At 39.6% G+C, this 57,671-nt stretch carries 55 protein-coding genes and 2 tRNA genes (2 of these 57 cut by a window edge); 21 read left to right on the forward strand and 36 right to left on the reverse strand.

The annotated features are described in order from the left end of the window. The 8 genes from trpD to gspS2 all read left to right on the forward strand — a co-directional run. Positions 1 to 899, forward strand: the 3' portion of a protein-coding gene (gene trpD / locus CZ809_RS07250) for an anthranilate phosphoribosyltransferase (RefSeq protein ID WP_080156761.1). 112 nt of this gene lie to the left of the window's left edge; 899 of the gene's 1,011 nt are visible here — the last part of the coding sequence; its start codon lies beyond the left edge, outside the window; the stop codon is at positions 897 to 899. A gap of 2 nt (positions 900 to 901) precedes the next feature. Further along, positions 902 to 2,302: a bifunctional indole-3-glycerol-phosphate synthase TrpC/phosphoribosylanthranilate isomerase TrpF gene (trpCF, locus tag CZ809_RS07255; RefSeq protein WP_080156762.1), complete on the forward strand. Its 1,401-nt coding sequence runs from the start codon at positions 902 to 904 to the stop codon at positions 2,300 to 2,302. 2 nt (positions 2,303 to 2,304) lie between these two features. Next, a complete protein-coding gene (gene trpB / locus CZ809_RS07260) occupies positions 2,305 to 3,495 on the forward strand; it encodes a tryptophan synthase subunit beta (protein WP_080156763.1) in 1,191 nt (396 codons plus the stop codon). Then, positions 3,495 to 4,301 carry a tryptophan synthase subunit alpha gene (gene trpA / locus CZ809_RS07265; RefSeq protein ID WP_080156764.1) on the forward strand — a complete coding sequence of 269 codons (807 nt, stop codon included), beginning with the start codon at positions 3,495 to 3,497 and terminating at the stop codon, positions 4,299 to 4,301. Before trpB ends, trpA begins: the two co-directional genes overlap by 1 nt. 138 nt (positions 4,302 to 4,439) lie before the next feature. Next, positions 4,440 to 4,979: a septation protein A gene (locus CZ809_RS07270; protein WP_080156765.1), complete on the forward strand. Its 540-nt coding sequence runs from the start codon at positions 4,440 to 4,442 to the stop codon at positions 4,977 to 4,979. A gap of 13 nt (positions 4,980 to 4,992) precedes the next feature. Continuing rightward, a complete protein-coding gene (gene yciA / locus CZ809_RS07275; protein WP_080156766.1) occupies positions 4,993 to 5,394 on the forward strand; it encodes an acyl-CoA thioester hydrolase YciA in 402 nt (133 codons plus the stop codon). Between the two features lie 176 nt (positions 5,395 to 5,570). Continuing rightward, positions 5,571 to 5,870, forward strand: coding sequence for a YciI family protein (locus CZ809_RS07280; protein ID WP_080156767.1), 300 nt, complete (start codon positions 5,571 to 5,573; stop codon positions 5,868 to 5,870). 19 nt (positions 5,871 to 5,889) lie between these two features. Beyond that, complete coding sequence (gene gspS2, locus CZ809_RS07285; RefSeq protein WP_080156768.1) at positions 5,890 to 6,291, forward strand: type II secretion system pilot lipoprotein GspS-beta; 402 nt, start codon at positions 5,890 to 5,892, stop codon at positions 6,289 to 6,291. A 96-nt stretch (positions 6,292 to 6,387) separates the two neighbouring features. Here gspS2 and sbmA read toward each other — a convergent pair whose 3' ends face one another. The 4 genes from sbmA to CZ809_RS07305 all read right to left on the reverse strand — a co-directional run bounded on the left by sbmA (position 6,388) and on the right by CZ809_RS07305 (position 9,716). Beyond that, a complete protein-coding gene (gene sbmA / locus CZ809_RS07290; protein WP_080156769.1) occupies positions 6,388 to 7,389 on the reverse strand; it encodes a peptide antibiotic transporter SbmA in 1,002 nt (333 codons plus the stop codon). 267 nt (positions 7,390 to 7,656) lie between these two features. Then, positions 7,657 to 8,598 (reverse strand): class I SAM-dependent methyltransferase, encoded by a 942-nt coding sequence (locus CZ809_RS07295; RefSeq protein ID WP_080156770.1) that lies wholly within the window; start codon positions 8,596 to 8,598, stop codon positions 7,657 to 7,659. 84 nt (positions 8,599 to 8,682) lie between these two features. Next, positions 8,683 to 8,892 (reverse strand): hypothetical protein, encoded by a 210-nt coding sequence (locus CZ809_RS07300; RefSeq protein ID WP_080156771.1) that lies wholly within the window; start codon positions 8,890 to 8,892, stop codon positions 8,683 to 8,685. Between the two features lie 137 nt (positions 8,893 to 9,029). Beyond that, entirely contained in the window at positions 9,030 to 9,716 is a 687-nt protein-coding gene (locus CZ809_RS07305) for a TIGR01621 family pseudouridine synthase (protein WP_080156772.1), read from the reverse strand. A gap of 301 nt (positions 9,717 to 10,017) precedes the next feature. On the opposite strand from CZ809_RS07305, the gene cls reads away from it, so the two are divergent. Further along, the gene (cls, locus tag CZ809_RS07310) at positions 10,018 to 11,478 is read left to right on the forward strand and encodes a cardiolipin synthase (protein WP_080156773.1); all 1,461 of its coding nucleotides are present in this window, start codon (positions 10,018 to 10,020) and stop codon (positions 11,476 to 11,478) included. Between the two features lie 109 nt (positions 11,479 to 11,587). Here cls and yiaY read toward each other — a convergent pair whose 3' ends face one another. Next, a complete protein-coding gene (gene yiaY, locus CZ809_RS07315; protein WP_080156774.1) occupies positions 11,588 to 12,736 on the reverse strand; it encodes an L-threonine dehydrogenase in 1,149 nt (382 codons plus the stop codon). A 455-nt stretch (positions 12,737 to 13,191) separates the two neighbouring features. On the opposite strand from yiaY, the gene CZ809_RS07320 reads away from it, so the two are divergent. Then, positions 13,192 to 15,582, forward strand: a complete 2,391-nt coding sequence (locus CZ809_RS07320) for a GH92 family glycosyl hydrolase (RefSeq protein ID WP_080156775.1) — start codon at positions 13,192 to 13,194, stop codon at positions 15,580 to 15,582. Positions 15,583 to 15,700: 118 nt separating this feature from the next. Here the strand turns inward: CZ809_RS07320 and CZ809_RS07325 are convergent, their stop codons facing one another. From CZ809_RS07325 to CZ809_RS07355, 7 genes are all read right to left on the reverse strand, one after another. After that, positions 15,701 to 16,975 carry a DEAD/DEAH box helicase gene (locus CZ809_RS07325; RefSeq protein ID WP_080156776.1) on the reverse strand — a complete coding sequence of 425 codons (1,275 nt, stop codon included), beginning with the start codon at positions 16,973 to 16,975 and terminating at the stop codon, positions 15,701 to 15,703. Positions 16,976 to 17,572: 597 nt separating this feature from the next. After that, positions 17,573 to 17,663, reverse strand: a tRNA-Ser gene (locus CZ809_RS07330). 27 nt (positions 17,664 to 17,690) lie between these two features. Continuing rightward, a tRNA-Ser gene (locus tag CZ809_RS07335) sits at positions 17,691 to 17,778 on the reverse strand. 214 nt (positions 17,779 to 17,992) lie between these two features. Continuing rightward, positions 17,993 to 18,448 (reverse strand): L-alanine exporter AlaE, encoded by a 456-nt coding sequence (locus tag CZ809_RS07340; RefSeq protein WP_080156777.1) that lies wholly within the window; start codon positions 18,446 to 18,448, stop codon positions 17,993 to 17,995. Positions 18,449 to 18,763: 315 nt separating this feature from the next. Then, entirely contained in the window at positions 18,764 to 19,963 is a 1,200-nt protein-coding gene (locus tag CZ809_RS07345) for an L-lactate MFS transporter (protein ID WP_080156778.1), read from the reverse strand. A 189-nt stretch (positions 19,964 to 20,152) separates the two neighbouring features. Continuing rightward, positions 20,153 to 20,884 (reverse strand): LytR/AlgR family response regulator transcription factor, encoded by a 732-nt coding sequence (locus tag CZ809_RS07350; RefSeq protein ID WP_080156779.1) that lies wholly within the window; start codon positions 20,882 to 20,884, stop codon positions 20,153 to 20,155. A gap of 4 nt (positions 20,885 to 20,888) precedes the next feature. Continuing rightward, a complete protein-coding gene (locus tag CZ809_RS07355) occupies positions 20,889 to 22,541 on the reverse strand; it encodes a LytS/YhcK type 5TM receptor domain-containing protein (RefSeq protein ID WP_235865854.1) in 1,653 nt (550 codons plus the stop codon). A 301-nt stretch (positions 22,542 to 22,842) separates the two neighbouring features. On the opposite strand from CZ809_RS07355, the gene CZ809_RS07360 reads away from it, so the two are divergent. Then, on the forward strand, positions 22,843 to 23,418 hold the full coding sequence (locus CZ809_RS07360; protein WP_080156780.1) for a UPF0149 family protein: 576 nt from the start codon (positions 22,843 to 22,845) through the stop codon (positions 23,416 to 23,418). 99 nt (positions 23,419 to 23,517) lie between these two features. On the opposite strand, the gene nadA is transcribed toward CZ809_RS07360, so the two are convergent. From nadA to aspS, 19 genes are all read right to left on the reverse strand, one after another. Continuing rightward, the gene (nadA, locus tag CZ809_RS07365) at positions 23,518 to 24,579 is read right to left on the reverse strand and encodes a quinolinate synthase NadA (RefSeq protein ID WP_080156781.1); all 1,062 of its coding nucleotides are present in this window, start codon (positions 24,577 to 24,579) and stop codon (positions 23,518 to 23,520) included. Positions 24,580 to 24,955: 376 nt separating this feature from the next. Next, complete coding sequence (locus CZ809_RS07375) at positions 24,956 to 25,333, reverse strand: hypothetical protein (protein ID WP_080156783.1); 378 nt, start codon at positions 25,331 to 25,333, stop codon at positions 24,956 to 24,958. A gap of 9 nt (positions 25,334 to 25,342) precedes the next feature. Further along, the gene (locus CZ809_RS07380; protein WP_080156784.1) at positions 25,343 to 25,663 is read right to left on the reverse strand and encodes a hypothetical protein; all 321 of its coding nucleotides are present in this window, start codon (positions 25,661 to 25,663) and stop codon (positions 25,343 to 25,345) included. Positions 25,664 to 25,680: 17 nt separating this feature from the next. Beyond that, a complete protein-coding gene (locus CZ809_RS07385; protein ID WP_144396171.1) occupies positions 25,681 to 26,007 on the reverse strand; it encodes a hypothetical protein in 327 nt (108 codons plus the stop codon). Positions 26,008 to 26,247: 240 nt separating this feature from the next. Beyond that, positions 26,248 to 26,976, reverse strand: coding sequence for a tol-pal system protein YbgF (gene ybgF / locus CZ809_RS07390; protein ID WP_080156786.1), 729 nt, complete (start codon positions 26,974 to 26,976; stop codon positions 26,248 to 26,250). Positions 26,977 to 26,997: 21 nt separating this feature from the next. Continuing rightward, complete coding sequence (pal, locus tag CZ809_RS07395) at positions 26,998 to 27,567, reverse strand: peptidoglycan-associated lipoprotein Pal (RefSeq protein WP_080156787.1); 570 nt, start codon at positions 27,565 to 27,567, stop codon at positions 26,998 to 27,000. 65 nt (positions 27,568 to 27,632) lie between these two features. Further along, complete coding sequence (gene tolB, locus CZ809_RS07400) at positions 27,633 to 28,958, reverse strand: Tol-Pal system beta propeller repeat protein TolB (RefSeq protein WP_498176762.1); 1,326 nt, start codon at positions 28,956 to 28,958, stop codon at positions 27,633 to 27,635. A gap of 68 nt (positions 28,959 to 29,026) precedes the next feature. After that, positions 29,027 to 30,190, reverse strand: a complete 1,164-nt coding sequence (gene tolA / locus CZ809_RS07405; protein ID WP_080156789.1) for a cell envelope integrity protein TolA — start codon at positions 30,188 to 30,190, stop codon at positions 29,027 to 29,029. 3 nt (positions 30,191 to 30,193) lie between these two features. Then, positions 30,194 to 30,646: a protein TolR gene (gene tolR, locus CZ809_RS07410; protein ID WP_080156790.1), complete on the reverse strand. Its 453-nt coding sequence runs from the start codon at positions 30,644 to 30,646 to the stop codon at positions 30,194 to 30,196. A 6-nt stretch (positions 30,647 to 30,652) separates the two neighbouring features. Next, the gene (tolQ, locus tag CZ809_RS07415) at positions 30,653 to 31,339 is read right to left on the reverse strand and encodes a protein TolQ (RefSeq protein WP_080156791.1); all 687 of its coding nucleotides are present in this window, start codon (positions 31,337 to 31,339) and stop codon (positions 30,653 to 30,655) included. Next, positions 31,340 to 31,744 carry a tol-pal system-associated acyl-CoA thioesterase gene (ybgC, locus tag CZ809_RS07420; protein ID WP_080156792.1) on the reverse strand — a complete coding sequence of 135 codons (405 nt, stop codon included), beginning with the start codon at positions 31,742 to 31,744 and terminating at the stop codon, positions 31,340 to 31,342. Positions 31,745 to 32,016: 272 nt separating this feature from the next. Next, on the reverse strand, positions 32,017 to 32,319 hold the full coding sequence (locus CZ809_RS07425; RefSeq protein WP_235865856.1) for a cyd operon YbgE family protein: 303 nt from the start codon (positions 32,317 to 32,319) through the stop codon (positions 32,017 to 32,019). Beyond that, complete coding sequence (gene cydX / locus CZ809_RS07430) at positions 32,312 to 32,419, reverse strand: cytochrome bd-I oxidase subunit CydX (protein ID WP_080156793.1); 108 nt, start codon at positions 32,417 to 32,419, stop codon at positions 32,312 to 32,314. The genes CZ809_RS07425 and cydX overlap by 8 nt, the downstream gene beginning before the upstream one ends. Before the next feature lie 14 nt (positions 32,420 to 32,433). Then, positions 32,434 to 33,570, reverse strand: coding sequence for a cytochrome d ubiquinol oxidase subunit II (cydB, locus tag CZ809_RS07435; RefSeq protein ID WP_080156794.1), 1,137 nt, complete (start codon positions 33,568 to 33,570; stop codon positions 32,434 to 32,436). Between the two features lie 18 nt (positions 33,571 to 33,588). Next, entirely contained in the window at positions 33,589 to 35,175 is a 1,587-nt protein-coding gene (gene cydA, locus CZ809_RS07440) for a cytochrome ubiquinol oxidase subunit I (RefSeq protein ID WP_080156795.1), read from the reverse strand. A gap of 949 nt (positions 35,176 to 36,124) precedes the next feature. Then, positions 36,125 to 37,141, reverse strand: a complete 1,017-nt coding sequence (ruvB, locus tag CZ809_RS07445; RefSeq protein ID WP_080156796.1) for a Holliday junction branch migration DNA helicase RuvB — start codon at positions 37,139 to 37,141, stop codon at positions 36,125 to 36,127. 27 nt (positions 37,142 to 37,168) lie between these two features. Continuing rightward, positions 37,169 to 37,792 carry a Holliday junction branch migration protein RuvA gene (ruvA, locus tag CZ809_RS07450; RefSeq protein ID WP_080156797.1) on the reverse strand — a complete coding sequence of 208 codons (624 nt, stop codon included), beginning with the start codon at positions 37,790 to 37,792 and terminating at the stop codon, positions 37,169 to 37,171. 200 nt (positions 37,793 to 37,992) lie between these two features. After that, entirely contained in the window at positions 37,993 to 38,514 is a 522-nt protein-coding gene (gene ruvC, locus CZ809_RS07455) for a crossover junction endodeoxyribonuclease RuvC (RefSeq protein WP_080156798.1), read from the reverse strand. Positions 38,515 to 38,742: 228 nt separating this feature from the next. After that, the gene (aspS, locus tag CZ809_RS07460; RefSeq protein WP_080156799.1) at positions 38,743 to 40,524 is read right to left on the reverse strand and encodes an aspartate--tRNA ligase; all 1,782 of its coding nucleotides are present in this window, start codon (positions 40,522 to 40,524) and stop codon (positions 38,743 to 38,745) included. A gap of 325 nt (positions 40,525 to 40,849) precedes the next feature. Between aspS and CZ809_RS07465 the strand changes: the two genes are divergently transcribed. Next, positions 40,850 to 41,743 (forward strand): DUF72 domain-containing protein, encoded by an 894-nt coding sequence (locus CZ809_RS07465; protein ID WP_080156800.1) that lies wholly within the window; start codon positions 40,850 to 40,852, stop codon positions 41,741 to 41,743. A 20-nt stretch (positions 41,744 to 41,763) separates the two neighbouring features. Here CZ809_RS07465 and bla read toward each other — a convergent pair whose 3' ends face one another. Further along, the gene (gene bla / locus CZ809_RS07470; RefSeq protein ID WP_080156801.1) at positions 41,764 to 42,627 is read right to left on the reverse strand and encodes a class A beta-lactamase; all 864 of its coding nucleotides are present in this window, start codon (positions 42,625 to 42,627) and stop codon (positions 41,764 to 41,766) included. 353 nt (positions 42,628 to 42,980) lie between these two features. On the opposite strand from bla, the gene cmoA reads away from it, so the two are divergent. The 7 genes from cmoA to CZ809_RS07505 all read left to right on the forward strand — a co-directional run bounded on the left by cmoA (position 42,981) and on the right by CZ809_RS07505 (position 49,659). Continuing rightward, positions 42,981 to 43,709, forward strand: a complete 729-nt coding sequence (gene cmoA, locus CZ809_RS07475; RefSeq protein ID WP_080156802.1) for a carboxy-S-adenosyl-L-methionine synthase CmoA — start codon at positions 42,981 to 42,983, stop codon at positions 43,707 to 43,709. A gap of 16 nt (positions 43,710 to 43,725) precedes the next feature. Further along, the gene (gene cmoB / locus CZ809_RS07480; protein ID WP_080156803.1) at positions 43,726 to 44,700 is read left to right on the forward strand and encodes a tRNA 5-methoxyuridine(34)/uridine 5-oxyacetic acid(34) synthase CmoB; all 975 of its coding nucleotides are present in this window, start codon (positions 43,726 to 43,728) and stop codon (positions 44,698 to 44,700) included. Positions 44,701 to 44,788: 88 nt separating this feature from the next. Then, complete coding sequence (locus CZ809_RS07485; protein WP_080156804.1) at positions 44,789 to 45,595, forward strand: ATP-dependent zinc protease family protein; 807 nt, start codon at positions 44,789 to 44,791, stop codon at positions 45,593 to 45,595. A 14-nt stretch (positions 45,596 to 45,609) separates the two neighbouring features. Beyond that, complete coding sequence (locus tag CZ809_RS07490) at positions 45,610 to 47,124, forward strand: inactive transglutaminase family protein (RefSeq protein ID WP_080156805.1); 1,515 nt, start codon at positions 45,610 to 45,612, stop codon at positions 47,122 to 47,124. 3 nt (positions 47,125 to 47,127) lie between these two features. After that, entirely contained in the window at positions 47,128 to 48,102 is a 975-nt protein-coding gene (locus CZ809_RS07495; RefSeq protein ID WP_080156806.1) for an alpha-L-glutamate ligase-like protein, read from the forward strand. Between the two features lie 135 nt (positions 48,103 to 48,237). Then, the gene (locus CZ809_RS07500) at positions 48,238 to 48,747 is read left to right on the forward strand and encodes a VC2046/SO_2500 family protein (protein WP_080157178.1); all 510 of its coding nucleotides are present in this window, start codon (positions 48,238 to 48,240) and stop codon (positions 48,745 to 48,747) included. A gap of 222 nt (positions 48,748 to 48,969) precedes the next feature. Further along, positions 48,970 to 49,659, forward strand: a complete 690-nt coding sequence (locus CZ809_RS07505; RefSeq protein ID WP_080156807.1) for an SDR family oxidoreductase — start codon at positions 48,970 to 48,972, stop codon at positions 49,657 to 49,659. A 238-nt stretch (positions 49,660 to 49,897) separates the two neighbouring features. Here the strand turns inward: CZ809_RS07505 and adhE are convergent, their stop codons facing one another. Further along, positions 49,898 to 52,576, reverse strand: coding sequence for a bifunctional acetaldehyde-CoA/alcohol dehydrogenase (gene adhE / locus CZ809_RS07510; protein ID WP_080156808.1), 2,679 nt, complete (start codon positions 52,574 to 52,576; stop codon positions 49,898 to 49,900). A gap of 735 nt (positions 52,577 to 53,311) precedes the next feature. On the opposite strand from adhE, the gene CZ809_RS07515 reads away from it, so the two are divergent. Together CZ809_RS07515 and CZ809_RS07520 are read left to right on the forward strand one after the other, a co-directional pair. After that, positions 53,312 to 53,950, forward strand: a complete 639-nt coding sequence (locus CZ809_RS07515) for a YchE family NAAT transporter (RefSeq protein ID WP_080156809.1) — start codon at positions 53,312 to 53,314, stop codon at positions 53,948 to 53,950. A gap of 182 nt (positions 53,951 to 54,132) precedes the next feature. Beyond that, positions 54,133 to 54,957 carry an ion transporter gene (locus CZ809_RS07520; RefSeq protein WP_080156810.1) on the forward strand — a complete coding sequence of 275 codons (825 nt, stop codon included), beginning with the start codon at positions 54,133 to 54,135 and terminating at the stop codon, positions 54,955 to 54,957. Between the two features lie 78 nt (positions 54,958 to 55,035). Here CZ809_RS07520 and glpQ read toward each other — a convergent pair whose 3' ends face one another. The 3 genes from glpQ to cysS all read right to left on the reverse strand — a co-directional run. Beyond that, positions 55,036 to 56,118: a glycerophosphodiester phosphodiesterase gene (gene glpQ / locus CZ809_RS07525; RefSeq protein ID WP_080156811.1), complete on the reverse strand. Its 1,083-nt coding sequence runs from the start codon at positions 56,116 to 56,118 to the stop codon at positions 55,036 to 55,038. Between the two features lie 247 nt (positions 56,119 to 56,365). After that, a complete protein-coding gene (locus CZ809_RS21170; protein WP_159447940.1) occupies positions 56,366 to 56,509 on the reverse strand; it encodes a hypothetical protein in 144 nt (47 codons plus the stop codon). A gap of 90 nt (positions 56,510 to 56,599) precedes the next feature. Continuing rightward, positions 56,600 to 57,671, reverse strand: partial view of a cysteine--tRNA ligase gene (gene cysS, locus CZ809_RS07535; RefSeq protein WP_080156812.1) — the 3' portion only. Its footprint extends 311 nt past the window's final position; the window shows 1,072 of its 1,383 coding nt (coding positions 312-1,383); the start codon falls outside the window, past its right edge — the gene reads right to left on this strand; its stop codon occupies positions 56,600 to 56,602.

Here is a 57,671-nt window from a genome sequence, read left to right on the forward strand (position 1 = left end):
TTGTATTATCAGCCGTATTAACAGCATTAAAAATTAAAGGTGAAACGCCAGCAGAAATTGCAGGTGCAGCCAAAGCATTAGTTAAAAATGCCAACCCATTTCCACGCCCGAATTATGACTTTGCCGACATTGTCGGTACTGGAGGCGATGGTGCGAATACCATCAACATTTCGACTACTGCAGCCTTTGTTGCTGCCGCCTGTGGTGTGAAAGTGGCTAAACATGGTAATCGTGGTGTATCAAGCAAATCAGGTTCATCCGATTTATTAGATCAATTTGGGATTAATTTAGCCATGTCCGCCCAAACGGCACGCCAAGCGTTAGATGATCTTGGTGTCTGTTTTTTATTTGCACCGGAATATCACGGAGGCGTACGTCATGCGATGCCAGTACGACAAACATTACAAACGCGCACTATTTTTAATGTCTTAGGCCCATTAATTAACCCAGCCAAACCTAATATTCAATTAATGGGGGTTTACGATATCGCCTTAGTGCGCCCGATTGCTGAAACCTTAGCAGCAATGGGATTAAAACGAGCAGCAGTAGTACATGGTAGCGGGCTGGATGAAGTTGCCATTCATGGTGAAACCCATGTAGCTGAAATTATTGATGGGGTCATTAGTGAATATACGCTTACTCCGGCTGATTTTGGACTTCAAAGCTACCCTTTAGAAGCTATTCGTGGCGGTGAGCCAGATGAGAATTGCCACATTATAAAACAGATTCTGATCGGTAAAGGAACACCCGCTCAAGAAGGTGCCGTTGCTGTTAATGTTGCACTTTTATTGCGCCTTTTTGGCCATCACGATCTTAAAGCCAATACTCAACGCGCAATCACCACCATGCGTTCAGGTAACGCATATCAACTTGTAGAACAACTGGCAGCACGAGGTTAATCATGGAAACAGTCCTTGCTAAAATTATCGCAGATAAAAAAATCTGGGTCGATGCTCGTAAAGAAGCGCAACCTCTCGCCAGTTTTCGCCACCAGCTTACGCCTAGCGATCGTGATTTCTACCACGCACTGACCAATACAGACCAACATGGGTGCTATCGCCCTGCTTTCATTCTCGAATGTAAAAAGGCATCACCGTCAAAAGGCTTAATTAGAGAAGATTTCAATTTAGATGATATTGCGATGGTTTATAGCCAATACGCCAGTGCTATTTCAGTATTAACTGACGAGAAATATTTTCAAGGCAATGTTGAGTTCTTACCGAAGGTACGCAGTCAAGTTACCCAACCAGTATTATGCAAAGACTTTATGATTGATAGCTACCAAGTCTATTTGGCGCGTCATTATCAGGCAGATGCGATTTTATTGATGCTATCGGTACTGGATGACGAACAATACCAAACACTTGCCGCAGTGGCTGAATCACTTCAACTTGGCGTTTTAACCGAAGTGAGTAATGAAGCCGAACTCACGCGCGCCATCAAACTCAAAGCAAAAGTTGTCGGGATTAACAACCGTAATTTACGTGATTTGAGTATTGATTTAAATCGTACCAAACAACTCGCGCCCGATTTACCTAAAGGCACAATTGTTATTTCTGAATCAGGGATTTATACCCACCAGCAAGTACGTGAACTCTCGCCTTATGCCAATGGTTTTTTAATTGGTAGTTCATTAATGGCAGCTGATAACCTTGATTTAGCGGTTCGAAAAGTCTTATTTGGTGAACATAAAGTTTGCGGGTTAACCTCAAATGTAGATGCTCATCAGGCTTATCAACAAGGGGCAACCTATGGGGGTTTGATTTTCGTGCCATCATCACCGCGAGCGATTAATCTCGACCACGCTTTAGCGGTTACCGCCTCCGTTCCTCTTAATTTTGTCGGTGTATTTCAAAACAGCCCATTGACAGACATTGTGACTACCGCAACAACTTTAGCCTTGGCTGCGGTGCAATTACACGGTAATGAATCACCACAATATATCGCGCAATTACGTGAACAATTACCGACTAACTGCCAAATATGGAAAGCCCATGCCATTACTGATAGCGTACCAGATCTTACTCAATGGTCAGTCGACAAGCACCTGTTTGACAGTAAAGTCGAAGGCAAAAGTGGAGGCACAGGTATCACCTTTGATTGGTCTTTAATTACACCAGAAAACAGATCAAACAGCTTACTTGCTGGTGGGCTCAACCCAGATAATGTACACCATGCCGCCTCGCTTGGTTTTAGCGGCTTAGATTTAAATTCCGGTGTAGAAAGCGCACCGGGTAAAAAAGATCCCCATAAATTAGCGGCAGCCTTTACGGCAATCAAATATATTAAGGACGATAAATAATCATGAGTAAATTGAATGCCTACTTTGGTGAATTTGGTGGTCAATATGTCCCTCAAATTCTAGTACCAGCCTTGGACCAACTTGAAGATGCTTTTATCGAAGCTCAACAAGATTCACAATTTCAACATCAATTTATAACGTTATTAAAAGAATATGCGGGGCGACCAACGGCGTTAACCTTGTGTCAAAATTTAACTCAAGGTACAAAGACCAAGCTTTATCTCAAACGAGAAGATCTACTTCACGGTGGCGCACACAAAACTAACCAAGTTTTAGGTCAAGCTTTACTGGCACAACGCATGGGTAAAACTGAAATCATTGCAGAAACAGGAGCTGGTCAACACGGGGTTGCTACGGCATTAGCCTGTGCTTTACTCGGATTAAAGTGCCGCATCTATATGGGCGCGAAAGATATTGAACGTCAAAGTCCTAATGTTTTTAGAATGAAATTAATGGGCGCGACGGTTATTCCCGTAACATCAGGTTCAGCAACCTTAAAAGATGCATGTAATGAAGCGATGCGCGATTGGTCTGCTAGCTATGACAAAGCCCATTATCTATTAGGTACCGCCGCGGGTCCTCACCCATTCCCAACCATAGTGCGTGAGTTTCAAAAAATTATTGGTGAAGAAACCAAGACCCAAATTATCGCTAAAGAAGGTCGATTACCAGATGCCGTTATTGCTTGTGTTGGCGGTGGCTCTAATGCAATTGGTATGTTCGCTGACTTTATCGAAGAAAGTAGTGTCCGTTTAATTGGCGTTGAGCCTGCAGGAAAAGGCTTAGATACCGACATGCATGGCGCGCCATTGAAACACGGCAAGCTCGGTATTTTCTTTGGTATGAAAGCGCCGCTAATGCAAGATGAACATGGTCAAGTTGAAGAATCTTACTCTGTTTCCGCAGGGTTAGATTTCCCTTCTGTCGGGCCTCAACATGCTCACCTTAACGCTATTGGTCGCGCAGAATATGGTGCAGTAACCGATGATGAAGCATTAGATGCATTTCAACTATTAGCCCGTAAAGAAGGCATTATTCCCGCACTTGAATCTGCACATGCATTGGCTTATGCACTAAAAATAATTGCAGATGACCCCGAAAAAGAGCAATTACTGGTGGTTAACCTTTCCGGTCGAGGCGATAAAGACATTTTCACTGTGCACGATATTTTAACGGCAAAAGGAGTTCTATAATGGATCGCTACCACAATTTATTTACTCAATTGAATGCCCGTAATGAAGGTGCCTTTGTCCCTTTTGTTACCTTGGGTGATCCAACACCACAACGCTCAATGGATATTATTGATACTTTAGTTGCCGCTGGCGCTGATGCCTTAGAGCTAGGGATCCCTTTTTCAGATCCATTGGCTGATGGTCCAACGATTCAAGGAGCCAATATTCGTGCTCTTGCCGCAGACACCACCCCGACCATTTGTTTTGAAATGCTAACTCAAATTCGAGCGAAATATCCTCAATTGCCGATTGGACTACTGATGTACGCTAATTTGGTTTTTGCTACAGGTATCGATCATTTTTATCGTCGCTGTGCGAATGCTGGCATTGATTCAGTATTAATTGCAGATGTACCCGTCAATGCATCTCTTGAGTTTAGAGTTGCAGCAGAAGCACAGGGTATTCACCCTATTTTTATCGCACCACCTAACGCTGATGCCGCAACCTTAAAAACAGTCTCAGAGCTTAGCGGTGGTTATACTTACCTACTTTCACGCGCAGGCGTCACAGGTGCAGAAACGAAAGCAGAAATGCCAATTGAGCCATTATTAGCCGCATTAAAAGCCCATAATGCACCACCAGCATTACTCGGGTTTGGTATTTCAACCCCAGAGCAAGTGAGTGAAGCCATAAAAGCAGGCGCTGCTGGAGCAATTTCAGGTTCAGCCATCGTTAAAATTATTGAAACCCATGTTGATGACCATCCAGCACTGCTCAGAGCACTGAGTACATTTATAACCAACATGAAAGCAGCAACACGTCGCTAGCCTATAATCCGCTACCCATCGCTGTCATCAATCAAATATTGGTGACAGCGGTATCATCATCCCCATCAAAATCGATTTTTTCATTAAGCTCATGGAACAGGTATACTCCTGTTAATTATCTTTAATGAGTTGGTACCAATGAAACAAATTATAGAATTTATTCCATTACTGATCTTTTTTGTATTATTTAAAACTAATGGTATTTTTGTCGCGACAGGTGCATTAATTATTACAACGGCAATCCAATTGATCGTTACGTGGTTTATCTATAAAAAAATAGAAAAAATGCAGTTAATCACCTTTGTGATGGTCGCTATCTTTGGTGGATTAACACTGTTTTTGCATGATGAAAACTTCATTAAATGGAAAGTTACCATTATCTATGGTCTATTTGCTCTCGCACTGCTTGTCAGTCAGATCATGCATAAACCATTAATTAAATCGATGCTAGGTAAAGAGATCACCCTTCCTGATAACGTTTGGTTACGTATCAATTTTGCATGGACAATATTTTTTGTTGTTTGTGCTATTGTAAACATTTATATTGCATTCAATTTTCCGCTTGATGTCTGGGTGGATTTCAAAGTATTTGGTTTATTAGCGTTAACGCTGCTATTTACTTTTGTGACGGGTGGCTATATTTATCGCCACTTACCTAAAAGCCCTGATGATAAATAAAGTTGTATAGCCGATGACTACTGAAAACAATATCCCTCGTGGACAGCTTCTACTTCGTACATTAGCGATGCCTGCCGATACCAATGCAAATGGTGATATTTTTGGTGGTTGGATCATGTCGCAACTGGATCTTGCAGGCGCTATTTTAGCCAAAGAGATTTCTCGCGGTCGTGTGGTTACCGTTTCAGTTGATAAAATAGAATTTAAAGCCCCCGTTGGTGTTGGTGATGTGGTTTGTTGTCACGGTGAATGTAAGCGCATCGGTAATACATCTATGAGTGTCGGCCTTGAGGTATGGGTAAAACCTGTTGCTGTTGATGGCATCGGTGAACGTTACCGCGTCTGTGAAGCGACATTTAATTATGTCGCTATTAACAGTGAAGGCCGCCCGCGTAAGATTGAAATTACGCAATAATCCTTCCCAATAAAAAAGCACTTAATTAACACTAAGCACTGACTACGGTTGGTGCTTTTTATTATTTGCTTAAATCTACTTGTCCATGTTCAATATTTAGTTAGTATGGGGAATACTAAAAACAACACGATGAATAATTCGTTGTTTAAACCATAACTAAATAGGGAATGCCGACGATGTGGTATGTGATTTTTTCTCAAGACGTTGAAAATAGTTTAGAGCGTCGCATGAGCGTACGTGAACAACATCTAGCTCGCTTAAAAGAACTTCAACAACAAGATCGTTTATTAGTCGCAGGACCAATGCCTGCCATTGATGATGAAAATCCAGGTGAGGCAGGCTTTACTGGTTCAACGGTCATTGCTAAATTTGAATCGCTAGAACAAGCACAACAATGGGCCAATGCTGATCCGTATATTGATGCCGGTGTCTACGCCAATGTTATTGTTAAACCATTCAAAAAAGTTTTACCTTAAATCTATTCAGGATTAACCAGTGAACCTAACTACAACAAAAAAATGGCTTATCGCCGCTGTTGGCCTTTTCATCCTTGGTGGCTGTGCTTCACACGATCAACAAATGGTCGCTGAATCATTAGCACAATCACGAGCAGCTGCGATTGATAGTAAAGCACCCTATCCTAAAATAGATGCTTACCAAATCACTCAAGCTTATGCGAGTAAAAACACGGTAAAAATCAACATCATCTATGGTGGTAATGGGCGTGTAAAACCGACAACAGCGATAAAAACGGCCAGTGCTAATTACTGTAACAACGCTGAATTAATGCCACTATTTAAACATGGCGTTGATTATCTTATTACTATTCGTGATGTCAGCGGCCGACAGTTAGTCTCACAAACTATTTCAGAACAATCTTGTGAAGCACTAAAATAATCTACGCCGTATATTATAAAAATCCCTAACCAATGAATTGCTCCAATATAATTGAGCATTGCTGGTTAGGGCTTTTTATTTTTTATCCCGTCATAACTATTCTACCGGAATACTTTCTACATCAATAGCATCATTAATCTGCACTTCAAATGCACGCAACCGCTTATAAATCGACATTAATTCAACAATCGTACTCCATGAGTGCACCAAAAATTGAAAAGACTCTTCTACTTTTCCAAACGCCCTGAGTATCTGTTGTAATACACCCAAAGTTAATGCGCCTGAAATAATAGCAGGGCCCAATGCGATATAAGGCACTATCACGGTATATTGAATATATGACCATTTTGCGATATCAAAATATAAATAATGACGATAAAGATTAAAGTAATTTTTACGAACATTAAAAAAGAGGTCTTTTACAGTTTCAGGTTTGGCGCGATGGGCGTTATCTTCACCAAACACGAGTTCTTTACGATAAGCGGCTTCTACTTTTTGATTCTTAAATTCTAACCCTGGTAATCGAATACCAACAATCGCCAATAATACTGTGCCAAATAATGCTGAGATAATGGCTAAATATACCAATGATCGATCAACACTGCCTATCCATGGTAATTCAGTAACATTCTCACTTAACGTCCATAGAATAGGTAAAAACGCAACTAGCGTCATTAAGGATCGCATAAAGCTCACCCCTAGACTTTCGACTATACGTGCAAAACGCATCGTATCTTCTTGAACTCGCTGAGATGCCCCTTCAATATGACTAATTTTGTCCCAATGCTTCATGTAATAATCATTCATTGCGGTACGCCAACGAAAAACATAATGGCGAACGAAGAAATCAAGAATAACGGCAATAATGATATACACTGACACAATATTGAAAAACTCAATACACCCCGCTAAAAACTCATCAAATGTCACTGCATTGGGCTTAGCTAATGCCTTTTGAATAAGATCATAAAAACTACCAAACCATTCATTCACTTCTACGTCTATCTGCACTTTATACCAAGTAACATATAAAATAATGGCACTACCGACAATCGACCATAAAAACCACCGACGATCGAGAAAGAACGATTTAAACATAACTACACATCCTTAATGTATTTTGATTAAGTGCACCCCTTGCACTGCAAATAGAATCAATTGATCTTATTGTTAATCACTTATTTTAGTATTTGTCACCAAACTCCAAAACGCAACAAGTACACCACAATAAAGGTCATATAATTCATTATAATAAACAAATCACTGCTAATTTTAGATAAAAAAATCCCTTATTTACTCTTAACTAAAACTAGTGGAGTCGATAAGGGATTTCTTATTTTAACGATTTATATCATCGCTATAAACTTAGCTCTGGCGCTCAAAAACTAAGGCTTTAAGCCCTGCTTCTGGTTCTATATCTTTAAATTCAGCCGGGTTTTCTAAACGATGAGAGAACACCATATCTGGCGCTTCAGCAGCCATGCCATCAATCAAAAATTGACTGGTTAACGTCGGATCATTAACGCAGGCTAAAACAACACCATCAGCAGTTAATAATTCAGGCAAGCGACGTAAAATCTTTTGGTAATCTTTAGTCAGAGCAAAGCTGCCTTTTTGAAATGATGGCGGATCAATAATGATTAAATCATAAGGCCCCATCTTGCGTACTTTACCCCATGACTTAAATAACTCATGGCCTAAGAAACTCACTTTCTTTAAATCATGGTTATTGAGGTGATGGTTATCACGACCACGACTTAATGCCGCTTTGGCCATATCAAGATTCACCACATAATCTGCGCCACCAGCAATGGCTGCCACAGAAAAGCCACAAGTATAAGCAAATAAATTCAGTACTCGTTTACCCGCAGCATGCTCACGCACCCAGTCACGGCCATAACGCATATCAAGAAATAGACCGTTATTTTGATTACGACCTAAATCTAATTTATAGGTTAACCCACTTTCAATGACATCTTGATAATCAGAACTTTGTCCCCACAACACTTCCATTGGCGAACCTTGACGATCACGGTGTTGGAGTAATAAAGAACGGGCACCGCTAGCTTGCCAAGCTTCTGTTTGCGTCAATTTAACCAACAAATCCGTCAATGCTTGCATAAAATCAGCATCAGGTTCTTTGAATAAGGAAACCAGTACTTGCCCTTGAAGCCAATCAACCGTAATTTGTTCCAGCCCTAGCCAACAGCGACCGCGGCCATGAAACAATCGGCGAACTTCTGACGGTGGTGTTGCTAAAGCCGTTAATAAATGGGCTTCTAAAGTAGGTAACGCGCTAATTTCCATAATATCATTCAAAGTAGTCAATTAAGGCGGGCTATTCTATACGTTGCGCTCCAGAATACCAACTGCAGGAGAAAATAGAATCATTTACTCAGGTTTAGCACGTAAGACATATTCAGCTGAATAATCAAGTAAACTCGTGGAATGTAGTGTCAATGTTGCTGATGATGAAAGGAAATGACGCGGAGTAGTTTCAGGTAATATCAAATATTGTTGAGCACGATTTCGACGATGATGGGATTGACGTTTTTGTTGAGAAACTCGCATTTTCAGCGTACGTGAATGAGCACTGCGCATTGTAAACCTCTAACTAATACATTCTGTATATAGTATAAATTATCAATACCAAAAAGAAATGCGCATCCACGTTTTACCAATCGATTGCTGACAATACCATCAATTACAGGTCAACTGTTGATATTTTACTCACTCTACTATTTTTTACAGGCTAATACTGGCCATGATAACGTCCAAGGTTGCTGCCATTCAGTAAATGCTTGCTGCGCCTCTGCTGTTGACCATAATTCTCCGATACTAGGCGGACATAAAAATTGTTGCAGCTCACCTTGGTAAGGAAAACGTAAACCATAAGCATGTAAATAGCCACGATCTGCCGCTTCATTACCATAAATATCATCACCCGTAATACCAGAGCCAACACTGCGCAATGCCACGCGAATTTGATGGGTTTTGCCTGTATGGGGTTTGCATAAAAAGATACGCCGTCCTTCACCACCAGCAGCAGAAAAAAACTGAGTAATAGCAGGGTTTACTTTGGTCGTTTCTAATTTCCAACTACTACGACGTGAACGGGTCATATCACCAATAACAACACCTTGTTTTTTCTTTGGTTTTTTCGTCGCAATTGCTACATAAAACTTTTCAACCCGACGCTCAGCAAAATTAGCACATAATGCAGCAGCAGCCGTTTTATTACGCCCAAGTAATAGCAACCCTGACGTCATTTTATCAAGTCGATGAATGAGATACAGTTTTTCATCACCTGTTTGCTCAGCAACAGCGGCCAGTAATGGCTGATCATTATCATCTTTATGAACACTGATCCCAGGGTGTTTATTAATAACTAAGAAATCAGAGTGCTGGTAAACAAGATCAAACATAATGCAAATAACGCCTTTACGGTACAAAGATGGCGCGAGTATAACCAGCCACTCAAAAAAGAAAAGTCTTGCGACCCATATTCGATTTATTATAGAACGCTAATCAGATTCAAAGACAACAACCGATAATAATATCGGTCCATTATTAAGCAGCTATTTTTTATATCAAAATGGTAATGATTCCTCAAAAATAACCTTGATCATTCAACATAAGCATTAATGAGCACTGAATATTAGGTTTTTTTCTCATTTCAATGCACTATACATACAAATTGTATTTATATATTGATGAAGTCATTCGATGGAACAGTTTTATCAAATCTTAACGTGGATCGGCATTTTCGCCTATTGGCTGTTAATTGCCGCTGTCACTGTACGCGTAGTCTTCAAACGTCGAGCTGTTGGTGTCTCCCTCGCATGGATGATGATTATTTATATCGTCCCTATTGGTGGTGTTATTGCCTACCTGCTATTTGGCGAACTTAATTTAGGAAAAAAACGGGCTGAACGCGCGCGTGAAATGTTTTTCCCGTTTGAAAGCTGGTTTCAATGCCTGACTGATTGCCCAGGGCACATGCCTCAAAAAATGAGTGATGTTGCAAAGCCAATCAACGATCTGTGTGAAAATCGTTTTGGATTACCCGGTTTAGTCGGCAATCATCTATCATTAAAATCATCAACCGATGAGATTTTACGGGCGCTTATCGATGATATAAATAACGCTCAAGATTCGATTCATTTAGAATTTTATATCTGGAATCCAGGCGGCCTTGCTGATGAAGTGGGTGTGGCCCTGATCAAAGCGGCAAAGCGTGGTATTAGAGTTCGCGTATTGCTTGATTCTGCTGGTAGCATGCGTTTTTTCCGTTCTCATTGGCCGAAACTCATTCGCGGTGCGGGTATTGAACTTATCGAAGCACTGGCAGTTTCACCGTTCCGCATGTTCTTACGCCGCCTAGATTTACGTCAACACCGCAAAATAGTGGTTATTGATGACAACATTGCTTATACAGGTTCAATGAACTTAGTTGATCCTGCTTTCTTTAAAGTTGATGCAGGAGTCGGTCAATGGGTCGATGTCATGGTAAGAATCAGTGGCCCTACGGTTTCGGTGCTTAATTGTATTCAAGCATGGGATTGGGAAGTTGAGACGGGACAACGTTTTTTACCACCATTACCAACGTGTCAAATACCAACTGAAGACGAACCACAGTATGACACTGTACAAGTGATCCCTTCAGGTCCGGGTATGCCCGATGACATTATCCATCAGGTGTTGCTATTAAGTATTTACCAAGCAAAGAAAAGTATTGTTATCACCACACCTTACTTTGTGCCAAGTGAACACTTATTGCACGCAATGAAAGGTGCCGCTGAACGTAATATTGATGTTCATATTGTACTACCCGATAAAAACGATTCGACTATGGTTGAATGGGCAAGTCGTTCTTTCTTTAGTGATTTATTGAAATCAGGGGTACATATTCATCGTTTTCATGGCGGCCTATTACACACTAAATCAGTAGTGATTGATGATACTCACTGCTTAATCGGTACGGTTAACCTTGATATGCGCAGTTTATGGCTTAATTTTGAAGTCACAATGGCGGTGGATAATCTTGAATTCACTCATAAACTAAGCCAATTGCAGCAAAGTTACATTGCCGACTCAGAGCCTGTAGATAAAGAGCAATGGGAAAAACGTTCAGTACGTAATAAATTTGGTGAACGCTTCTTCTATATGTTTAGTCCATTATTATAATATAGTTAATGTACTGATAATAAATCGATAATAGCTTAAACATAAAAACAAAAACGCCTCAACTAGTGAGGCGTTTTTTATGCATTATGTGTAGTAATATTAGTAATTACTACATTGCAGCCATAAAGATTTGTGAAATTTCTTCATGTGTTGCTTGCTTAGGATTAGTAAAACCACACGCATCTTTTAATGCATTATCCGCTAACAATGAAACATCTTCAGCTTTCACATTAAGCTCTTTTAAGCCCGCAGGAATACCTACATCTTGAGATAGTGCCATGATTGCATCAATTGCAGCATCTGCGCCTTGTTGTGGTGTCATTTCATTCACATTCACACCCATAGCAGCAGCAACATCACGTAAACGCTCAGGACAAACTTGTGCGTTATAACGTTGAACATGTGGCAACAATACAGCGTTACATACGCCGTGTGGCAGATTATAAAAACCGCCTAACTGGTGCGCCATTGCGTGAACATAACCTAGTGATGCATTGTTAAATGCCATACCTGCCATAAATTGTGCATAAGCCATTTGCTCACGCGCATTTAAGTTTTGACCATCTTTAACAGCGGTACGTAAGTTGGCTTCAATCAGTTCTATTGCTTTAATAGCAACAGCATCCGTGATTGGTGTAGCTGCAATAGAAACATAAGCTTCAATAGCGTGAGTTAATGCGTCCATACCCGTTGCTGCGGTTAATGATGCGGGTTTTGCTAGCATTAATTTCGGATCATTAACTGACATTAGCGGCGTGGTGTTCTTATCAACAATGGCCATTTTAATATGACGCGCTTCATCTGTAATAATACAGAAACGGGTCATTTCAGAAGCAGTACCCGCGGTGGTATTAATAGCGACAACAGGTAGTTGTGGTTTTGCAGAACGGTCAACACCTTCATAATCACCAATTTGACCACCATTCGCGGCTAATAGCGCAATACCTTTTGCACAATCGTGAGGAGAGCCGCCACCTAATGAAATAACAAAGTCACAGCCGTTATCTTTTAACAGTGTTAAACCTTGATCAACATTAGTAATAGTTGGGTTTGGTTGAGTACCAGCGTAAACAACTGAATCAATTCCACGCTCAGTTAATAGCACCGCAACTTGCGAAACCACACCAATTTCGTTTAATACTTTATCCGTTACGATTAATGCTTTTTTAAAGCCATGTGCCTTAATTGCATCTGCCGCTTCTGTTAAACAACCAGCACCCATAAAATTAACACTTGGGATATAAAATGCACTGCTCATAATAACTTACCTTATTTTTCAAATACTCATTATCAAATTGGTCTTTCTTATAAAACATATTTAATTAATGGCACTACCAACTAATTCCTCTTTGGTATTTTTACGCCTTTGTTTTAAAAATCTATTTGATCTAAAACAAGCATTGAAAAAACATTGCAACTTATCCACAAGAATATGAACTAGATCGCAAAACGATCATTATATTGTTTATCCACACGAACAATATAATTCATCAAGGAAACATTATTTCTGCTTAAACGCCCCATGAAGCAGTATCACGTTTCAATTTAATCGGTACAAAAGTCCAGTAAATGATTGTTTTATCATCTTACTACCACAGTGATTCCCCCCTACTATGCGATTAACACAGCATCTTATTACTCTTACCTCTTGAGAATGTTCACTCTTGGTCGATGTGAAAATTCCTGCACTACATATTTGTTAGGTGGAACATTATGACGTTTAAATTGACTCCAATTGCTATTTCACTGGTCTTGTCATTAGGCTTATTTGGGTGTAATAACGACAACAATAATCAAACCCAAGCTGAAGTCACCCTACCGGCAACACCCATTATTGATATGGGCGTTTTAAACTATATTGATCCTATGATTGGTACTGCAGCGTCAGGACACACATTCCCCGGTGCCGTAGTGCCTCGCGGTATGGTGCAATTAAGTCCAGATACCTTTAAAGGGACGAATACCGATACTGAAACAGGTCAAAACCCATGGCATTCAGCATCAGGTTATTGGGATGCAAGTGATTACGTTGCAGGGGATGTGTTAGCAACAGATTTAAATATTTATGGTTTTTCTCACACCCACCTTTCAGGCACAGGGGCAACAGATCTTGGTGATATTCTGGTGTTACCGTATTCTGATGACGCTAACCGTGAAAATAATGCCTTTGATAAAGCAACTGAAACCGCATCACCAGGTTACTACTCCGTGGTATTAAATAATGGCAACATTAAAGCAGAATTAACCACCACAACCCGTGTCGGTGTCCATCGTTATACCTATCAGCAAGGCGCTGATCGTAAAATCAAACTTGACCTTGCCCACACGCTAGCCGCCAATAATGGTGAATCTCTACAAAACCGGGTTGAATTGGTTGATGAATACACCATTCGGGGTCGTCGTGTTTCTACAGGTTGGTTCCAAGGTCAAGATATCTTCTTCTATGCCCAATTTAATCAACCAATTGCTCATGCATTGATTGCTCGTGATGGTGGCGAAGCAATGGACATGCAAATGGGCGCAGTTTACGGCTCAATCAATAGTCCAAATAAAGAACAAATCACTTACCTTGATTTTGGTAAAGGTGATCAACCGATTGAAATGCGTGTCGCTCTCTCTCCTGTCGATTGGGATGGCGCACAAAAGAACTTAGCAGCCGAAACGCCAACCTATAATTTTGCTAACGTTAAAGCCAATGCTGAACTTGCTTGGGCAAAAGAACTGGCTACGGTTCAAGTAAAAGGCGGTTCTGACGCTGAGAAAACCAATTTCTACACTGCGATGTATCACGCAATGATTGCCCCGGTTGAATATCAAGATGTTGATGGTCGTTACCGCGACTTACTGGGCAGTGTTCGTCAAGCAGACGGTTATAAAAACTATTCTGTTTATTCAACATGGGATACTTTCCGTGCTGTTCACCCCTTGCTAACCATTACTAATCCGCAACATGCAACTGACTTAGCTAATGACTTGATCCGTAAATCACAAGAAACAGGACTACTGCCAAAGTGGGAAGGTTATGGTGAAGAAACGGGTACTATGATTGGCTATCCTGCCACCGCGATTATTGGTGATGCGGTCGTCAAAGGTCTTGATGTTAATGCTAAAGATGCCTTAGAAGCGGCAAAGAAATCAGCTTATTACCGTCCATATGACTTCCCTCAAATTCCTGATCATACTTTGCAAGCCGTGATGGCAGGTCAGTTAAGTTATTACGAACGTGATAAGTGCGTTGGTTTACCTAACTGGAACTCAGTCTCTTATGCTTTAGAGTTTTCATACTATGACTGGACAATTGCTCAAATGGCAAAAGTAGCCGGTGATGACGCCGCTTATAAAGAGTTTAACGATCGCGCCTATTGGTCTTTAAATCATTGGGATAAAGACGCAGGTTTCTTTGTACCGGTGAAATTAAACAGTTGTGAAAAAGAATTCGCTTCTGATGTCTTTAATCCATATAGCTCTGATGCTTATTGGTACACTGAAGGTAATGCGTGGCAATGGCAGTGGACGTTCATGCAAGATATTGACAAGCTAACCGAGGTCATGGGCGGCACTGAAGGATTTAATACTAAGTTGAATGATTTATTCACAGCCGATGCCAATGGCGGTGAAAACCATCAAGATATGACCGGCTTTATTGGGCAATATATTCACGGTAACGAGCCATCACACCACGTGATTTACTTATATAACCGTACCAATGAGTCTTGGAAAACCCAAGAATACCTCGATAGAGTTTACAAGGAATTCTATAAGCCAACCCCTGACGGTATCATTGGTAATGAAGACGTCGGTCAAATGTCAGCATGGTACATTATGTCGGCAATGGGCTTCTATCAGGTAACACCAACGGATCCAACTTACACCATTGGTCGCCCTATTTTTGATGAGGTAAAAATCAAACTACCAACGGGTGATTTCACCATCACGGCTGATAATAATAGCAGTGACAATAAGTATGTGAAATCTGTACTGATTAACGGTAAACCTCTGAATGTATTTAATAGCTTTGAGCACAGTGAAATAAAAGCAGGTGGAACACTTCACTTTGTAATGACTGCTGATAAATCACAAGCAATGGCAGCCCGACTTAACTAAGTAAACCGTTGCAACTCACACCATTATTAGTACCATAAAAAAATCCCTCGTTATGGCTAGCGAGGGATTTTTTAGTTAATGTATTAATAACAACAAGCGATCAGTCTAATGATTCGTCTTATGACCAGAAGTCGTCAATAGGTGCTGGTTTGTTTTTACGTTTCTTTTTACCCGTACCTTCAGGTTTTGCCATTGGCTTTTCTACTGCTAATAAAGCTTCTGATTCATCAACTTCAAAACCTTCAACTTGTTCACGCTCAAGTCGAACTTTATTCTTCTTCTCAATAACCTTAAAGTGATGGCTGTCTTCATAATCGATCAATGACAGTGCTAGACCAACTTCACCAGCACGACCACTACGACCAATGCGGTGCATATAATCTGCTGGGCTACGTGGTAAATCAAAGTTAATCACCACTGGCAGTTTTTCAATATCAAGACCACGAGCAGCAATGTCTGTGGCAATTAATACGTCAATTTCACCTGACTTAAACGCTTCTAATACTCGAGTACGCGCACCTTGGCCGCGATCACCGTGGAATACTTCAGCGATAATGCCACGCTTAGACAGTTTATCCGCTAAGTGCTCACAGCTATTTTTAGCATTAACAAAAATAAGCGCCTGACGCCATTGATGTTGTTTAATTAAATGAGCTAATACTGCGGTTTTCTCGCCCTTATTAACCGTGAAAACACGTTGTACTAATGTGCTTGCATCGACACTTTGTAGTTGCAGTTCAACAGGATCGTTAAGTAATGCTTGAGTTAATAGCTTAACTTGTTCAGGAAACGTCGCTGAAAATAATAATGTTTGCTTGTTATTAGGTAATAACGCTAGTAACGCAGACAACTCTTCAGTAAAGCCAAGACTTAACATACGATCGGCTTCATCAAGTACTAAGGTTTTAACCCGATCAAGTTTTATGGCATTACTTGAAATCAAATCTAATAAGCGACCTGGAGTTGCTACTAAAATATCAGTGCCGCCACGTAGAGCTAGCATTTGGGTGTTAGCTGATACGCCACCAAACACAGCAACCGTTTTAATAGCACCGTTGAAATGTGTCGCATAAGATTTAATGCTATCTGCAACTTGTTTTGCCAGCTCACGGGTGGGAACTAAAACAAGACCAGTAACATAATTACCTTTCGCATTTTTATTCTCAGAGGCTTTAGTTTGATGTAACTGTTGTAACAACGGCAAAGCAAAGGTTGCCGTTTTGCCTGAACCTGTATTTGCCCCCGCAATTAAGTCACGTCCCGCTAATACACTCGGAATAGCTTGTGCTTGAATAGGCGTTGGCTGTTGATATTCCAGCTCCGTTAATCGTGCTAACAAAGGCGAAATAAGGCCAAGTTCTGCAAAGTTGGCTGGTGTTGTAATAGTGGTCATTAATATACAGGGCTCAAAACTAAAATAATTGCTGTCATTTTAGCTTATTTAGCCTGTACTCAGTTAGTGATATTCCTTTATGGGGATGACGGATGTATTTGTGGAGGGTTTATGGGCTATTTGACGGGTTATTGTCTGTCATCTCGAAAGCGAAGCATGAGCTATCCGTGATCTATTCATCACGCCATTGAGCATTAAAGATGCCAATAAAAATATGCTTAAACATCAACGTAAACAGTAACCTTACGACATGCTAATAGTAGATTCCCTATCTCGTTCGTAACCTCACTGTAGGGAATGACGGGGGAAAGTTCAGACGTAAAAAAGCCGCTAACTTTCGTTCGCGGCTTTCTTGAATGTGGCGGAGCTGCTTCGAGGATTAGCGGATTTGAACCCTGCTTTACTTACTCGGACTAAACACCCATTTTCATTCAGACGTAAAAAAGCCGTTAACTTTCGTTAACGGCTTTCTTGAATGTGGCGGAGCTGCTTCGAGGATTAGCGGATTTGAACCCTGCTTTACTTACTCGGTCTAATCACCCACTTTCATTCAGACGTAAAAAAGCCGTTAACTTTCGCTAACGGCTTTCTTGAATGTGGCGGAGAGATAGGGATTTGAACCCTAGATACGCTATAAACGTATGCTGGTTTTCAAGACCAGTGCTTTCAACCGCTCAGCCATCTCTCCAATTTTTATATCTCTTTAAAAGAGATATGGCGGTGAGGGAGGGATTCGAACCCTCGATACGTTGCCGTATACACACTTTCCAGGCGTGCTCCTTCAGCCACTCGGACACCTCACCACATTGTTGCCAACAACGCTTTGCTTGTCGACGGCGTGTAATATATTGATTTATGGGATCAGGGTCAAGGGTTTTTATGTGAGTTTTTTCTATTTGCCGACTTATACTGCGAATTGCACTGTTCTTGTACCAAAATCTCTAATTTCTCCTCTTTAAAAACAACAAAAGCACCTCATGGGTGCTTTTGTTAAATTCAAATAACGGTAAAAACTATTTAAATTGTTGGTTGAGCGCACGCAGTAACACGGAACATTCTGCGGCATAACTCAAGAAACTGACCATAAACGACGCCTAGTGCGCCTGACACTAAGATGTTACTCATTACCGCGGCAATAACTTGTTCTTTATTTGCGCCTACAGCAAATAGAATACACGCGTAGATAGGTGACTGAAACACAACATAGGCCACCATATCTGATATACCTTTCATCCATCGTGCAGGAGATAACCTACGGCCACAACCAATAATATAATCACGGAACATGCCATAGGGCCATGCAATCGCAATATTAATCGGTATCGATAACGTACGCGATGCTAATGACTGTTCAAACGACATCCCTGAAATAAAAACTTCAATCATCATTCCAGTAACAAAGCTAAACACCACCATTGCAAATATATCCGCAGCGGCATTTCTAACCTTAAATGGCACTTTAACAACAGACATTCACTCCCCTTACTCTAGCAAAATCGACCAGCATTATCATGGTTAACGTTACTTAAAGCTATCTAACTAACACCATGCAGTTTATGTGCGCATTAGAACAGCTTTTACATAAAATAAGGTTCTGTATTTAATATTGGTTTCGAGTAAATAACTGCTATTTTGGTTAAAAATAGGTTTTTTATCTGGTATAAAAGTAACCATTAAAGCATTTAATTGTCACTGTTAATTTCTTTGATATAACAAAATAGCAACAAGTGAAAATCCGAATTTAACACTAAATTCGGATTAGTTATTTGTATGTATTTATCTAACTTATTACGCTAAAGATGACTGCGGTAATTTAGGTAACTTAATGGTTAGTGCGATAATGAGTGAAACAATTAATAAGACAAACATTAAATAGAACGTCGCAATAAAACCACCAAAGATAGAAGCAACAATCGAACCAATAAAACTACCGACACCAAACCCTAAGTAAATGATACCGTAATTTTTAGTCAGATTGTTTAGACCAAAGAAATCACTCACTAATGAAGGGAATACGGTGATTGTGCCGCCAAAACTAAAGGCAATGCAGGCAACCGCAATATAAAAACTCATCTGGCTTTGATGAGCAAATAGTAATGCGCACACGCCGGTTAAACACACCACTAATGAAATAGCCACAACCTTTGTACGTGCCATTTTATCAGATAGAACACCTAACACTAAGCGTCCACTTAGATTAGCAATAGCGATAATAGCAACACTGGCAGCAGCAACGTCTAATGATAAGTGTACGTAACCCTGGCCAATATCTTTGGCAACACCAATGACATACAGACCACTCATACAAACAGTCAAGAAAACTAAAGCAAGCATCCAAAACTGTGGACATTTCATAGATTGTGAAAGACTAAAATCACGCACTTCAGCAGCAGATTCTGTGGCAGATACTTGTTGTTTAGGTGCATCTTTCATCATTAAGCCACCAATGATAACCATGACCATTGCAATAATGCCCCAGTAATCAAAGGTACTTTCTAAACCATTATGCTCAAGAAAATACATATTAATAAATTTAAAACCTAAACTACCTAAACCATATGCACCAATAGCACAGGCTGAAATTAACCCTTTACGCTCAGGAAAGAATTTTACGCAATTAGACAAGGTCATTAAGTACCCGGTACCGTCAGCAAAACCAATTAACAGGCCAGCAAATATATATAACAACCAAATATTGGTAGCATGCGCTGTGAGTAATAAACTTGCCCCTAGTAAAATGCCAGCACCAAGAGTGACATTACGCACCCCAAACCGTTCTTGCATTTTACCCGCCATTGATGATGCAACCGCCAAGGCTAAACTCATAATACCGAAAGAAAAAGCAACACGACTGACTGGCTCAGATAATTTACCTGCAAGCTGAGCGTTAAATAAACTCCATGTATAAACTGAACCCAAAGCAAACTGAGTAATGATGGTACCCAGCAACGTAAAATAACGGCTGCGACTGGTAAGTTGATTGGTCATGGTGACATCCTTTTTTGGTGAAATACTCAAGGCCATATTGCAGATTGCCTTGCTGCTGTTCACCAAAATACGACAATAACCATAGATAACAAGAGGGTAAAAAAACAATAAAATCAGTGGTAACGTATGAGGAATAAAATGCAATATAGCGGCATGAAATGCATTTTGCCGCTAATCATTAGTTAGCATTTACAACTGCATTAAACACCGAAAAGCTTTTAGATTACTACGACTCACAGGAATATGCGGCTCAACATGGGCTAATTTGATCATATAAGTACTATTAACCCATGGAATGATCTCTTTAACATCATTAATGTTTATGCAGTAAGATCGGTGGCAACGGAAAAAATCACTCGTTGGTAAACGTAGCATTAATTCACTTATCGTAATCGGTGCCACAAAACACCCTTCAGCAGTATAAACATGGGTCACTTTTTCATTAGCAATGGCACAGCAAATATCACTAATCGCAGTAACATGAATATGATTATTAAGCATTAAATTAATAGTATGACTACGTATATTTGTCGTAACTTGCGGGGGTTCTTGTTCTTGAGCCCGCGCCTGTAACTTAGCTAATAAGCCGATTACTCGCTGCTCGTTAAGTGGCTTCAATAAATAATCAACCGCTTCTAATTCAAAAGCATCGACTGCATATTCTTTATAAGCTGTTGTAAATACGATTTGAGGCTTATGAGAAAATTGAGCAATATTACGCGCTAACAACATGCCATCAATTGATGGAACATTAATATCTAAAAAAACAACATCAACCTTGTTAGATTGTAAAAATTTAAAGGCATCCAGTCCATCATCAAACGCAGCAACAATATTAATAGTGCTATGTTTTTCAATTAAATAAGTTAACTCTTCACGAGCAAGATATTCATCTTCCACGATCAAGGCATTTAGTTGCATGATATCAATCCTGTTCTTTTACAAAAAATTGCATACTAGTTCCTTGCTCAAGCCGACTAATATGCAGTCCATCGCTATAGAGTAATAATAACCGTTGGTGGACATTATTGAGTCCAATATGGTGTGAATCTATTTTGCTTTGGTATAATTTATCGATTATTTTTTGACTTATACCAACACCAGTATCAGTGATCGTAATCGCCACATCATCCACTCTTCTCTTTACTGAAATAACAACTTTTCCAGCCACACGAGAAGGTTGAATACCATGTAAAATAGCATTTTCAACTAATGGCTGAATCAATAAGCATGGTATGCGAGGATGGACATCATCAATATCAAATTCCACCTCTAGTTTTGAACCAAAACGTGCTTGTTCAATAGCGACATAATCTCGAACTTGTTGGATTTCTTCTTGAATATCAATCAATTCAACATCTCGTTCTAAATTGTAACGTAGAAAATCGGCTAAATTTGCAATCAGCTGCCGAGCTTCATCTGGACGAATACGAATTAACGTTGAAATAGCGTTAAGTGCATTAAATAAAAAGTGCGGATTTATTTTACTTTGCAGGGCTGAAAACTCGGCTTTTGCTGCCATTTGCTTTAGCTGTTCAATACGTGAAACCTCCATCTGGGTAGATATGATTTGTGATAAACCAATCGCCATTTCACGCAATGACATTCGAATATGATCTGGCTGACAATAAAATATTTTAAGCGTGCCACTTACCTCACCATTTTCCCAAAGTGGAATAATCAGTAATGAATGAAAATTATGTACATTGAGGTTATTACTTATTATTTGTTCACCACTTTCTACTGCTTGGCGAGTCATTTGGCTGATTTTATGGTGCGCATCTAAAAAGTGCTCTTCCCCACGACCAACATAAGCACGTACATCTTGCGTATTAGTAATTGCTACAGCGTCAGCATCCGTATAAAACCGAATAATACTGCATACTTTTTGTAGGGCATTACGGTTGTTAATACGAAAATAAGGTAAGGTTTTATTCGCAATATCAAGGGCTAGCTTTGCTTGTTGAGCGGCAATAAGATCTTGCTCTTCATCGAGATCTTGGACTAATTTAATAATTAACCCAATCGATAATGTACCAAGGATCATAGGGAAACTAATATGTGTCACAATATTGTAAGCCAGTGTTTTATTGTGTGATAGCAACACAATCAATACCATCGTCAGTATTTCACAGCACATTCCCGCCAAAATACCTAATTGGGCATAATTTTTTTTAGCACATTTACAATGAATCCAGGTTGCTAATAAACCAGCAAAAATACTCGTGATTAAGCACGCTACTGATGTAGGACCATCAATATCAATTAAATAACGGTGAATGCCCGCAATAATACCCGCAGGAATACCTATCCATGGCCCAAAAATAATACCACCAGATAACACTGCAATAATACGTACATTAACCAGTGAACCATCAACATTTAAACCTGTATAAGTACTAAACACCGCAAATATAATAAACAATGCAGAGATCATCGCGGTTTCAACAGGCCGTCGATGGGTTTTCTTAACGATAGATTGAAACAATTGGGTACGCGTTAATAAAAATAATGTCATCAACATTAAGGCGGCGCGCTCAAATACGGCCAATAACATCATAAACTGTTCGCTATACATTGCTTCACCTTAACCATAAGTAAAATTATGAGACACTTAAACCGGTTTAATACCGCAAAGACATTACCCAATTAAGAATTATGTTATTAGTGAAAGCTTCATGTTTTAATTAAAATCAACAATAAGCAATTTAATGTCAGCAACTGCACTTTGTCCGTCTTTTTTGACACAAGATGATAAATATCTTTGACCATTACTAGGTTGTTACCAAGAGACTGTTACAATAGTGGTATAAAGTTCAGTCATGCATGTATAGTTAACGCACCTGAACACTTAATCATTATTAAGCTGAGATTGTTTTATGCCTTCACAACTAAGTACTATCCTGGAAAACTCTCAACTAGCAGATCAATTGCTATCTGAATCACAAACTCGTGGCTTTGTTACTGCCATGGCAGCAGCACCACACCTGATTGATCCTACAGAATGGTTAGCGTTTATGTGGGGTGGCGAAGAAACATCACCTTTCGATAACCATGAAGACTTAGAAAATTACGCAAAAGCAATCATTGCAATCTGGAACGAAGCTCGCGCTGCATTATTTGAAAGCACTTGGCAATGGCCTGAAGGCTGTGCATTAGACGATAGTCAGATTGTTACCGAAGTAACCAGCAACTTCTGTGAAGGTATGTTACAAGGTTGGCAATTAGCACGTGATGACTGGGAGACAATAATGCCGCCAGAAAGTGAAGATAATGCCCTACTTGGTGGCGTATTACTTTCTTTTAGCTTGTTATTTGATCCTGAAACAGCATTAGAAGCACTTAAAGAACAAAACGCAGACGCATTGGCGCAGTTTGAAGAAATCTTCAACGCGATTCCCGTTATGCTATGTGGCCTAACACAACGTGGGGCACAATTAGTTGCCGCCCAGTAATAGTTGACTGAAATAGCAATAAAAAAGGCGAATCGATTCTGTTAACTCAAATGAGTATCAGAACGGATCGCCTTTTCTTTTGTTACAGTAAGTAATTACTTACGCATTACCTTTTACTTTTAATTGTAACTCAGCTGCAAAATCTAACATTCTGTTGAGTGGAACAAGTGATTTCACTCGAATAGCTTCATCAACAAAAATTTCATGTTGCTGACCACCTTCAGCTAAAGCTGTATAAATGGCTTTCAAACCATTCATCGCCATCCACGGGCAATGTGCACAGCTACGACATGTCGCCCCAGCCCCCGCTGTTGGCGCTTCAATTAATTCTTTATTTGGCACCATTTGCTGCATCTTAAAGAAGATACCTTTATCGGTTGCCACAATTAATTTAGTTTGCGGTAATGTTGTTGCTGCTTTTATTAATTGACTCGTTGAACCAACAGCATCTGCTAGTGCAACTACACTAGCTGGTGATTCAGGGTGCACCAAAATAGCCGCGTCAGGGTGTAGATGCTTCATCTGTTTTAGCGCTTGTGCTGAAAACTCATCATGCACAATACACTCCCCTTGCCACAGTAACATTTCAGCGCCAGTTTGCTTTTGAATATAACCACCAAGATGGCGATCTGGGCCCCAAATGATTTTACAACCTTCGCTATCGAGATGATCAATAATTTCTAACGCGATACTCGATGTTACTACCCAATCAGCCCGTGCTTTCACTGCGGCAGAAGTATTTGCATAAACCACTACAGTATGATCAGGATGCTGATCACAAAACGCCGTAAATGCATCAACCGGACACCCAAGATCGAGTGAACATTCAGCCTCTAAGGTTGGCATTAATACTTTTTTTTCAGGGGTTAATATTTTTGCTGACTCGCCCATAAATCTCACCCCGCAAACAATCAAAGTTGTTGCTGAATGTTGATTACCAAAGCGCGCCATTTCAAGAGAATCACCGACAAAACCACCCGTCGCTTCAGCTAGGGCCTGAATCTCGGGATCGGTGTAATAGTGTGCAATCAATACTGCATTATTACTCTTTAGCAGTTGCTTGATTTTTGTAATGTAAACCTGCTTTTCATTATCCGATAATAGCGCTGGTTTAGGTGGAAATGGATAGACCATTTCCGATGGATCAAATGTAATATTCATTATTCATTTGCTCGTCAGCATTCCTTACGTGTTTGATCATTATACGCATGATTTTTGAAATATCATCATTAACCAATGACACTTGTATAACAGCACATACACATAAAATACGACTTTTGCGCATTATATTTCTAAGACGTATATATAAAAGTGAAAACTTATCAATTTTATTTTGAGAATTCTCTGAGAACATCTCAGAAAAAATATTATTGATATGCATCACAGTTTTAAAGCTTACTATATTAAATAATATCTTATCGCTGTAACGCACTGATTTAACTACCTGTAGAAGAGGTGAGACATTGATGAATGTCTATAACTATCATCAAGCTAGCCCTTACGGCACATTATTATAAATTAAGCCGAAAAGCCTTTCTCACTTGAGAAAGGCTTTATTTTTAAATGTTAGACTATTTTTTGAAACACAAAAAAACGTGCTAATAATTTCTTTCGGTAAATGAGTATTACTCAACACTTTTACTATATTTACGTTTTGACCAAAAAAAACATGGGCCTCAAGTTCGGTAACAGAAATAGGCCTATCTGTATGTTCAAAAATATACTTTATGAATCGATAGTTTCCACTACCATCACGTACTGAAATTATTTTTTTACCATCACAAAAAACGGTTTTAGTCTTGTCATCAAAATATAAGTGTTGCTCTTTCTCATCAAAAGACATCAACAAATAGATATAAGAAACAACCGTCATGACACAGAAAAAGATAAGCATCACAATCATAAAGATATTCATTTATCTAACCTATTGAGCCTGTTCACAAATTTTAGAAATATTCTTCACAGTAACCCAATGACTAAATCGTTGAGGATCATTTTGACATAAGGTAGTAATTGAGCCTGTTTGTGCTGTCCAGCCATCTTGTTTCCATTGCTTAATTTTAGCTAAGATAGCGGCTTCTGAATTGGTATGGTGCAGCGATTGATCAATAATATTAAACGCATTCTCCCCTGCCATTTTAGTGACATTCTCTTGATTCATCTTTACGCCATACATAAAGATGCCTCCAGTGATCCACCCAGACAAAGCCAATAAAACTAAGAATACCGACATTAATTTATTCATAAAAATAACCTCGGTAGTTATATACGTAAACGGCAGATTGTTACGATGGCAGAATCAGAAAGAATACGTTTTAATTTGTCACGATCATTATCACAAATTGTAGTGACAGAACCCGTTTGAGCTGTCCATCCTTTTGCAAACCATTCTTGGATTTGCGCGATAATTTCTGGATCTGTTTTTTTATCTTGTAATGATTGGGAAACAATATTGTAAGCATTCTCGGTGATCTTATCGTTAATGAAACTACGATCATTATTTAGATGTGTAAACATTAAATAAGCAGCAAACAGCCAGCCAGAAATAGAGATCAATGAGTAACATAATATTTTTTTTTGACTTAACAAAATAACTCCAACTATCCATAGTAATAACATTACATAGAGCAGCAACAGCTACTCATTTCATAGATGCGCATAATACCAAAAAAAACAGTAAATTCCATGATAGTTTTCATTATTACAAGGGCATTTTTGAGCCTTCTATTATTCATCAAATAAAAGCCGATAAGCTCTTATTAACAACCAATAAAAGATAAAAAAAAACCCACAAAAAATGCAGGTTTTTAAAATATTAAAACAACAATTTTAGTGCTTTGATAAATTTGTTAACGCAGACTGTGCTTGCTTCGCGCTAGTTGAGTTGGGGTACTCTTTCTCAACTTCCGTATAGTAAGACATCGCTTTAACAGTATCATTGTTACGCTCAGCAATAACACCAAGCTTTAGCAATGCATCAGCCCGTTTACTTGAATCTTTAATACTAGCAACAACTGTAAAATTCTTTGCCGCTTGAGCTAAATCATTTTGAGAAAAATGCAACTGACCTAACCAATAGCTCGCATTCGGCTTATACACAGAATCAGGGTAAGTAGTTAAAAAAGACTCAAATGCTTGGGTTGCACCTTGATAATCTTTCTTTTTCAAAATCAAATTCACAGCATTTTGATAAGCATCATTCTCACTCATATTTTTAGAGTAGGCTTCTGTCGGTGCTTTGGCTGTCTCTTTCGCTGCTGGTGCTGTTTTTGCAGGCTGACGACTTAACTGATCAACGTCCTTATATAACTGTCGTTGACGTTCTTTCATCTGCTTAATATCGTAGCTATTACGTTCAACTTTGCCACGAATATCATCAATATCAACTGACATTTGATCTAGCTGACGTTGAACCTGCAATTGTGATTGCCCTTGTGCTTCCAACATACGCTCTAATGTTTGTAAATTAGCCGCTGAAGCAGGCGCGGCGACCACTTGGGTCGCCGCACCAACCAGCAACACTAATGCAAACTGACGCATTATTTTGTTACTGTTCATAATTATCAACCTAAATCTTAATTAGTATACGATCACTGCACGGCGGTTTTTCGCATAATCCGCATCAGTATGTCCAAACAATAGTGGTTTTTCTTCACCATAACTAACGATAGACATTTGATTTGCTGATACACCTAGCGCTTGCAGGTATTGAGCAACAGCGGTGGCACGACGTTCACCCAATGCAATATTGTATTCAGGTGTACCACGTTCATCAGCATGGCCTTGAACAACCACTTTTGTATTTGGATGGTTACGTAAGTATTCAGCATGAGCTTCTAGCATGTTTTGATATGCTGGTTGAATTTCAGCGTTATCAAATTTGAAGAATACTGTTTGCTCTTCTTGACGCAACTTTTGCATTTGTTGTTCATGCAATTGCTGTTCAGTCATCGCACCACTTTGAGAAAGCGATGTAGAAATAGAGGTTTGACCTGCGCCATTAAGACCACCGACACCACCCATTTCAACACTGCCAGTTTGGTTTTGAGATCCAGCAGAAGTACCAGCACTGTCTGTTGAACTACATGCTGCCAATGTCATCATTGGTAACGCAATGGCTAAGCCTTTTAAAATTCGGTTAAGTTGCATCTATTTTCATCCTTCATCATTCAGTAATACCCATTAATTGGATATATTATTGTTCTATAATCCTATTATAGGAATGGACCCCAAGCTGGTGCACGTACTCGTTTACTTGTTGAAGGCAAACGCGCTTGGAATCGACCGTCAATAGACACTAGAGACAATTCATAACTATTATTTTGTGCTGAGCTATAAATAATCATACTGCCGTTAGGTGCAATACTTGGTGATTCTGCTAATTTTGCTTTCGTTAAAATCTGAACGGCGCCAGTTTTTAAGTCTTGCTTAGCAATGTTATAGCCACTATCAGAACGGTTAACCATCACTAAAAAACGACCATCAGGGGTAATTTGCGCCCCCATATTTTGGCTACCTTGCCATGTTACACGTTGTGTCTCGCCTGTGGCTAAATCAAGATGATAAATTTGTGGGCGTCCACCACGATCTGACGTGAAATACATTGATTTACCATCAGGCGTCCAAATTTCTTCAGTATTATTAGCACGTCCATGGGTTATTTGACGTAATTGCTTTGTTTTAAGATCTTTAATATAAATCTGTAAACTGCCTGTCTTTGATAACACCATCGCTAGCTTAGTGCCGTCTGGTGAGAATTGTGGTGAGCCATTATGACGAGGGTAGTTAGCAATAAGCTCACGCGTGCCTTTATAAATATTCAGCACGAAAATTTCAGCTTTACCATTTTCAAAGCTTACATAAGCTAACTTACTGCCATCAGGAGACCATGCTGGTGACATCAATGGTTGCTTTGATTTTAAAACGACACGCTCGTTATAACCGTCATAATCGGCAACACGTAATTGATACGGAAATTGCGCGCCTTGATTATCATCAACATAAGCAATACGTGTTAAAAATGCACCACGCTCACCAGTCAGCTTTTGATAAACCATATCAGAGATACGATGTGCATATTGACGCATACGATTTGGTTTTACGACAGCACGGTTATTTAACAGTAAGTAATCACTCGCGGTACCTTGAGCATCACTATTCAACTTACCTTTAACAATATCAACCAATTGGTAGCTAATGACATAATTACCTTCGGCATTTTGAGTAATACTCCCCGTCACGACAGCATCAACACCTAATTTAGTCCAAGCACTATAATTAATTTGGCTTTCATTATAAGGACGTTGAGGTAATTTACTATTTGCTATTGGACTAAATTTACCACTACGTTGTAGATCAGAAGCTATAACAGCTGAGATATCAGTCGGTAATTTATTTGTGCCTTGCCATTCAAAAGGCACAATACCAATTGGGCGAGCGGAATCAACACCATCAGTGATGACTAAATCTAGTGCTGCATGTGCAAATTGGCTAACGCTTAATAAGGCAAAAAACATACCTATCATCCAACGTTTCATCAATCGCTCCTTATAGTTACGAAAGCCGCAACTATTGTTGCGGCAAAAATAAAGTCTGTATTTAACAATGACTATGGACTAACCGTTAAGTTAATAACCCGTAATTGTTTAACCACATCAGGGTTATCTGGCATCGGAAATTCACTTACTTGTAATACTGCAGATTTAGCAGCACGGCAAAGTGTATTATTTCCCGCTAACTGTGAAACATCTAACACTAAACCATTCGCTGACAAACGTAAGGTTAACTTACATTCTTGACCTTTAAAGCTTTGATCAACCAATAGATTTTGTTGAATCATTTGCTTATAAATAGTGCCATAACGTGCCACTTCATCAGCAATATGCTTACCTCGCGCACCACCTCGTTGTTCATTTTCAGCTTCTAGTCCTGAAAACATATCATTGAGTGCTGCGTCTTGTTTAGCTTGTGCTTTGGCTTTAGCGTCTGCTTTGGCTTTTGCATCTGCCTTCACTTTAGCGTCTGCCTTCGCTTTAGCGTCTGCCTTCACTTTAGCATCTGCCTTCGCTTTAGCGTCTGCCTTCGCTTTAGCGTCTGCCTTCACTTTAGCGTCTGCCTTCGCTTTAGCGTCTGCCTTCGCTTTAGCGTCTGCCTTCGCTTTAGCATCTGCCTTCGCTTTAGCGTCTGCCTTAGCTTTAGCATCTGCTTTCGCTTTAGCGTCTGCCTTCGCTTTAGCGTCTGCCTTCGCTTTAGCGTCTGCCTTCGCTTTAGCGTCTGCCTTCGCTTTAGCGTCTGCTTTCGCTTTAGCGTCTGCTTTCGCTTTAGCGTCTGCCTTCGCTTTAACTTCTGCTTTCGCTTTAGCGTCTGCCTTCGCTTTAACTTCTGCTTTCGCCTTAGCTTCTTCAGCTTGTTGCTGCTGCAATTGACGTTGTTTTTCAGCTTCACGGGTTGCCTTTTCAGCCGTTAACTTATCCTCTTTTAATTGACGGATACGTTCGGCATCGGCTTTACGTTGTGCTTCAAGTGCTTCAGTTTGTTGCTTTAAACGGGCTTGACGAGCTTGTTCTGCATCTTTTGCTGCTTGGCGCTGTTGACGAATTTGCTGAGCTTGTTGATTCAAGATAGCAGGATCAATCATCGTCGCTTGAATAGTATTACCGACCGATGGTTTTTTATCGAAGGTAAAATCAGCACCCCATAATAACAGCACAATAAACAGTGCATGTACGAAGACAGATATAATGACTGATGTCGAATAATTACTCTTTTTCATGCCTTAATTTCCAGGCTTATCTAATGGATCAGTCATTAAACCTACCGATCCAACTCCAGCATGGCTTAGCGCATCCAAGGTTTCGACTATATTTGAATAAGGTGTGCGTCCATCACCCCCAACCATTACTAACGTTTTAGGATTGCTAGCAAGCTCTGCTTTTACTCGAGCAATTAATTCATCGAGGCTCAAGCCATGCGCCATATCATCATTATTGATGCTCACCCCTAAATTGCCATCTTTATCAACTTCAACAATGATAGGAGGTGTATCGTTATCTTGGTTTAACTGTGCGATTGTTTCAGAAGTCTGTGTTTTAGGTAAATCAACATCAACTCCTTGGCTTACAAACGGTGCTGTAACCATGAAGATAATTAATAAAACCAACATAACGTCAATATAAGGGACGACATTGATTTCTGCCGTCATTTTGCGTTTCTTCGGTTGATAAGCCATTGCTTATTACTCCTGATTCGCTGCAAATGCCTGACGGTGTAAAATACTTGAAAACTCTTCCATAAAAGTGGCATAAGTATGTTCAAGTTTAGTCACTTTGTTAGTAAGGCGGTTATAAAACATAACTGCTGGAATTGCAGCAAATAGACCCATCGCTGTCGCAACCAAAGCTTCAGCAATACCTGGAGCTACCATAGCTAATGTTGCTTGCTTTACGGCACCCAGAGCAATAAATGCCGTCATAATGCCCCATACGGTACCAAAAAGACCAATATAAGGACTGATTGAACCAACAGTAGCAAGGAATGGTAAATTGGTTTCTAACTCATCAACTTCTTTTGATAGTGAAACACGCATAGCACGTCCAGTACCTTCCATTACCGCTTCAGGCACACGGCCATTACTGCGATGTAAGCGCGCAAATTCTTTAAAACCTGAATAGAAAATTCGCTCAGATCCAGAAAGATCATCTTTACGTTGTTGTACTTCTTGATAAAGCTGCGAAAGATCGATACCAGACCAAAATCGGTCTTCAAATTGAGTTGCATTACGTTCAGCACTTTTTAAAACTTGTGAACGCTTAATGATCATTGCCCAAGAAGCAATCGACATTCCAAGTAAAATAAGCATAACCAGTTTTACCAACAAACTTGCTTGTAAAAAAAGGTCTAAAATGGTTAGTTCTGAGTTCACTTAATTGTTCTCCAGCTTTAATTGTGCAGGTAACGCTATTGGTTTCATGATGGTTGGATCAATACAAGCAATTTTTACAACGGCACGGCAAAATACTACATTATTATCATTAACCAGCTCTTGATTAAACGTTATTGATGCACGACGTGCGTTTTCAATCGTGGTATTAACAACCAGTTGATCATCTAATTTAGCACCACGAATAAAATCGATATTCATGCTACGTACAACAAAACTCATTTTATCTGCAAATAATTGCTGCTGATTTAAGCCTATGTAACGTAATAACTCAGTTCGAGCTCGTTCAAAAAATTTCAAGTAATTAGCGTGATAGACCACCCCGCCAACATCTGTATCTTCATAATAAATGGTAATCGGCCATTTAAAAATATCTTGTTCTTTCATTTAGTATCCATAACCGTCATGCCTACACAGTACTAACAATCGCGCTTGACACTACTATACCCTAAGTCATCCGTTGATAGTTATCATGGAGCGAATAGATAACCGCATTTAACTGAAAAATGAAATTTGTCAGTAGGTTCTGACAATCAAATCACAATTCTGTTCAGTTATCATGCATTAAAACCGAATTGTTAAAAATGGTTACAATTTACTCCTATAAAAAAAGCCTGTTCCATTACGGTAACAGGCTTTTTAGCTCTACAGATTAAGTGTTATAAAAAACGTAATCCGAGAATATAAAGCAATATAGGCAGTGCGATATACGGTGTAAAGAACACCTGGAAATACCATCGATGAGGAACAAAACCCATGCCAAATACCATTGCGCTACAGGTTGCCCAAATCATCAACGGTGCTAAACCTGCACTAAATCCACCAATATCTTTGGCAAATTGATGCGGTTCCCACATTAATAGCCCAGTAATAGTCAACGCCATTACTACTGCTAATAATTTAAGAGGTAACACGCTCAAAGGTGCATGAATTAGCTTAACCGCACGATCTATCTTACTCACTGTCTTTATCCATATTTTCAGTCGTTTCAAGCCATAATGCGTTGACAATACCGAATGAACAAGCCAGTAAAATACCTAAAATCCAAGCAAAATACCACATAGTTCGTCTACTCCTTAGTACAGTGAAGTCTTGTTGTCTTCGATATATTTAGTATCAAGACGACCAAACATTTTGTAGTAACACCATGAGGTGTAAGCCAAGATTACAGGTACCATAACAAATGCTACTACTGTCATAATCTGTAATGTGTATTCAGATGATGTTGCATCCCAAATAGTCAAACTTACATTTGGATTTAAGCTTGATGGCATAATGAATGGGAATGTTGCAAAACCAAACGTTAACACCACACCTAAAACCGTTAAGCTTGAGAACAAGAAAGCAAAGCCTGCACGTTCAGCGCGAGAACATAACGCTGTTAGTAAAGGCATAACGACAGCAATGATTGGAGCAATCCACAATACTGGGTAGTTATGGTAGTTAATGAATAACGCACCCACTTGACGAACAACGTCTTTCGTTAATGGATCTGATGCTACATTTGGTAATACTTGAGATGTAATCACATAACCATTAATGCCTTGAGAGACAAAACCAGCAATGATAAACACAACAGCCATTAATATTGCAGAGATTGCTGCAACATTACGCGCACGCGCATGGATAGCATCCGTTGTTTTCATTTGTAGGAAAGTTGCACCTTGAGTAATAACCATCAATAGGCTAACAACACCACAAAGTAAGGCAAACGGATTCAATAAACCAAAGAATGACCCAGTATACGTCGTCATCATAAATTCGTTTATTTCAAACGGTACACCTTGCATTAAGTTACCAAAAGCCACACCAAAAATAACTGGCGGTACAAAGCTACCAACAAAGATTGCTTTATCCCATAAGCCACGCCATTTTGGATCAGTCAGCTTAGAACGGTAATCAAAACCTAACGGACGTAACCAAAGAGAGGCTAATGTTAAAATCATTGCAACGTAAAAACCAGAGAATACCGTTGCGTAAACTAATGGCCATGCTGCAAATAACGCACCACCCGCGGTGATCAACCAAACTTGGTTACCATCCCAGTGCGGTGCAATTGAGTTAATCATTACACGACGTTCGTTATCTGTCTTACCAATAATTGGTGACAGCATACCGACGCCCATATCAAAACCATCTGTGATTGCAAAACCGATGCACAATACACCAATTAGTACCCACCAAATGATTCGCAAGCTTTCATAATCAAACATTATTCTGTTTCTCCCTGCTTACACTTCAACCTGACGTGAAACCACATCTTGTGCTGTATCTTTTTGCTCAAAATGATAACGACCTGTTTTCAAGCTACTTGGACCTAAACGTGCAAACTTAAGCATCAAGTACACTTCAGCAATCAAGAACAGAGTATATAGTCCGAAAATTGCAGCTAGCGAGAACCATAATTGTGATGGTTCAAGATTTGATGCGGCCATATGTACTGGTAGAATTTCACCAACAGCCCATGGTTGACGACCATACTCGGCAACAAACCAACCCGCTTCAATTGCAATCCAAGGTAATGGAATACCAAACAATGCAGCTTTAAGTACCCACTTGTTACCTGTGATTTTATGACGGCAAGACTGTACAAATGCAGCACCAATAATGGCAAACATTAGGAAGCCTGCACCCACCATGATACGGAAGCTAAAGAATAGCGGCCATACACGTGGAATTGAGTCATCAACAGCTTTTTGAATTTGCTCTGGTGTCGCATCAACAACTTTATCAGTGTACGGCTTCAATAATAAGCCATAACCTAAGTCACCTTTTACTTCATTGAAAGCTGCAACATTTGCTGGTGTTCTTTCACCTGAACGTAATTTCTCAAGTAAACCATATGCCACCATACCGTTACGAATACGTACCGCATGTTGCTTCTTAAGATCACGAATACCCATTACTTGAGTATCAAGTGAACGCGTTGCAATAATACCCATTAGATATGGAATCTTAATTGCGTAATCTGTTTCCATTGTTTCTTGATTCGGGAAACCAAACGCGGTGAAGGCTGCCGGTGCGGGTTCAGTGTGCCATTCAGCTTCAATTGCTGCTAATTTTGTTTTCTGAACATCACCTAGTTCATAACCTGATTCATCACCCAAAATCATTACTGAAACGATTGATGCAAGACCAAAAGCAGCAGCAATTGCAAATGAACGACGAGCAAAGGCAATATCACGCCCTTTAAGCATGTAGTATGAACTTACGCCAAGAATAAACATCGCACCACAAACATAGCCAGAAGCTACGGTATGAACGAATTTAACTTGAGCAACAGGGTTAAAGATAACTTCTGCAAAGCTCACCATTTCCATACGCATGGTTTCATAGTTGAAATCCGCGCCTACAGGGTTTTGCATCCAACCATTAGCGATTAGGATCCACAATGCAGAGAAGTTAGATGCTAATGCAACTAACCATGTCACTGTAAGGTGTTGACGTTTTGATAGACGATCCCAGCCAAAAAAGAACATACCGACTAGAGTGGATTCAAGGAAAAACGCCATCAGGGCTTCGATAGCCAAAGGCGCACCGAAAATATCACCAACATAATGAGAGTAATAAGCCCAGTTTGTACCAAACTGGAATTCCATGGATAGGCCTGTAGCCACACCCAATGCAAAGTTAATCGCGAAAAGCTTACCCCAGAACTTTGTCATGTCCTTATAGATTTGCTTGCCTGTCATAACATAAACTGACTCCATAATGGCAAGTAAAAAAGCCATACCTAGAGTCAGGGGAACGAACAAAAAGTGATACATCGCAGTAAATGCGAACTGTAACCGCGATAGTTCGACGACATCAGTGAACATTGATAACTCCTTTTTTCACCAGCTGACTGGCGCAGTACTACACAGTGTACCGATTATTGGGCTTAGCCAATCGTAGATAACAAACCGCAATATTGGTGATATTTCTGATCGCATTTATCGTATTGATAATAACGGCCATCTTATTTGTTGCAGCTTTGTATCAAAAATATTGTTTTACTGTTATTATTCTACAGCTAATAAAGTCAAGGCTAATATTACAGATATCAGCAATAATCTTCAAAGTATTTATTAATAGTTTTGCTTTGATATTTATCAAATAAAATATCACCGCAAGATATCGACAGCACCAAGTATGATCTACATCAATAAATAATGCATTTTTTTGGCGCTATGCCACAAATTACAATGTTTATATTTTTAATATCTATCTTTAATACTGTCATATCACAATATAATCTATTCCTATTCCTTCATAACCACCCACTGCTTTACTGTAATTTGATTGTTCAACAAATCTAAGAAAAGTATTATGAAACAAAGTTTTGCAGAATTCCACTGACGCATAAATACATTCGTAGAAAACATTACAAAAATAAGGTGATTATAATAATTCCATAATAAAAACTTACAATTTATAAATAAAAAACCATATAGAACAAAATGTTACTTGTCCCATTGATAGCCGTTATTCATCATTATTTTCTTAGTCGATCATTTTGGATTAAATAGATTTTGATTATGAGTAAATATTTTTCAGGTATTGTTGTTTTTTAATACCAATATATAGCTTTTTAAAATAAAAATGCCCTACTCATTTTCTATTTAAAGTAATAACACCGTTATTAAATAGTAATCAATGTTATTTTTAATAACATTCTTGTTGAACGTTTTTTATTACTTGTTTATTAGAAATATCATCCATAAAATCGAGATATAAAAAAACGAGACATTAATAGTCTCGTTTTTTATACATTCATTATCTTTCTTCTTATTTTTTCTTGGGTATATCAAGCCCAAAATGTAAATAAGCACGCTGAGTTGCAATACGTCCACGAGGAGTGCGCTGTAAAAAACCTTGCTGGATTAAATAAGGTTCAAGCACATCTTCAATAGTGTCTTTTTCTTCACCAATTGCAGCGGCTAAGTTATCAAGTCCAACGGGTCCCCCCATAAATTTCTCAATAATCGCCATCAATAATTTGCGATCCATATAGTCAAAGCCACTACTATCAACATCAAGCATATCAAGGGCTTTATTGGCTATATCAGGGCAAATATGACCATCACTTTTGACTTCTGCGTAATCACGCACACGACGTAATAAACGGTTAGCAATACGCGGAGTACCACGAGCACGCATTGCCATTTCCATCGCGCCGCCATCATCAAGTGATAAACCAAGGTAACTCGCACTTCGTGAGACGATATCTTTTAGATCTTCAACTTTGTAATATTCTAATCGCTGAGTTATACCGAAACGATCCCGTAATGGTGATGTTAGCGATCCCGCCCGCGTTGTTGCACCGATTAAAGTAAAAGGTGGTAAATCAATTTTAATCGACCGCGCTGCAGGGCCTTCGCCAATCATGATATCTAATTGGTAATCTTCCATTGCTGGATAAAGTATTTCTTCAACCTGTGGGCTTAAACGATGGATTTCATCAATAAATAGCACATCATTTTCTTCAAGGTTGGTTAATAGCGCGGCTAAATCACCGGCTTTTTCAAGCACAGGTCCAGATGTGGTACGAATACTCACTCCCATCTCATTAGCAACAATATTCGCTAAGGTCGTTTTACCTAAACCTGGAGGACCAAAAATCAATAAGTGGTCAAGCGCTTCATTTCGCAATCTTGCGGCTTGAATAAAGATTTCCATTTGATCACGGACATGATCCTGACCTTGATAATCATTCAGTAACTTAGGACGAATAGCACGATCAATAATGTCGTCTTCGCGCGGTGTCTCGAAATTACTCGAAACCAGTCTATCGGCTTCAATCATAATAAATACCTATTACAGAATGTGTGATCACACCATTGAACGTAATGCATCACGAATCATCGCTTCACTGGTCATTTCAGGTTGTGCAACTTGAGCCACAACTTTCGCTGCAACTTGTGGTTTATATCCTAAAGCAATCAATGCACTAACAGCTTCATCTTCAGCGCGAGCTTGATTTGATGGGTTCTGAATTGCAGCATTGGATGCGGCAGTATCAAGAGCCGGCGTAAAGAGATCCCCTTCGCCCCATCCTTTGAGACGATCTTTCATCTCAACCACTAATCGTTCAGCAGTTTTCTTACCCACACCTGGAATTTTAACCAATGTCGATACATCTTCTAATTCAACACTGCGCACAAATTGGCTGGCGGTCATGGCTGATAAAATCGCTAAGCCTAATTTAGGGCCAACACCATTGGCTTTAATAACCTCGCGGAATAATTCGCGCTCACTTTTTTTATTAAAGCCATACAATAATTGGGCATCTTCACGCACGACAAAGTGAGTAAAAATAATCGCTTCTTGGCCTAACTCAGGTAACTCATAGAAACAGCTCATTGGCATAGAAACTTCATAACCAATACCGCTCACTTCAAGTAATACTTCTGGGGGCTGTTTTTCAATCACAATTCCGCGTAGTCGGCCAATCACAACATCATCTCTATAATAGGAAGTAAACTGGCACTAGAATAGTAAACTACTGGATCAATATCCAGCCCTTTATGCATGTCATCATCAAACAACACGCCATCTTATTACTATAAAAATAACCAACCCAATAAAAAAGCAGCCACAGCTGCTTTTTATGACCACAATTACCTAACCACAATATTCATTGCAATGTGAATAAATTAACGGTATCGACCACGGCGAGCGCTGGTTGCTTTACCGGCCATCGCGATTAGCGTTTTATGAGTATGCGCATGACATATAGCAATAGCTAAAGCATCGGCGGCATCGGCTTGCGGTGTCCCATCAAGTTTAAGTACCGAACACACCATGTGTTGTACCTGAACTTTATCTGCGCCACCATTACCTACGACAGCTTGTTTTATTAATCGCGCAGCATATTCACTTACAGGAAGATCAGCATTCACCGCCGCCACAATCGCACTGCCACGGGCTTGTCCAAGCTTAATGGCAGAGCTGGCATTCTTACCCATAAACACTTGTTCAATCGCAAAACAGTCGGGTTGAAATTGAGTAATAACCTCAGAAACCCCTGCGTAAATCTGTTTTAATCGGCCAGGAATATCAGGGCATGATGTACGAATACAGCCGCTACCTAAATATTCTAGCTTACGACCAACTTGTCGAATAACCCCGTATCCCGTAATACGCGAACCCGGGTCAATACCTAAAATGACAGACATGAATCCAATATTACCATTTGCTTAATACACCAATAGTTTATTGCAGTTAGTTATCTCAGCAGCTGATATATAAACAATGACTCAGCACTCATATTGATAACTCTGTATAAACATTGGTATAAACATAAAAATAAGCCGACCACTTATTGCTAAGGGTCGGCCTGTTATTAACTATCGTTAATGAGATTAATAATAGTTAAGTTAATCAAATTAAGTAATTTAACTTACTTATTCTTGATCAATTTTCTTTTTTGCAATATTAACCGCAATTGAAAGTTCTTCCAATGAAGCTGGATTTGCTAGGCTTGGCGCGTCTGTTAATAGACATGCCGCTGCGGTTGTTTTAGGGAATGCAATAACATCACGAATGTTATCAGTACCACAAAGTAGCATTACCAAACGGTCAAGACCAAATGCAAGACCTGCGTGTGGTGGTGTACCAAACTGTAGTGCATCAAGTAAGAAACCAAACTTCAAACGTTGCTCTTCAGTTGAGATACCTAGAATATCAAACACTGTCGATTGCATTGCTGAGTTGTGAATACGAACTGAACCGCCACCAACTTCGTAACCATTAATAACCATATCGTATGCATTAGATAATGCATCAGCAGGGTTAGCCGCTAATTCTTCTGGTGTTAGGTTTAATGGAGAAGTAAATGGGTGGTGCATTGCAGACAATGAACCATCTTCATTTTCTTCAAACATTGGGAAATCAACAACCCAAAGTGGTTTCCATGCAGACTTATCAGTTAGCGCTAGATCTTCACCCAGTTTAAGACGAAGTGCACCCATCGCTTCTGTAACAACACGCTTGCTATCAGCACCAAATAGAATAATATCGCCAGATTCTGCTTGAGTACGCTCAAGTAAGTTCTCAACAATTTCTGCGTTTAGGAACTTAGCTACTGGAGATTGAACACCCTCAATACCTGCAGCACGATCGTTAACCTTCATCCATGCTAAGCCCTTAGCACCGTAAATACCTACAAACTTAGTGTATTCATCAATTTGCTTACGACTTAGAGATGCGCCACCCGGAACACGGATAACAGCAACGCGACCTTTAGGATCATTTGCTGGTGCTGAGAATACTTGGAACTCAACATCTTTAACAATATCCGCAACATCGACTAACTCTAGAGGGTTACGTAGATCTGGCTTATCAGAGCCAAAACGACGAGCGGCTTCTTCAAATGACATAACAGGGAATGCGCCAAGATCTACATTTAGTAGCTCTTTCCACATTTCTGTGATCATTTTTTCAGTTGTCGCACGTACTTGATCCGCTGACATGAACGATGTTTCGATATCGATTTGAGTAAATTCAGGCTGACGATCAGCACGTAAATCTTCATCACGGAAACATTTAACGATTTGGTAGTAACGGTCAAAACCAGACATCATCAACAATTGCTTAAATAGCTGTGGTGATTGTGGTAATGCGTAGAATTTACCTTTATGTACACGACTTGGTACTAAGTAATCACGCGCACCTTCTGGTGTTGCTTTAGTTAGTACTGGAGTTTCAATATCTAAGAAAGCATTATCATCAAGGAAACGACGAACAAAGCTTGATGCTTTAGCTCGTAGCTTGATGCGGTCGCTCATTTCTGGACGACGAAGATCTAAATAACGGTATTTTAGACGTTGTTCTTCTGAGTTCTTTTGGTTGAAGTCTAGAGGTAACGCTTCTGAACGGTTGATGATCTCAAGGCCAGTTGCATAAATTTCAACTTCACCTGTAGCCATGTCTTTATTACATTGGCTTTCAGGACGCTCACGCACTTCACCCGTTAGACGAATACAAAACTCGTTACGTAATTGGTTTGCTAGTCCGAAGATCTCTGTCATATCAGGATCAATAACAACCTGAACCACACCTTCGCGATCACGCATATCAATAAAGATAAGACCGCCCAAATCACGGCGACGGTTAACCCAACCGCATAAATCTACTGTTTGTCCTGCAAGGGACTTATTTAGGTGTCCACAATAATGGGTGCGCATAAGAAATTCCCAATCTATCTGTATTAGCATGTTCGTACTCGAGTCACAGCTCACTGCTAGCCCAAGTACAACTGGTTCAATCCCGACCGCTTGCTGTCTAATTTACGCATAAAATTGGATAGCAAGCAGGCCAAGAGGCAAAAATAACAAGCTATTATACCCAAACAGCCTCAGTTTGCGAAGTGAACAGCACGTTTATTCGCATGATCTACCGCCAATCAAAAATGGAATCGTAATTAATTCTTTTTCAGTCATGGTTATTTAGGCTTTTTAGGATGAGTTACGCTAAAATCCTAAAGTCTTATATCAATGGCGTGGACTTCAGATGACATTAACCGCAGCTAAAGTACAACCACTTCGAATAGGCTTAGCACAATGGTCGCATAATCACTGGATTCATAGTTTATATGGTAAAGGCTGCAAAAGTGGTGAGCGCTTAGCTCGTTATGCTGATGTATTTTCAACAGTAGAAGGCAATACCACATTTTATGCTATACCGAGTATGGCAACAGTACAAAAATGGCATGATGCAACGCCGCATGATTTTCGATTTACGTTTAAACTACCGCAAACCATTACTCATCAACAACAATTACGCCATTGTGATCAAGCCGTCGCTGATTTTTTAAAAACAATGTATGTCTTAGCACCCAAAACGGCTATTTGGAAAATTCAACTTCCAGCTCAATTTGGACCTGATTCCCTGCCTATTTTGGCACAATTTTTAGCCAAATTCCCAAGCCATCTAACAACAGGGGTTGAAGTTCGACACCCAGATTTTTTTGCCAAAGGCTCAGCCGAACAAGCGTTGAACCGCTTGTTAATTGAACACCGTAGCAATCGTATTATTATGGATAGTCGGCCGCTTTTTTCTGCAACACCCACCTCTGAGGTAATTATAGATGCGCAACGAAAAAAGCCCCATGTGCCGGTTCATGCTATCGCCACTGCAAACAACCCTGTTATCCGTTTTATTGGTCATCCCAATGATAGCAACAATGACCCTTTCTTTAAAAATTGGCTCCAACGACTACCGTTATGGATAGCCGAAGGAAAACAACCGTATTTATTTATCCATTCACCCGATAATAATGCAGCACCAGAATCAGCACTACGCTTATATCAACGCTTACAAAACCAATTATGCTCGACGGTCTGCTTACCCGATTTAGGTATACCAATCCATCAACAGTCACAGCAACAAATTACACTGCTATAGCTATTAGCTAACTGTGATGATTATTTTTGAGCAACGATATGATATTGATGAAAAATCTTTTCACTGATAGCTACCATTACTTTGTTAAGCTCAGGCAGTGTTTTAAGTTTTGAATTGGCAATAAAAATACCAATAAACACAGGTTGATGATCTTTATTCCATACCATTGCGGTTAACGTGCGAGATCCATTGACACCACCGCCACTACGATCTGCAATATTCCATCCTTGGGGAAGCACAGCACGCGCTAACCCATCAGAGACCATATTATTCGTCATCCATAATTGTAATTGCGCTTTATTTTCAGCATTAAGCACATTGCCAATTAATAATTTTTTGACGGTATTCATCATTGCGATAGGCGTTGTCGTATCATTTTTAGCCCCTTTCTCAACATAATTTAGCTTCGGCTCAAAGTGATCAAGTCGCGTATTATTATCACCAATCGTACGTAAAAAAGTCGTTAAACCTTGAGGGCCACCAATCAGCTCTAACGCTAAATTCGCCGCATAATTATCACTCATTAACATTGCAGCACCACACACACTTTGCAGTGACATTTGGCCACCAACAAAATTTTGCGTAATCGGATTCCAATTAATTAATCCCGCTTTTGTAACATCAATCTTCTGAGTCAAACTTAATGTATTTTGTTGCACGTCATATAACACATTCGCGCAAGCTAATGTTTTAAATACACTCATCATTGGGAAACGCTCAGAACCATTAAAATTCCATTGCGTGTTATTCTGAGTATCTATCACAGCAACACCAATTTGCCCCTGAATCTGCTGTTCAGTATCACGTAAATACTGTTCCAAATTAGCTGCTGATGACGCATATGAAAATAAGGCTAATAAGCTAAACACCCAACATCGTTTCATTTTAGATCCATTAAAGTAATAAAAACCGCTGAATTCTAAAGAATAAATTTATCAATAACAATCGGTCATTCACGAACCATTAACATTGTTTTTTATAAAGACCTACAATCAATTGATCGCAATTTATAAAAGAATACCTCTCCAGATTCGCACTTAAAATTACATCCATCAAATAAATCATTAACACCACTAACCGCCACTCATTCAACAATTGTTAAAGACAAATGATGCTATTTTATCTACAATACGCGACCTTTCAAAGGTGATGGATCACCTGATAGAGCGCTTTAAACCAGCCACTATCGTAGTCCCTGTAGGATACCTGTTCTTTATATATGATGAGGTTCGTGAGAATGGCAAGCCACGATAATATTTTTTCTACGCCAATTGCAAAACTGGGTGACTTTACGTTTGATGAACGTGTCGCTGAAGTTTTCCCAGACATGATTCAACGTTCAGTACCCGGCTATAGTAATATCATTTCTGCTATTGGCATGCTTGCTGAACGTTTTGCTAAGCCGCATTCGAAAGTATACGATCTTGGTTGTTCACTTGGTGCTGCCACTTTATCGATGCGTCGTCATATTGATCAGGAAGGCTGTGAAATTATCGCGATTGATAATTCAGCTGCAATGGTTGAGCGTTGCCGTTTATTAGTGAATGCCTACCGTTCTGAAACCCCCGTACAAGTTATTGAAGCAGATATTCGTCACGTTGATATTCAAGATGCTTCCGTTGTCGTGCTTAACTTTACTCTCCAATTTCTATCTCCCGAAGATCGTCTCGCATTATTAGAGAAAATCTATGCTGGTCTACGCCCTGGCGGTATATTGATCTTATCGGAAAAATATATATTTGATGATGAACGCGCCAATGAGTTGCTGATCGATCTTCATCACGACTTTAAACGAGCCAATGGTTATAGCGAATTAGAAATTAGCCAAAAACGTAGTGCTATTGAAAATGTAATGCGTCCAGATAGTATTGAAACGCACAAACAACGTTTTAATAATATCGGTTTTTCTAGCTCTGAAGTATGGTTCCAATGCTTCAATTTTGGCTCAATGTTTGCGATTAAATAAGGTTTATAGTTCCAATATGTTTAGTTTTTCTGCTTTTTATCAACTTCTTGCTCAACATGAGACCTTGCGTCCATGGTTAAATACTCTGCCGCAACAATTAAGTGATTGGGAACAACAAGAACATGGTGATATGGCTCGTTGGGCACGTGCACTGCAAAAATTCCCTACTGATAAGCCTGATGTTATTGATCTTAAAAATGACGTTAGCCTACGCAATGAGACCCCAATTGCTGACGGTGAGAAAAAACGTTTAGAAAGTCTATTACGTTTACTTCACCCGTGGCGTAAAGGCCCTTTCACTGTTCATGATATCCACATTGATACTGAATGGCGTTCTGACTGGAAATGGGATCGTGTACTACCACATATCACACCACTAAAAGGCCGCAGTGTATTAGATGTTGGTTGTGGTAATGGTTATCACATGTGGCGCATGCTAGGTGAAGGGGCAAAATTAACTGTTGGTATTGATCCTTCAAGCTTATTTTTGATCCAATTTGAAGCCATTAAACGCTTAATGGGTCAAGATGAGCGCGCGTATTTATTACCATTAGGTATTGAGCAATTACCTGAGCTAAAAGCGTTTGATACCGTGTTTAGCATGGGAGTGTTATATCACCGTCGTTCGCCTCTTGATCATATCCTCCAATTGAAAAATCAATTACGTGCCGGTGGTGAAGTTATTTTAGAGACTCTGGTCATTGATGGCGATGAAAATACTGTCCTTGTACCGACACACCGTTATGCACAAATGCATAATGTCTACTTTTTCCCCTCTGCCAAGGCATTAAAAGTGTGGATGGAAAAATGTGGCTTCGTTGATGTTCGTATTGTTGATGAGAATATCACTACTACAGACGAACAAAGATCAACCAATTGGATGACTAATAATTCCTTACCAGAATATTTAAATCAAGATGATAGTTCAAAAACTATCGAAGGATATCCAGCCCCAAGACGTGCAATCTTAGTCGGTAGGAATCCTGACTAACGACTGACAAAAGGGATGCTGTGCGCATCCCTTTTTTGATGTAAACTAATGTTGTTATTATATAAAACAGACGCACATAGGAGATATGATGCTTCGTCTTAGCGTATCATTAATTGCACTAGCGATACTTTCAGGATGTACCTCAAACGCAACGCTAGAGAAAAACCACCAACAAACTTTAGCCGCTCTCAATAATGTCGAAACCCACCTTGATAGCAAAATCAATAACGTTTCTACACATGTTGAAAACCAACAACAATATATTGGCCAACTTGAAAGAAAATTAGCATCTATCTCAAAAGATATAAAATTTCTTAAGCATAAGAGCCTAACTCAGCCTAAAGTCATTGTTGAAAAACAAATTATTCGTGTTCCAGTTGAACAGCCTGTTACTGACTCTAAGACTGCTAACGGTAAAGTGATTTTAGGACAAGAAGAATGGGTTTGGATTGACTCTGTTAAAAGCCATTTTAAAGCCCGTGTAGATACAGGTGCGACAACATCATCACTTAATGCGGTTGATGTACAAACATTTGAACGCGATGGTAAAGAGTGGGTACGTTTTAATTTAAGCCATGACTCTGCAATCGACACACCCGCTGAAATTGCAGCGAATGACAAAGCGAAACCAGAAACCATTGAAGCGCCTATTTTCCGTTGGGTACGTATTCGTCAGTCAACGTCTGAAGAAGCAGTGCGTCGTCCAGTGATCGAAGCATGGATTACATTAGGTAGCTTGCACGAAAAAACACAGTTTACATTAGCTGATAGAACAAAGATGGATTTCCCAGTTCTACTTGGGCGGGAATTCTTTAAAGATATTGCATTGGTTGATGTAGGTAAACAATTTGTACAAGGAAAGACTGAGCCAAAGCCAGTCCAAGTTAACAAATAAATCAAGAGGCTGTCATGACGTCTAGAATACCCTTTTATATACTGATATCCCTGCTGATAATTTCAGGTATTGGATTAAGCGTGTATCGCCATGATGTTTATGGTGTTCCATGGACTCCTGGAAAAGAACGCGCGGTATGGGAAGTAGAGGCACGAGTGCAATTTGATGCAATCGGCGATCCCGTACAAGTAAAAATGTCAGCACCAGGAACACAACAAGGCTTTACTCTTATTGATGAAAGCACTTCGTCACCCCCTAATTATTCTGTTGTGATCCACAATACTAAAGACGGTCGTGAAGCTGATTGGGCAACACGTACAGCAATTGGTAAACAAGTGTTGTATTACAAAACACAATTATTGGTTGATGATCACGCACGCTATAAACCAGTGCCACCCAAAGGTGAACCAGCTGAAGTTAGTTTAAGTAATCCACAACAAACAGCAGCAACAGCACTGTTAACTCAGGCGCGCAATTTATCTGCTGATGATGTGACATTAGCCCGTGAATTAATTCGCGAATTACATGATAAACAGAATCAAAATGCTGCCGTATTACTTGATACAATGTCACCAGCTGATGTTGTTACAAGCCTATTGTCACTTGAAGGTATTCACTCTCGCATTGTTAGTGGATTAACGCTTGAAGATGGTCGTCGTCGTCAAAGCGTATCACCGATGGTTGAAGTGTGGGATAAGCAACAAAAAAACTGGCAGTTATTTAATCTCACAACTGGCGAGCAAGGCAAACCTGAAAATGTGATGATTTGGAACCAACAAGGTAATGCATTACTTGACGTTGTTGGTGGTCGTAACTCAAATATCAGTTTCTCTATTATTGCTCAAGACATTACGCCACAACGTGCAACGCAAGAGAAAATTAAAGTTGAAGATCTTTTAAACTTCTCAATTCATAGTTTGCCTCTTGAAGAACAAGCAATGTTTAAAACCATCATGTTAGTGCCTATTGGTGCGTTAATTGTGGTGTTCTTGCGAATCATTGTGGGGCTAAAAACATCAGGTACATTCATGCCAGTGTTAATTGCGGTTGCCTTTGTGCAAACTCAGCTCTTAACTGGTATTGTCGGTTTCCTATTGATTGTCGGTACAGGTTTGATCATTCGAAGTTATCTATCGAAACTCAACCTACTTCTGGTCGCTCGAATATCCGCGGTGATAATTACTGTAATATTGATCATTTCAATATTCACCGTGGTGGCATTTAAGATTGGCTTGATTGAAGGTCTAACAATCACCTTCTTCCCAATGATCATTTTGTCATGGACAATCGAACGTATGTCGATTCTATGGGAAGAAGAAGGTGCGAAAGAAGTGTTTATTCAAGGTGGTGGTTCACTATTAACATCAGTGTTAATTTACCTCGCAATGACAACACCAATCATACGTCACCTAACGTTTAACTTCATTGGTGTTCAGTTTATTATCCTTGCAGCTATCTTAATTTTAGGTAACTACACCGGTTATCGCTTAAGTGAGCTTCGTCGCTTTAAGCCACTGACCGAGGACTAATATATGTCATTCTTTTCACAGTTTACTTCACCGAAAAAACTGCGTGATCGTGGCATCATGGGGATGAACAAACGTAACCATAGCTATATCGGTCGTTATAACGATCGTAGCCGTTTTCCCCTTGTGGATGACAAGCTAAAAACCAAGTTCATTGCCCAACAAGCGGGAGCTACGGTTCCTGATTTGATTGGTGTTATTGATAGCCAAGCAACCGTGAAGCATATTCATCAGATGGTTAAAGACTGGCCTGGGTTTGTAATCAAACCCGCTCAAGGCTCTGGCGGTAAAGGTATTCTGGTGATTGTGAAGCACAAAGATGGCGTTTATGTAAAACCATCCGGTGCCGAAATCAATCAACAAGATGTTGAACGCCACATTACCAATACCCTTGCTGGATTATTCTCGCTCGGGGGCAAAAATGATGTTGCGATGGTCGAAAACCTGATTCAATTTGATAATGTGTTTGATGGTTTTAGCTATGAAGGTGTACCTGATGTACGCGTAATCGTATTTAAAGGCTACCCAGTGATGGCAATGATGCGTTGTTCAACAGCAGCATCTGATGGCAAAGCTAACCTTCACCAAGGTGCTGTTGGAGTGGGAATTGATATTGCCTCAGGCAAAGCGATTCGAGCAGTCCAGTTTAACTTACCCGTTGAACGTCATCCCGACACTGAACGCTTATTAAGTGAGCTTAAAGTACCTGAGTGGAACAAGCTATTGGTACTTGCAGCCAGTGCGTGGGAAATGACCGGTTTAGGCTACATTGGTACCGATATGGTATTAGATAAAGACAAAGGTCCGATGGTACTAGAGCTAAATGCTCGCCCTGGCCTCGCTATTCAAATTGCGAATGGTACGGGTTTATTACCACGTCTGCGTCATATTGAAGCTATGGGAGTCACGGCACACACACCAACGCCGGAAGAACGCGTGGCTTACTGTGCACATCAGTTTGGTGCTAAACCTGATTTCTAAACAAGTATCAATGCGATAATATTATTAGCCCTGACATGTTCAGGGCTTTTTATTGCCTAAAATAAATCATTAAAGTTATTGTTTTTTATGTCGATAACCTTAATACCTTATTTAACATGGCTTGTTATTAATTACATGCAAACTCAATCACTTGATAATGTACAGCTTATTAATGAAATTCAACTCGGCACAAACCTTAACCATGCGGTTGAAGGTGGGCGTCGCGCTGATTTTGCGTTAATGTTAGCGTTATTATCTTCTGATCTGCATGAGAACATTCCTGTTGATACTACCCCCATCGAAATACAATCATCACAGCAACTGCGGGCTTATTTTGAAATTCCAGCATCACAGCCTCTCACAGCGACAGCAGCTTGCTATCAGCGCGCAGCTGAACAAGCACACGCTTTTCATCAAGCAAGTTTAACCAGCACCCGTTTACTCGCACAGTTACAGCCAACAGCTCTGTCCTACCCGCCACAACAAACAAAAGGTTTACCGGAAGATTTGTTTCATAACTTATCGACTCACGAACGTCGTAAGCTGCCACCAATTGAACCAAAACCACTGCAAGCAACACCGCAAGATCTGTATTTAGCATTGATCAAATCTAAACGTATGAGTGAAATAAGCTGGGCTGCTTAAGCTAATATTTGCAGTTAGTCAAAGATAAAATATGCCATTTATGATGCAAAAATAATAACCATATTTGATCGTGATATTGCTCATAATTTCTTCTTTATTATTATTAGTTTGCGAGCTTATTGACTAGTATTGATGATAGTAATGGCCTTAGATATAACTGCTATAATATTAATACCAATAAGGCTTTAAATAAGACGATTTAAACATTAAGGCTAGGAATATATGCATATCGGACAATCAGTCGCTATCATCACCGATGCTGGTAATCCTATTGGTAAAGCGGTGGCACTTCATTTCGCATCATTAGGGGCAACCTTGGCACTGGTCGATAATAACGAAATTGAACTAAAAAAAACCTTACAATCTTGTCAAAAAATCAGTGAGTCATCCGCAGCTTTTTACATAAAATACTATGATGAACCCAGCATTAGCACCCTCTTTCAGCAGGTCAGGGAGCGATTTGGAGCGATTAATATTTTATTAAATACTTGGACAGGTGCAGAAATACCGCATTTATTATCACCGACCTCTATTAGTGATTTTAATAACACCATGCAAAAAAGCGCCGCCAGTTTTTTTATATTTGGTAAAATAGCCGCCGAATTTATGCAACACCAACCCCATCAAAGTGTAATTGTGAATCTTGCATTGAGCCATGAAAATCATCAGCCTCATACACCAACAACCAGTAAAACTGTAGTGAGTGGATTAACTCAAAATTGGGCCAATGAACTGGCAGATTTTAATATTCGCGTTGGTGGAATTGTGCCGATTAACCTACAAGATAAACCCAATGAACAACAGGGTATTGTCAATGTTCCGATGCAAGACGAAATTGCACGTAATGTTGAATACATTGTGCGTAATGATTCGTTTAGTGGGCGAATGATAGAATCAGAAATGGGCGTCTAAACAGAATAAAATAATCATCTAATCAAGCTGGCTGAGTATGAATACTTGGCCTTTTTTATGTTTAGAGGTTGCGAGGTTGCGAGGTTGCGAGGTTGCGAGGTTGCGAGGTTGCGAGGTTGCGAGGTTGCGAGGTTGCGAGGTGAATTTTAAGCACTTATCAATGATGATGTAAATCCCCCAAAACAAAAAGCCCGTCTATTGCTAGACGGGCTTTTTTATATTTTAGTCAGTAAAGATATTAAGCTTTTGCTTTTTTACCTTTTGCAGCAACTTGTGCTGGCTCTGATTTTTTAGCTACTGCTGTATCTTCAAACGTTTCACCGTCAGCGTATACTTTACCGTAGTAAGAAGCGATTAATACTTCTTTAAGCTCTTTAATCAATGGGTAACGTGGGTTAGCACCTGTACATTGGTCATCGAACGCATCTTCAGCAATTGCATCAACTTTAGCCATAAACGCAGCTTCATCAACACCAGCAGCTTGAATTGACAATGGAATATCCAATGCAAGTTTAAGCTCTTCTAACCAACCAAGTAACGCATTAACTTTCGTTTCAGTATTACCTTCACGGAAGCCTAAATGCTCTGCAACTTCAGCATAACGAGCACGTGCTTTAGGACGGTCGTACTGAGAGAACGCAGCTTGTTTAGTTGGGTTGTTAGTCGCATTAAAACGAACAGTATTCGAGATTAATAGCGCATTCGCAAGACCGTGTGGAATATGGAATTCAGCACCTAATTTATGTGCCATTGAGTGACACACACCTAGGAAAGACTGCGCAAAAGCCATACCAGCGATTGTTGCTGCATTGTGAACTTTCTCACGTGCAACTGGATCTTTCTTACCGTTAACGTAAGAACTTGGTAAGTACTCTTTAAGCATCTTAAGAGCTTGAAGAGCGTGACCATCTGAGTATTCGTTAGCAAGAACAGAAACGTAAGCTTCTAATGCGTGCGTTACTGCATCATAACCACCGAATGCACATAAAGACTTAGGCATATCCATTACAAGGTTAGCATCAACAACTGCCATGTTTGGCGTTAGTTCGTAATCTGCTAATGGGTATTTTTGACCCGTCTTTTCATCAGTTACAACAGCAAATGGTGTAACTTCAGAACCAGTACCAGAAGTCGTTGTGATACATACTAATTCAGCTTTTTGACCCATCTTAGGGAACTTGTAAATACGTTTACGGATATCCATAAAGCGCATTGATAGGTCTTCGAAATCAGTTTCTGGATGCTCGTACATTACCCACATGATTTTCGCAGCATCCATCGGTGAACCACCACCAACAGCTAAGATAACATCAGGTTGGTAACTTGCACATGCTTCAGCACCAGCTTTAACTACTGCTAATGTTGGATCTGCTTCTACTTCATGGAATACTTCAACTTCCATGCCTTTCTCTTTCAAGATTGAACGTAGGTCATCGATGTAACCGTTGTTGAATAAGAAACGGTCAGTTACGATTAGTGCACGTTTTTTACCTTCAAGATCAGTCATTGCGATTGGTAAACAGCCGCGACGGAAGTAGATAGATTTTGGTAGTTTATGCCACAACATATTTTCTGCTCGCTTAGCTACAATTTTCTTGTTGATAAGGTGCTTAGGACCTACGTTCTCAGAGATAGCATTACCACCCCAAGAACCACAACCTAACGTTAGTGAAGGTGCTAATTCAAAGTTGTAAAGGTCACCGATACCACCTTGAGATGCAGGTGTATTCACAAGAATACGAGCAGTTTTCATTTTGTCGCCGAAGTACGCAATGCGATCTTCGTTATTATCTTGGTCTGTGTAAAGTACTGACGTATGACCAACACCACCTATGTCTAATACGATACCTGCTTGACGCACAGCATCTTCAAAGTCTTTCGCTTTAAATAGACCTAGTGTTGGAGATAGTTTTTCATGCGCAAATTCATCATCCCATGAAGCTTCTAGGCCTTCACCGATAAGAATTTTAGTTGACACTGGTACTTTAACATTTGCTAGCTCAGCAATTTTGTACGCTGGTTGGCCAACGATATTAGCGTTAAGTGCGCCATTGATAAGCAGTACTTTACGTACTTTATCTGCGTCTTCTTTACTTAGAACAGCTGCGCCGTATTCAGCGAAACGAGCTTTAACTTCCTCGTAAATAGACTCAACAACGATTGCAGCTTGCTCAGAAGCACAGATAACACCATTGTCGAATGTTTTAGACATTAGGATTGAAGAAACAGCACGTTTAATATCAGCAGTTTCATCAATAACAACTGGCGTATTACCAGCACCGACACCGATTGCAGGTTTACCTGAAGAGTAAGCTGCTTTAACCATGCCTGGACCACCAGTAGCAAGGATCATGTTAACATTATCATGCTTCATTAGTGCATTTGATAATTCAACAGAAGGTTGGTCAATCCAACCAATGATATCTTTTGGTGCGCCCGCTTTAATTGCTGCATCTAATACAACTTTCGCTGCGTAGTTAGTTGCATTTTTAGCGCGTGGGTGTGGTGAGAAAATACAACCGTTACGTGTTTTAAGACAGATTAGCGATTTAAAGATTGCTGTTGAAGTAGGGTTTGTCGTTGGAACGATTGCACAAACAATACCTACAGGTTCTGCGATAGTGATCGTGCCGCCTTCATCGTTACGATCGATAACGCCACACGTCAATTCATCTTTGTATTTATTGTAAATGAACTCAGAAGCAAAATGGTTTTTAATAACCTTGTCTTCCATGATACCCATGCCAGACTCTTCTGCAGCCATTTTTGCAAGCTCGATACGAGCAGTTGAAGCAGCTAGAGACGCAGCACGAAAGATTGTATCAACTTGTTCTTGTGAAAAGCTTGCAAATTCTTTTTGAGCCGCTTTAACACGTGCTACTAAAGCATCAAGTTCAGCTAAATTAGTTACAGGCATATTCTTTCTCCAAAAATAAAAACTATAAAATTCATTAAAAATCATTTAGTAAGAATATGCTGAAATCTTTTTACATAAGAGCGTTAAAATTCATTAACACTTTCAACAATACACATACTTAGTAAATTGCTTTCAAAACTGATTATAATTTTTCACACTGTAAAAGAAATTGATTTAGATCACCACACCATCAAAATGGTGAAATAATCATTAAAACATGAAATATAGTGTTTTTATCATGCTTTTACATGCAATTTCATGAGCCTAACGGTTGATTTAACTAATATCTATCAAAACCATTTATTTCACAAGACGAAATATTACGTAATAAAAATACATTTACTAGCCCCTATCACGTCCAAATGTGACAGAAATCACGATTTATTACGTTAACTGCTCAATATTTGTTGCATATAATCCTGCTGAATAATTGATTCACTAAGCCTAATATACAAAATCACACTTTACATAATTTATCTGACATAAAATTATCCACGTCTGAAGTCGCATTAATTGGCTTTTATCGGTAGATGAAATAGTTCGCTTAGATTAAAATATGGCCGCAATGGTATTTTTCAACCATACATCCTTATAGAACACGGGCAGAGATAATGGTTATAAAGATCACATAATTTAGCTATCGTTTGATCTTTATTACCAATATGACAATAAAAACACATATTGTTTTTATTATTCTCGCCACAATAAATGAAGGTAATTTAATAGGTAATAACTATGCAGGCTTTTGATATAGCAATATTTTTACACTTTTTCGTTGGGCTTATTGCCACTGTCAACCCTGTAGGTATCATGCCTGTTTTTGTGTCACTTACTGGAGCAATGAGCCCAGAAGAGCGAAATAAAACCGCATTAACAACCAATGTTGCAGTTGTTATTATTTTAGTTGTCGCATTAATAGCTGGGCAACATTTACTGGATCTATTCAGTATTTCTATTGAGTCATTTCGTGTTGCAGGCGGTTTACTGCTACTCAGCATCGCATTTTCAATGATGAGCGGTAAAATCGGCGAAGTTAAACAGAACAAAGAAGAGAAATCAGAGTCCATCAGCCGGGAACAAGTGGGAGTCGTTCCGTTAGCGATGCCATTAATGGCCGGACCGGGTGCTATTAGCTCAACCATCGTATACGGCGCTCGCTACCCAGGCTTGACATCTACCGTGGGCATTGCAATCACGATTGCCATCTTTGCATTTTGTTGTTGGTTATTATTCCGCTCAGCCCCTTATATTGTGCGTTTTTTAGGTCAAACAGGCATTAACGTTATTACACGTATTATGGGTTTGATTCTAGCGGCTCTGGGTATTGAGTTTATAATCAATGGACTACGTGTGATGTTGCCAGGATTAAGCTAACTATTACTATCAACGATCTAAGCCTCAGCCTATTCATTCGCTGGGGCTTTTTTACCTCTGATAAATACTTAAGTCACTGCTGGGTTTTGATATACTAGATACTATTCAAGCCAATTAATAACACACCATAAACATTAAAATATTACGTTGGCGTCTTATCTGTTAATAAATACAATTAAATTATGACAAAACTAACACTCACTCCAAGACAGCGTCTCTATCAAATTATTTTCGGCACTTCTACCCGCTTAGGTCAATGGTTTGATATTGCTTTAATTATTGCCATTGTAAGTTCTGAAATAATTTTAATTATCTCATCAGTTGCAAGCATTGAATCGCAGTACTCCCATTTATTGGTTATTGCTGAATGGTCATTTACGATTCTATTCACTATTGAATACATTTTGCGCTTATATTGCTCTCCGCGTCCCCTTGCTTATATGCGTAGCTTCTATGGTGTGATTGACTTAATGGCGATTTTACCCGCTTATATTGCCTTTTTAATTCCAGGGTCGAACTACTTACTCATCATTCGCCTTATTCGTGTGTTACGTATTTTTCGCGTTCTCAAACTGGCAAGGTTTCTTCGTGATTCCAATATATTATTACGTTCACTTCGTCACGCTCAGCGTAAAATATTTGTCTTTTTTAGCTCAGTTTTAATTCTGGTAACAGTGTTTGGCTCGTTAATGTTCATTATTGAAGGTCCTGAAAATGGCTTTACCAGTATTCCCAAAAGTATTTATTGGGCAATTGTCACAATCACTACGGTTGGTTATGGCGATATTGTGCCGCATACCGTCATGGGTAAGGCATTAGCGTCATTAACCATGTTGTTGGGTTACTCCATTCTTGCGGTGCCTACGGGTATTATTACTGCAGAATTAAATCAAGAGATGAAGACCCATCGTGACCTTATTCGTTGCCCTAATTGTGCGACAAGTGGTCATGAAATGGAGGCTGAATATTGTAATAAATGTGGTACGAAATTACCTGAAACATTATAACGCCAATAAAAAGCCCGTACTAACACTGAGTACGGGCTGTTTACCATCAAAAATGATGTTTAAGTCATCGTGTGTAAATTAATGCTGTTGAGTGTGCTGTTGTAAGAAGTTAACCGCTTTATCTGGAAAATCAGTAAAAACACCATCAACCCCCGCTTGATTATAAAACACCTCTAACATGCCATCGTAATCTTTAACATAGGCTGGAATACGATCTTTATCCGCTCTAAAAGTATAAGGATGCACAACCATACCGTTCGCATGGGCATTTTTCACCATATCGGTGAGTTCAATGTGACCTAAAGTTGAACTGTCTTTTACTATCATCGGTTTCCACGGGCCAATACCATCAGCATATTGAGACAAGACTTTCATACCATTTGGCTCAAACATCCAATCATAACTATAAGGATGTGCTTTACCTGCTTTGTCATACTCCATGGTCTCATTCCAATCTGTTTCCGCCATCAACTGTACTAAATTCAAATCCATGCCCATGGCTGGCATTAATTGATCATTAATACGTTTAAGCTCATTGAAATCAAACGTTTGTAAATAAACATTACTGTTTTTATCAATATAACCATATTGCTTTAGTACTGTTAATACCGCTTTACTGATGTCTTTGCCTTCATGGCGATGAAACCATGGCGCTTTAATTTCTGGATACAAGCCAATGTCATAACCCAAGGTTTTATTTAACCCCTGAATCATTTCAATTTCTTCTTGGAACGTTGGAACGGTAAAATGAGACTTCCAAATAGGGAACCGTTCAGAGAAACCTTGTACTTGCTTACCTTCCTTAATATCAAAGCCTTCTGTCACACTTAACTGTTTAATCTCTGCCAAGGTAAAATCAATCGCATAAAAACGACCATCTTTACGGGCTCGATTGGGAAAAACAGCAGCAACATTGGTCACCCGATCCAGATAATGGTCATGTAACACCACCAACTTATCATCTTTCGTCATTACCACATCTTGTTCGATATAATCTGGCTTCATCGCATAAGCAAGTGCCTTTGCTGGTAAGGTATGTTCAGGTAAATAACCTGATGCACCACGGTGGGCAATAACGACTTTATCAGTATTAGGTTGAGCAATAACATGCGTGGACAATACAGCGCAGCCAATCATTGTTGCTAGAATCATTTTTTTCATTATTATTCCTTCAATCACACATTGGTTCATATCGAACATGTAAATGCTCATTCGAAACAAATGATACGGATAATAAATGACAGTTTTGCGATCGAATGCGTATATAATGCTTTTTTCAGCTTAAATAATAACTTTAATTCTCAAATGGTGACTTTAATTCCAAAGTGGAATAAAGCTATTAAATATTCATCGTATCGACTTATTTATTTCATACTTTGCTTCTACCACGTCTATAACGTGATAAAAATCAAACAGTAATAGCAGTAATAGCAGTAATAGCAGTAATAGCAGTAATAGCAGTAATAGCAGTAATAGCAGTAATAGCAGTAATAGCAGTAATAGCAGTAATAGCAGTAATAGCAGTAATAGCAGTAATAGCAGTAAAAATCATATAAACAAGCTGACATTACGCCGATAACATAAAATAAAGATATAAAAAAACCGAGGCAGAATACCTCGGTTTGATAAACAACAGATTTAATTATTTACGACGCCAAGTTGTACCTTGTGCACCATCTTCTAAAATAATGCCCATCGCAAGTAACTTATCACGCGCATCATCAGCAGCAGCCCAATCTTTCGCAGCACGCGCATCTAAACGCTGTTGAATTAACCCTTCAATTTCAGCCACGTCATCTTCTTCACCTGCACCACCTTGTAAAAAAGTTTCAGGATCTTGAGATAATAAGCCTAAAATGTCAGCCAACTCTCGCATACGCGCACCTAACAAAGATGCAGCTGCAATATCATCCGTTTTAAGACGGTTGATCTCACGCGCCATATCAAACAATGTAGAATATGCTTCAGGCGTATTGAAATCATCATCCATCGCTTCTTTAAAACGAGCAACGAACTCTTCACCACCAGCAGCTTCTACTGATGTATCTAAGCCACGTAGTGACGTATATAAACGCTCAAGTGCTGAACGCGCTTGTTTAAGATTATCTTCACTGTAATTAAGCTGGCTACGGTAATGACCAGACATTAAGAAATAACGTACAGTTTCAGGATCATAATGATTTAATACGTCGCGAATAGTGAAGAAATTACCTAGTGATTTAGACATCTTTTCACGATCAACCATCACCATGCCACTGTGCATCCATGTATTCACATATTGACCATCGTGAGCACAGCATGATTGCGCAATTTCATTTTCGTGGTGAGGGAATTGTAAATCTGAGCCACCACCATGAATATCAAAATGATCGCCAAGAATAGATGAGTTCATCGCTGAACATTCAATATGCCAACCAGGGCGACCAGGGCCCCATGGTGATTCCCATGTTGGTTCACCAGGCTTCGACATTTTCCACAAAACAAAGTCTAACGGACTGCGTTTTGCCATATCGACATCAACGCGCGCACCCGCTTGAAGTTGATCAAGATCTTGCTTAGAAAGACGACCATAATCGTCATACTTGCTCACTTCAAACATTACATCGCCATTTGATGCAACATAAGCAAAGCCACGTTCAATTAAACGCTCACAAAGCGCAATAATTTCAGCAATAAATTGCGTCGCACGTGGTTCAACATCAGGACGTTTCATG

It is taken from the genome of Photobacterium piscicola (genome assembly GCF_900166965.1).
Classification (GTDB): domain Bacteria; phylum Pseudomonadota; class Gammaproteobacteria; order Enterobacterales; family Vibrionaceae; genus Photobacterium; species Photobacterium piscicola.

Coding starts and splice junctions, on each gene's coding strand:
- CZ809_RS07490 (WP_080156805.1), top strand. CDS start 45,610: ATGACGTCTAGAATACCCTTTTATATACTGATATCCCTGCTGATAATT.
- CZ809_RS07485 (WP_080156804.1), top strand. CDS start 44,789: ATGCTTCGTCTTAGCGTATCATTAATTGCACTAGCGATACTTTCAGGA.
- CZ809_RS07295 (WP_080156770.1), bottom strand. CDS start 8,598: ATGGAAATTAGCGCGTTACCTACTTTAGAAGCCCATTTATTAACGGCT.
- yiaY (WP_080156774.1), bottom strand. CDS start 12,736: ATGAGCAGTGCATTTTATATCCCAAGTGTTAATTTTATGGGTGCTGGT.
- CZ809_RS07495 (WP_080156806.1), top strand. CDS start 47,128: ATGTCATTCTTTTCACAGTTTACTTCACCGAAAAAACTGCGTGATCGT.
- CZ809_RS07360 (WP_080156780.1), top strand. CDS start 22,843: ATGCCTTCACAACTAAGTACTATCCTGGAAAACTCTCAACTAGCAGAT.
- adhE (WP_080156808.1), bottom strand. CDS start 52,576: ATGCCTGTAACTAATTTAGCTGAACTTGATGCTTTAGTAGCACGTGTT.
- CZ809_RS07325 (WP_080156776.1), bottom strand. CDS start 16,975: ATGACCACTATTACAACACCAGCCAACTTTGCAGAACTTGGCCTTATT.
- CZ809_RS07375 (WP_080156783.1), bottom strand. CDS start 25,333: ATGAATATCTTTATGATTGTGATGCTTATCTTTTTCTGTGTCATGACG.
- cydA (WP_080156795.1), bottom strand. CDS start 35,175: ATGTTCACTGATGTCGTCGAACTATCGCGGTTACAGTTCGCATTTACT.
- trpCF (WP_080156762.1), top strand. CDS start 902: ATGGAAACAGTCCTTGCTAAAATTATCGCAGATAAAAAAATCTGGGTC.
- ybgF (WP_080156786.1), bottom strand. CDS start 26,976: ATGAACAGTAACAAAATAATGCGTCAGTTTGCATTAGTGTTGCTGGTT.
- CZ809_RS07320 (WP_080156775.1), top strand. CDS start 13,192: ATGACGTTTAAATTGACTCCAATTGCTATTTCACTGGTCTTGTCATTA.
- ybgC (WP_080156792.1), bottom strand. CDS start 31,744: ATGAAAGAACAAGATATTTTTAAATGGCCGATTACCATTTATTATGAA.
- CZ809_RS07380 (WP_080156784.1), bottom strand. CDS start 25,663: ATGAATAAATTAATGTCGGTATTCTTAGTTTTATTGGCTTTGTCTGGG.
- tolA (WP_080156789.1), bottom strand. CDS start 30,190: ATGAAAAAGAGTAATTATTCGACATCAGTCATTATATCTGTCTTCGTA.
- CZ809_RS07280 (WP_080156767.1), top strand. CDS start 5,571: ATGTGGTATGTGATTTTTTCTCAAGACGTTGAAAATAGTTTAGAGCGT.
- CZ809_RS07465 (WP_080156800.1), top strand. CDS start 40,850: ATGACATTAACCGCAGCTAAAGTACAACCACTTCGAATAGGCTTAGCA.
- tolR (WP_080156790.1), bottom strand. CDS start 30,646: ATGGCTTATCAACCGAAGAAACGCAAAATGACGGCAGAAATCAATGTC.
- CZ809_RS07300 (WP_080156771.1), bottom strand. CDS start 8,892: ATGCGCAGTGCTCATTCACGTACGCTGAAAATGCGAGTTTCTCAACAA.
- bla (WP_080156801.1), bottom strand. CDS start 42,627: ATGAAACGATGTTGGGTGTTTAGCTTATTAGCCTTATTTTCATATGCG.
- CZ809_RS07350 (WP_080156779.1), bottom strand. CDS start 20,884: ATGCAACTAAATGCCTTGATCGTGGAAGATGAATATCTTGCTCGTGAA.
- CZ809_RS07500 (WP_080157178.1), top strand. CDS start 48,238: ATGCAAACTCAATCACTTGATAATGTACAGCTTATTAATGAAATTCAA.
- cmoA (WP_080156802.1), top strand. CDS start 42,981: ATGGCAAGCCACGATAATATTTTTTCTACGCCAATTGCAAAACTGGGT.
- pal (WP_080156787.1), bottom strand. CDS start 27,567: ATGCAACTTAACCGAATTTTAAAAGGCTTAGCCATTGCGTTACCAATG.
- CZ809_RS07515 (WP_080156809.1), top strand. CDS start 53,312: ATGCAGGCTTTTGATATAGCAATATTTTTACACTTTTTCGTTGGGCTT.
- glpQ (WP_080156811.1), bottom strand. CDS start 56,118: ATGAAAAAAATGATTCTAGCAACAATGATTGGCTGCGCTGTATTGTCC.
- CZ809_RS07270 (WP_080156765.1), top strand. CDS start 4,440: ATGAAACAAATTATAGAATTTATTCCATTACTGATCTTTTTTGTATTA.
- cydB (WP_080156794.1), bottom strand. CDS start 33,570: ATGTTTGATTATGAAAGCTTGCGAATCATTTGGTGGGTACTAATTGGT.
- CZ809_RS07505 (WP_080156807.1), top strand. CDS start 48,970: ATGCATATCGGACAATCAGTCGCTATCATCACCGATGCTGGTAATCCT.
- ruvC (WP_080156798.1), bottom strand. CDS start 38,514: ATGTCTGTCATTTTAGGTATTGACCCGGGTTCGCGTATTACGGGATAC.
- trpA (WP_080156764.1), top strand. CDS start 3,495: ATGGATCGCTACCACAATTTATTTACTCAATTGAATGCCCGTAATGAA.
- sbmA (WP_080156769.1), bottom strand. CDS start 7,389: ATGTTTAAATCGTTCTTTCTCGATCGTCGGTGGTTTTTATGGTCGATT.
- trpB (WP_080156763.1), top strand. CDS start 2,305: ATGAGTAAATTGAATGCCTACTTTGGTGAATTTGGTGGTCAATATGTC.
- cydX (WP_080156793.1), bottom strand. CDS start 32,419: ATGTGGTATTTTGCTTGGATTTTAGGTATTTTACTGGCTTGTTCATTC.
- cls (WP_080156773.1), top strand. CDS start 10,018: ATGGAACAGTTTTATCAAATCTTAACGTGGATCGGCATTTTCGCCTAT.
- CZ809_RS07355 (WP_235865854.1), bottom strand. CDS start 22,541: ATGTATAGCGAACAGTTTATGATGTTATTGGCCGTATTTGAGCGCGCC.
- cmoB (WP_080156803.1), top strand. CDS start 43,726: ATGTTTAGTTTTTCTGCTTTTTATCAACTTCTTGCTCAACATGAGACC.
- CZ809_RS07520 (WP_080156810.1), top strand. CDS start 54,133: ATGACAAAACTAACACTCACTCCAAGACAGCGTCTCTATCAAATTATT.
- CZ809_RS07345 (WP_080156778.1), bottom strand. CDS start 19,963: ATGACCAATCAACTTACCAGTCGCAGCCGTTATTTTACGTTGCTGGGT.
- nadA (WP_080156781.1), bottom strand. CDS start 24,579: ATGAATATTACATTTGATCCATCGGAAATGGTCTATCCATTTCCACCT.
- CZ809_RS21170 (WP_159447940.1), bottom strand. CDS start 56,509: ATGATTTTTACTGCTATTACTGCTATTACTGCTATTACTGCTATTACT.
- ruvB (WP_080156796.1), bottom strand. CDS start 37,141: ATGATTGAAGCCGATAGACTGGTTTCGAGTAATTTCGAGACACCGCGC.
- CZ809_RS07305 (WP_080156772.1), bottom strand. CDS start 9,716: ATGTTTGATCTTGTTTACCAGCACTCTGATTTCTTAGTTATTAATAAA.
- CZ809_RS07340 (WP_080156777.1), bottom strand. CDS start 18,448: ATGTCTGTTGTTAAAGTGCCATTTAAGGTTAGAAATGCCGCTGCGGAT.
- yciA (WP_080156766.1), top strand. CDS start 4,993: ATGACTACTGAAAACAATATCCCTCGTGGACAGCTTCTACTTCGTACA.
- aspS (WP_080156799.1), bottom strand. CDS start 40,524: ATGCGCACCCATTATTGTGGACACCTAAATAAGTCCCTTGCAGGACAA.